This window comes from Phytoactinopolyspora halotolerans, assembly GCF_010550675.1.
GTDB lineage: Bacteria > Actinomycetota > Actinomycetes > Jiangellales > Jiangellaceae > Phytoactinopolyspora > Phytoactinopolyspora halotolerans.
In genome coordinates this window covers 1-43,593 of the sequence record NZ_JAAGOA010000037.1, presented here as the reverse complement: position 1 = coordinate 43,593, position 43,593 = coordinate 1, and the positions used below count along the sequence as shown (strand labels likewise).

34 protein-coding genes and 2 pseudogenes are annotated in these 43,593 nt (G+C 64.9%); 16 read left to right on the top strand and 20 right to left on the bottom strand.

Annotated features, from left to right (window positions below; translation table 11 throughout):
- Positions 1–113 precede the first annotated feature (113 nt).
- From G1H10_RS31075 to G1H10_RS31055, 5 genes are all read right to left on the bottom strand, one after another.
- Positions 114–620, bottom strand: a complete 507-nt coding sequence (locus G1H10_RS31075; protein ID WP_512700333.1) for a restriction endonuclease — start codon at positions 618–620, stop codon at positions 114–116.
- Between the two features lie 209 nt (positions 621–829).
- Positions 830–3,991, bottom strand: a complete 3,162-nt coding sequence (locus G1H10_RS31070; protein WP_163745165.1) for a type I restriction endonuclease subunit R — start codon at positions 3,989–3,991, stop codon at positions 830–832.
- Positions 3,991–5,175 carry a restriction endonuclease subunit S gene (locus G1H10_RS31065; protein WP_163745160.1) on the bottom strand — a complete coding sequence of 395 codons (1,185 nt, stop codon included), beginning with the start codon at positions 5,173–5,175 and terminating at the stop codon, positions 3,991–3,993. The genes G1H10_RS31070 and G1H10_RS31065 overlap by 1 nt, the downstream gene beginning before the upstream one ends.
- Positions 5,172–6,794 carry a class I SAM-dependent DNA methyltransferase gene (locus G1H10_RS31060; RefSeq protein WP_163745159.1) on the bottom strand — a complete coding sequence of 541 codons (1,623 nt, stop codon included), beginning with the start codon at positions 6,792–6,794 and terminating at the stop codon, positions 5,172–5,174. The genes G1H10_RS31065 and G1H10_RS31060 overlap by 4 nt, the downstream gene beginning before the upstream one ends.
- Position 6,795: 1 nt before the next feature.
- On the bottom strand, positions 6,796–8,712 hold the full coding sequence (locus G1H10_RS31055; RefSeq protein ID WP_216853841.1) for a hypothetical protein: 1,917 nt from the start codon (positions 8,710–8,712) through the stop codon (positions 6,796–6,798).
- A 429-nt stretch (positions 8,713–9,141) separates the two neighbouring features.
- On the opposite strand from G1H10_RS31055, the gene G1H10_RS31050 reads away from it, so the two are divergent.
- The 4 genes from G1H10_RS31050 to G1H10_RS31035 all read left to right on the top strand — a co-directional run bounded on the left by G1H10_RS31050 (position 9,142) and on the right by G1H10_RS31035 (position 13,579).
- Positions 9,142–10,281 (top strand): SAVED domain-containing protein, encoded by a 1,140-nt coding sequence (locus tag G1H10_RS31050; RefSeq protein ID WP_163745158.1) that lies wholly within the window; start codon positions 9,142–9,144, stop codon positions 10,279–10,281.
- Position 10,282: 1 nt separating this feature from the next.
- Complete coding sequence (locus G1H10_RS31045) at positions 10,283–11,305, top strand: SMODS domain-containing nucleotidyltransferase (RefSeq protein WP_163745157.1); 1,023 nt, start codon at positions 10,283–10,285, stop codon at positions 11,303–11,305.
- A 7-nt stretch (positions 11,306–11,312) separates the two neighbouring features.
- A complete protein-coding gene (locus G1H10_RS31040; RefSeq protein ID WP_163745156.1) occupies positions 11,313–13,076 on the top strand; it encodes a ThiF family adenylyltransferase in 1,764 nt (587 codons plus the stop codon).
- 221 nt (positions 13,077–13,297) lie between these two features.
- Positions 13,298–13,579, top strand: coding sequence for a hypothetical protein (locus G1H10_RS31035; protein ID WP_163745155.1), 282 nt, complete (start codon positions 13,298–13,300; stop codon positions 13,577–13,579).
- Here G1H10_RS31035 and G1H10_RS33625 read toward each other — a convergent pair.
- Positions 13,570–13,809 carry a helix-turn-helix domain-containing protein gene (locus G1H10_RS33625; RefSeq protein WP_312856668.1) on the bottom strand — a complete coding sequence of 80 codons (240 nt, stop codon included), beginning with the start codon at positions 13,807–13,809 and terminating at the stop codon, positions 13,570–13,572. The two genes, G1H10_RS31035 and G1H10_RS33625, sit on opposite strands and share 10 nt — an antisense overlap.
- A gap of 158 nt (positions 13,810–13,967) precedes the next feature.
- On the opposite strand from G1H10_RS33625, the gene G1H10_RS31025 reads away from it, so the two are divergent.
- Together G1H10_RS31025 and G1H10_RS31020 are read left to right on the top strand one after the other, a co-directional pair.
- A complete protein-coding gene (locus G1H10_RS31025) occupies positions 13,968–14,132 on the top strand; it encodes a hypothetical protein (protein WP_163745153.1) in 165 nt (54 codons plus the stop codon).
- Between the two features lie 102 nt (positions 14,133–14,234).
- Complete coding sequence (locus G1H10_RS31020) at positions 14,235–15,545, top strand: glycosyltransferase family 2 protein (RefSeq protein ID WP_163745152.1); 1,311 nt, start codon at positions 14,235–14,237, stop codon at positions 15,543–15,545.
- 445 nt (positions 15,546–15,990) lie between these two features.
- Here the strand turns inward: G1H10_RS31020 and mraY are convergent, their stop codons facing one another.
- Positions 15,991–17,052, bottom strand: a complete 1,062-nt coding sequence (mraY, locus tag G1H10_RS31015; RefSeq protein WP_163745151.1) for a phospho-N-acetylmuramoyl-pentapeptide-transferase — start codon at positions 17,050–17,052, stop codon at positions 15,991–15,993.
- A gap of 859 nt (positions 17,053–17,911) precedes the next feature.
- Between mraY and G1H10_RS35225 the strand changes: the two are divergent.
- The 4 genes and pseudogenes from G1H10_RS35225 to G1H10_RS30995 all read left to right on the top strand — a co-directional run.
- A pseudogene (locus G1H10_RS35225) lies at positions 17,912–18,325 on the top strand (S1C family serine protease); the annotation flags it as partial.
- A gap of 281 nt (positions 18,326–18,606) precedes the next feature.
- Positions 18,607–18,864 (top strand): hypothetical protein, encoded by a 258-nt coding sequence (locus G1H10_RS33610; protein WP_246220164.1) that lies wholly within the window; start codon positions 18,607–18,609, stop codon positions 18,862–18,864.
- A 221-nt stretch (positions 18,865–19,085) separates the two neighbouring features.
- Complete coding sequence (locus G1H10_RS31000) at positions 19,086–20,351, top strand: ATP-binding protein (RefSeq protein WP_163745149.1); 1,266 nt, start codon at positions 19,086–19,088, stop codon at positions 20,349–20,351.
- 164 nt (positions 20,352–20,515) lie between these two features.
- A complete protein-coding gene (locus G1H10_RS30995; protein WP_216853840.1) occupies positions 20,516–21,331 on the top strand; it encodes an aminoglycoside 3'-phosphotransferase in 816 nt (271 codons plus the stop codon).
- A 126-nt stretch (positions 21,332–21,457) separates the two neighbouring features.
- Here G1H10_RS30995 and G1H10_RS30990 read toward each other — a convergent pair whose 3' ends face one another.
- The 10 genes from G1H10_RS30990 to G1H10_RS30945 all read right to left on the bottom strand — a co-directional run bounded on the left by G1H10_RS30990 (position 21,458) and on the right by G1H10_RS30945 (position 33,732).
- A complete protein-coding gene (locus tag G1H10_RS30990; RefSeq protein WP_163745148.1) occupies positions 21,458–21,856 on the bottom strand; it encodes a cupin domain-containing protein in 399 nt (132 codons plus the stop codon).
- Between the two features lie 65 nt (positions 21,857–21,921).
- Positions 21,922–22,662 (bottom strand): Rnase Y domain-containing protein, encoded by a 741-nt coding sequence (locus tag G1H10_RS30985; protein ID WP_163745147.1) that lies wholly within the window; start codon positions 22,660–22,662, stop codon positions 21,922–21,924.
- Positions 22,663–22,751: 89 nt separating this feature from the next.
- Positions 22,752–23,513 carry a potassium channel family protein gene (locus tag G1H10_RS34870; protein ID WP_163745146.1) on the bottom strand — a complete coding sequence of 254 codons (762 nt, stop codon included), beginning with the start codon at positions 23,511–23,513 and terminating at the stop codon, positions 22,752–22,754.
- Positions 23,514–23,806: 293 nt separating this feature from the next.
- A complete protein-coding gene (locus G1H10_RS30975; RefSeq protein WP_163745145.1) occupies positions 23,807–24,601 on the bottom strand; it encodes an alpha/beta fold hydrolase in 795 nt (264 codons plus the stop codon).
- Between the two features lie 94 nt (positions 24,602–24,695).
- Complete coding sequence (locus G1H10_RS30970; protein ID WP_163745144.1) at positions 24,696–26,300, bottom strand: alkaline phosphatase D family protein; 1,605 nt, start codon at positions 26,298–26,300, stop codon at positions 24,696–24,698.
- Between the two features lie 208 nt (positions 26,301–26,508).
- A complete protein-coding gene (locus tag G1H10_RS30965; RefSeq protein ID WP_163745143.1) occupies positions 26,509–28,530 on the bottom strand; it encodes an LVIVD repeat-containing protein in 2,022 nt (673 codons plus the stop codon).
- Between the two features lie 299 nt (positions 28,531–28,829).
- Complete coding sequence (locus G1H10_RS30960) at positions 28,830–29,684, bottom strand: carbohydrate ABC transporter permease (protein ID WP_163745142.1); 855 nt, start codon at positions 29,682–29,684, stop codon at positions 28,830–28,832.
- Entirely contained in the window at positions 29,681–30,532 is an 852-nt protein-coding gene (locus tag G1H10_RS30955) for a carbohydrate ABC transporter permease (protein ID WP_163745141.1), read from the bottom strand. The genes G1H10_RS30960 and G1H10_RS30955 overlap by 4 nt, the downstream gene beginning before the upstream one ends.
- Before the next feature lie 125 nt (positions 30,533–30,657).
- Positions 30,658–32,034: an ABC transporter substrate-binding protein gene (locus G1H10_RS30950; RefSeq protein WP_163745140.1), complete on the bottom strand. Its 1,377-nt coding sequence runs from the start codon at positions 32,032–32,034 to the stop codon at positions 30,658–30,660.
- 78 nt (positions 32,035–32,112) lie between these two features.
- Positions 32,113–33,732, bottom strand: a complete 1,620-nt coding sequence (locus G1H10_RS30945; RefSeq protein ID WP_163745139.1) for an FAD-dependent oxidoreductase — start codon at positions 33,730–33,732, stop codon at positions 32,113–32,115.
- A gap of 44 nt (positions 33,733–33,776) precedes the next feature.
- On the opposite strand from G1H10_RS30945, the gene G1H10_RS30940 reads away from it, so the two are divergent.
- On the top strand, positions 33,777–34,592 hold the full coding sequence (locus G1H10_RS30940) for a helix-turn-helix transcriptional regulator (RefSeq protein WP_163745138.1): 816 nt from the start codon (positions 33,777–33,779) through the stop codon (positions 34,590–34,592).
- 39 nt (positions 34,593–34,631) lie between these two features.
- Here the strand turns inward: G1H10_RS30940 and G1H10_RS30935 are convergent, their stop codons facing one another.
- The gene (locus G1H10_RS30935) at positions 34,632–35,324 is read right to left on the bottom strand and encodes a DUF429 domain-containing protein (protein ID WP_216853838.1); all 693 of its coding nucleotides are present in this window, start codon (positions 35,322–35,324) and stop codon (positions 34,632–34,634) included.
- Positions 35,325–35,710: 386 nt separating this feature from the next.
- On the opposite strand from G1H10_RS30935, the gene G1H10_RS30930 reads away from it, so the two are divergent.
- Together G1H10_RS30930 and G1H10_RS30925 are read left to right on the top strand one after the other, a co-directional pair.
- Positions 35,711–36,112 (top strand): PadR family transcriptional regulator, encoded by a 402-nt coding sequence (locus G1H10_RS30930; protein WP_216853837.1) that lies wholly within the window; start codon positions 35,711–35,713, stop codon positions 36,110–36,112.
- Positions 36,109–36,630 (top strand): HAAS signaling domain-containing protein, encoded by a 522-nt coding sequence (locus G1H10_RS30925; RefSeq protein WP_163745136.1) that lies wholly within the window; start codon positions 36,109–36,111, stop codon positions 36,628–36,630. The genes G1H10_RS30930 and G1H10_RS30925 overlap by 4 nt, the downstream gene beginning before the upstream one ends.
- 102 nt (positions 36,631–36,732) lie before the next feature.
- Here the strand turns inward: G1H10_RS30925 and G1H10_RS30920 are convergent, their stop codons facing one another.
- A complete protein-coding gene (locus tag G1H10_RS30920; protein ID WP_163745135.1) occupies positions 36,733–38,196 on the bottom strand; it encodes an AAA family ATPase in 1,464 nt (487 codons plus the stop codon).
- Between the two features lie 180 nt (positions 38,197–38,376).
- Here G1H10_RS30920 and G1H10_RS30915 point away from each other — a divergent pair, with 180 nt between their 5' ends.
- The 3 genes from G1H10_RS30915 to G1H10_RS30905 all read left to right on the top strand — a co-directional run bounded on the left by G1H10_RS30915 (position 38,377) and on the right by G1H10_RS30905 (position 43,401).
- Positions 38,377–39,564 (top strand): exonuclease SbcCD subunit D, encoded by a 1,188-nt coding sequence (locus tag G1H10_RS30915; RefSeq protein WP_163745134.1) that lies wholly within the window; start codon positions 38,377–38,379, stop codon positions 39,562–39,564.
- A 2-nt stretch (positions 39,565–39,566) separates the two neighbouring features.
- Complete coding sequence (locus tag G1H10_RS30910) at positions 39,567–42,608, top strand: AAA family ATPase (RefSeq protein WP_163745133.1); 3,042 nt, start codon at positions 39,567–39,569, stop codon at positions 42,606–42,608.
- A gap of 238 nt (positions 42,609–42,846) precedes the next feature.
- Positions 42,847–43,401, top strand: coding sequence for a DUF4262 domain-containing protein (locus G1H10_RS30905; RefSeq protein WP_163745132.1), 555 nt, complete (start codon positions 42,847–42,849; stop codon positions 43,399–43,401).
- A 65-nt stretch (positions 43,402–43,466) separates the two neighbouring features.
- Here the strand turns inward: G1H10_RS30905 and G1H10_RS30900 are convergent.
- Positions 43,467–43,593: pseudogene (locus G1H10_RS30900) on the bottom strand (IS630 family transposase); the annotation flags it as partial.

Genomic DNA, 43,593 nt, shown 5'->3' with positions numbered 1-43,593 from the left:
TCAATACGTACAGTGCAGTCAGGAGGGTGTTCAGTTCTTTCGTCACACATTGATCTTGAACACCCTCCGTCCACTTCTCCGGTCACGACGCGCCGACCGTGATCTTCAAGGAATCACTCATCTAGTGGACTTGCGACCTGGCTCCCGGGATCCTGTCCCGTCTCAATCAGGGCCCGTAGACGCGCCTCGGCATTGTTCTTTGCAGCCTGGAAGATCGTCATCGCGCCGTTGATCGTGTTCAGCAGGTCGTCGCGTATGACGGTCCTGGGGACCTCGGTGACCTTCCAATCAACTCCGACCGTGTGTCGCCTGGTTACGTCATCCTCGTCAGACCGGTATGAATAGCCGTGCGCGCAGATGCCGACAGCAATCTTCTTGGTCGTCTTCATCGGCATCACGATGATGTCGCCGGGAACGATCGCGGACCGTAACGCCCACAACTGGCCGGTGAAGTTGGCCTGCTTGCCCGCCGTCGCGTGCGGGAACGCGGCCACTACCTCGGCTCTGACCATCTCCTTCGACTCGGCCGCCGACAGATCCGGAACCTCATGGAACCCACCGCCGGCGAGCCCGTGTTCCAGCGCCCACTGCTCCCGCTCGCCATATGGCCCCGCACGCACAATCCACGCTGTCAACTTGTCCTCTTCCCCTCACCCTTCAACGTGGATCTTCTCAGAGGGCGTCCATCAAGTAAACGACTAACAGACGCACGCGAGATGTACCAGACGGACCGGACGCGGACGGAACGGAGGTTCCGTCTGGACCAGCCGCTCCTGCCGGCACATCTGCCATGGGTACACGGACTGCCGGGAGAAAGGTCGACGATCGCTCAGGCGTAGCGGGGGGCCATACTCTCCATCTGCTCGATGACAAGCTTGATCGCCTCCGGCTGCTTGTCGGGCGGGTACTTGTGCTTGACCAAGAGCCGCTTGATTGAAGAGCGCAGCTTGGCTCGAACATCGTCCCGCACCGTCCAGTCAGTCTTCACGTCCCGCCGCATCACTGCCACCAGTTCGCGAGCGATCTGGGCCAGTACGTCCTCACCCTGGAGCTCAACTGCCGACTCGTTGGTGCTCACGGCGTCGTAGAAGGCGAGTTCATCTTCCGATAGAGGGGGTGCGAAGCGCGCGCCGCGCTTACCCTCGGCGGCCACCTCTTTGGCGAACTCAATCAGTTCAGCGATGACCTCGGCCGAGGTGAGCTGCTGGTTCGTGTACTTCTTCATCAACTCCTTGATCCGTTCAGAGAACGCTCGCTGCCGGACAAGGTTGTGGCGCGTCACCTTGCCTGCCTCTTCGGTGAGCAGATCCCGCAACGCCTCTATCGCCAGGTGCGGGTTGGACGCTTGTTGTGCCTTGACATGGAATTCCGGTCCCAGATCCGAGAGTGACGGCTTCGTTAGCCCGGCCGCCTCATAGATGTCCACGATCTCGCCGGATGCGGTCGACGTTGCTACCAACGCCGAGAGCATCCGCTGGATCTCTTCTGGGACGGGGCGGCCCTGTGATTGACGTTCCTGGGCATCGAACTTGCCCATCCAGACCCGGACTTCTTCGTAGAATCGCGCTTCGGATCGCATATCGTGCAACTCTCCGCTGCCAGCGCACAGAGCCCAGGCCCGAGAAAGCTGGTTAGCCAACTTGCGGAACCGGTCGGCTAGCGTCTCCTCCCCTTCGGCCGGCTGATTGCCCGGTGTGTCTGGCGAGCGGAGATAGTTGGTCAAGCCTGTGGCTGCCTTGATCCACGACTTTGGACCACCGTCAAGCTGTTTCCGCCACGGATACCCTGAGCACAGGTCATCCAGCGATGAGATCAGACCTCTCGTTAGCTCGACAGCCTCATCGATGTTCTTCCCGACCGGTTTCGTGGCACGGTCAGTGTCGGTGTACTCGGCAAGGGCCTGGTTTAGGTTCTCCGCCAGCGGCGCATACGCGACAAGCAAGCCGCTCGGCTTTCCCTCGAAGGTCCGGTTGACCCGCGCCAGAGTCTGCATGAGCAGCGCGCCCTTGAGCGGACGGTCCAAGTACAGCGTGTGCAGTGGCGGAGCGTCGAAGCCCGTCAGCATCATGTCTTTGACGATCACGATCTGCAACGGGTCGTCCGCGTCCCTGAGCCGGGTCTGGATCGCTTTGATCTGCGAGCTCCGCCGCACGTGCTTGGCAACGGGCATCTCGTCCTGGGCCGACCCGGAGTACACGACCTTGACGACGCCCTTGTCCACCGCATCGTTGTGCCAATCCGGCCGAAGCTTGATGATCTCCTCGTACAGCCGGGCACAGATCTCCCGCGTGGCGCCCACGATGAATGCCTTGCCGGGCGTACCGATGAACTTGCGCATCTCCTCCGAGCGGGTGTCCCAATGCTCGAGGATGTCTGCTGCCAGTGCTTGAAGCCGGGCCGGCGCGCCGTAGACCGCGTTGATCACCGCGACCGACTTCTCGATTCGCGTCCTCTCGACGTCGTCGAGCCCCGTCGTGGCTTCGTCGGCCGCCTTATCGAGATCATCCTCGCTAACGTCGGACGTCAGCCCGACCTGGATCAGCCGCGGCTCGAAGTGCACCTCGACGGTCGCACCATCGTCCACAGCCCTGGTGAGGTCGTAGATGTCGACGTAATCACCGAACACCTCGCGGGTGTTACGGTCCGACTCCGAAATCGGCGTGCCGGTAAACGCGATCAGCGCAGCGTTGGGCAGCGCATCCTTGAGGTGCCGGGCGTAACCGTCAAGATCGTCGTAGTGGCTGCGGTGGGCTTCGTCGACGACGACGATGATGTTGCGCCGATTCGACAGCAGCGGATGGTCGAGGCCGGACTGCCGCTCCTCGTCGGTGAGACCGAACTTCTGCAGAGTCGTGAAGTAGATGCCGCCGGTCGTCCTGTTCGTCAGCTCGTCGCGCAACTGGCTGCGAGTGGTGACGGCGATCGGGTCCTCGCCCAACAGTGTCGACACCTTAAACGTGTCGAGGAGCTGACCGTCCAGCTCGCGGCGGTCGGTCACGACAATGATCGTCGGGTTCTTCAGCTTGGGCTGACGGGCGACAAGGTGGGCGTAGAGTTCCATCTCCATCGACTTGCCCGAGCCCTGGGTGTGCCAGACGACGCCCGCCTTGCCGTTGCTCTCCACCGCCGCGACCGTTGAGCCGACTGCCTTCGTGACGGCGAAGTACTGGTGCGGCTTCGCGATCCGCTTTTTGAGGACGTCGCCCTCGTCGAACGCCGTGAAGTTGCGCTGCAACTGCAGGAACCGCTCCGGGTTGAACACACCCTCGATCAGGAACTCGAGCTCGGTGCCCAGATGCACATCGCCGGCCGCCTCGCCGAGCCTCACCGGCTTGCCCTCGTCATCCACCCTCCATGGCGAGTAGTGGTTGAGCGGCGTGAACGGCGTTCCGTAGCGCGCGACGATGCCGTCGCTGATCACCGTCATCACGGCGAAGCGGAACGCCATCGGGAACTCGCGCAGATAGGTGTCCAGCTGAGCATGCGCGGCCGCGATGTCCGCGTGCTGGGAGCCGGCCTTCTTGAGCTCGACGATCGCCACTGGCATGCCATTGAGGTAGAGCACGATGTCAAACCGCCGCTCGGCGTCCTTCGAGCGCACAATCACCTGGTTGACAGCCAAGAGTTCATTGTCCTCGACCTCTGGGCCGACCAACCGAATCGTCGGATTCTGCTCGATGCCGTCGGAGTCAACGTAGCTAATCCCCCGATACCCATGCACACAGATCTGGTGCAATCGGAAGTTCTCCGCGATCGCGTCCTGCGATTTCGGCTGAACGATCTCCGCAAGCGCCTGCTCCAGGTACTCCACCGGAACCTGCGGGTTGAGGTCACCCAACTTGCGCAACATGCGGCTGGGCAAAACGACATCTTCCCAGGACGTTCGACCACCGTCGACTCCCGGAGCGATTTCAGCACCGGCAGTGGGCATCCACTCCTGCTCTGCGAACGTTTCAAGGGCGATAATCTCCCACTCGGCCTCGCTGACCATCACGTCACCTCCTCCACGACCTTCTCCGCGTCCTTCACGCGTACCTTCCCCGACATCAGCAACGGCAACAGCTCGTCCCGGGTCGCCGCGAGCAGACCATTTTCAGCAATGGCTGCGGAGATGCGGCCTTCGATCGCAAACAACATCTCTTCCAGTTCGTTCGCCATGGATTCGATGACGAACGGTACGCGAATCGCTTCGAGCTGCTTCTTATTTATGGAACCGAACACTGTCCCTTCTGCCTCATAGGGAGCCCATATAGAGGCGGTTGCCCTGACCTGATGGTACAGAGTCATTGGGTGACCCAAACGAGAACGCAGAGCGGCAAGGCCGCGGCCAACACACAGGTCCTCGCCGGCAAGGTTTGTACGGCCAACGGGAGCTCGAACGCTGAGCAACGTGTCATTCGCTTTAGCTTCCCGGACAGGCGCGGTCGTCCACACTCGACGACTCGGGAACCTGACACCGAAATCTCGGACGCCTTGATAGAAAGGCACGCCCTCACCGTGTTCGTTGTAACTCTCCCCCGGCGGAGATGAACCCATTGTAACGAATGCAATATCAGACAAGCGAGAATCCGAGTCACCAAACGACCGCCGCGCCAATGCCTGTGCGAGGTCATCCGCAATGAGTATGAGCCGGTCGTTGGCGGCGATCTTGTCGTCGAGCGCGCCCAGCACCTCCGCAATCGCCTGCTGCTCCCAAATCTCTGGAATTGAAATATGCATCGACCTCTGGCCAGTGAGACTAACGTATGGAGCCATATCGGTCTGGTTAGCCAACACTTGAAGTTGCTGCTGGAAGTCATTCGACTCAAGCACATAGCGCAAGAACCGCTGGTCGAGCCTATTGTGGTCTAGACTGCGCCAGAATGTAGTCTGCGGCGAACAGACAAAATCAGGGGCATCAACAGGCGCCACCGCAACGCGTCCGACCGTCCCTTTGTGCGATAATATTACATCGCACGGAGCGCCGACGCCTTTTCTAATGCGGTTCCGTGCCATAGTACTGATCTTTCCGGCACCCTCAAAGTCAACCACGCCGCTAGTCATGTCTGCTGCGCGGATGAATGCCACACCGTCCTCAACAAACTCGCCGGGCCGGGGGCGGTCGTTTCCGTGGTTACCGTCCTCAACGCGCAGTATGCCTTGAGCGACCAGATTGCTGACTTCGAAGCGTCTCACGAGATACGCTCCAACTGATTGCGCACGTTCTCCTCCAGCCGTGCTGACTCGCCGAAGGCTTCTAGCAGTTCCTTTGTGAGCCGCTCGATCTTCTCGTCGATGGGTTCGCCGTCATCATCGACATCAGCCGCGCCAACGTAACGCCCCGGCGTGAGGGCGTAGTCTGCAGCCTTGATATCAGCCAGAGATACGGACTTGCAGAAGCCGGCTACATCCTCGTATTCGATTCCCTTTTTCGCCGCTGAAGTCGAACCGCGCCAGGCGTGATAGATGTCACCGATACGGATGATGTCTTCGTTGCTGAGAGCGCGCTCTGCGCGGTCGACCATGTAGCCCATCTCGCGGGCGTCGATGAAGAGGACCTGCCCTGTACGGTCGATTGAGCCTTGCGCTCCAGCGGACTTGTCCTTGGCAAAGAACCACAGGCAGACCGGGATACCAGTGCTGCGGAAGAGCTGCGTGGGCATCGCGACCATGCAGGAGACGAGGTCGGCCTCAACAATCTGGGCGCGGATCTGGCCCTCGCCGTTGGAGCTTGACGACATCGATCCGTTGGCCATGACAACGCCCGCTTTGCCGCCAGGCGCGAGCTTGGACAGGATGTGCTGGATCCAGGCATAGTTGGCATTGTTTGCCGGTGGTACGCCGTACTTCCAGCGAGGATCATCCTCGCGGCGGGTCCAATGCTTGATGTTGAACGGTGGGTTCGCCATCACATAATCCATTTGAACGTCCGGATGGATATCGCGCGCGAACGTGTCGCCCCAGCGGGCGCCCAAGCCCTTGTGGTCGATTCCGTGGATGGCAAGGTTCATCTTGGCCATCCGCCAAGTCTCCTCGATGGATTCCTGGCCATAGATCGAGACGTTCTTCGGGTCACCCTCGTGCTCGTAGATGAACTTTTCGGTCTGGACGAACATGCCACCCGATCCGCAGCACGGGTCGTAGACCCTACCGTTGCTAGGCTCCAGCACTTCGACGATCACCTTGACCACGCTCGGCGGAGTGAAGAACTCGCCGCCTCGTTTGCCCTCGGCGCGGGCGAAGTTTCCGAGGAAGTACTCGTATACCTCGCCCATCAGATCACGGGCTCGGTACTCGCCCTGTCGGCTGAACCGGGCGCTATTGAACAGGTCGAGCAGCTCGCCAAGCCGGCGCTGGTCGATGTTGTCCTTGTTGTACAGACGCGGGAGCGTGCCGTCGAGGGACGGATTGGCCTTCATGACGGCGGTCATGGCCTCGTCGATAAGCTGCCCGACGTTCTTCTCGCGCTCACCGTCGACGGCCGGCTTGCCCTTCGCGTTCTCGGCGAGATAGGTCCAGCGGGCCTCTGGCGGGACGACGAACACGCCGTAGCCGTGATATTCCTCTGGATCGTCAATGAGGTCTGCGATCTGCTCGTCGTCCATACCTTCTGCGACCAGCTCGGCCCGGATGGCTTCGCGCCGCTCGTCGTACGCGTCGGACACATATTTGAGGAAGACCAAGCCAAGGATGACATCCTTGTACTGGCTCGCCGAGAGAGAACCCCTGAGCCGGTCGGCGGCCTTCCATAGTGTGTCCTTAAGTTCCTTCATCGTCGATGGTCCCGACGAGACCCCGTTCTTACGTGGCGGCATATCAGCCTGCTTTCCTTTGGTTGGTGGTGATACCGGTTGTCGTTGGTGCAGCGTCCAGTGTGACCGCGCCCGCGGCTACGCCTTCGATCAATGCCCGGGTCAGATCGCGCGTCGCGTCTACGCGTCTACGCAGTTCGTCGCGGTAGAGCTGGGAGTCGCGGAGCGCATCGTCTAGACGCTGGGCCTGCGGCCGTGATAGGACCGGCACGCTCCATGTCTCCCACTCACTACCTTCAGACGTCATTTCGTTGATTATGGCCGCCAGCGCATACGGGCCGATTTCCGCCGCTTCTCTAAGGCGGAGGATCCTCGATGGCGAGGCCACCATGGCACCTCCTTCAGTGTCGACGCGAGCCCTAGGTCGTGGCTTCTCAATGAAGACGACGTCGCCAGGCTCGGTCCGAGTGGCCCTTGGGTAATGGCGCTCAGCGTCGAACGGGTCAAGTCGTACGCTGTCCCAGTTGCCATCAGCCGAGGCTACGGTTACCGTCCCCTCAGGATCGGCGTGTCCGGTGTCGACTCGGCTCCCACGCCTCATCACGATATGACCGGAGTCGCGGAGCTCGCCGAGCGAGCGATGCCGCAATAAGACCGCCCCAGGCGCCTGCTCCACGAGGATGTCATGACCGGCGAGCGGTGTGCTCGTAGTCAAGGTTGCGGCGTGGATACGTTCCACATGGGACGCTCCGTCGCTTTGTCCGATCCGTAGAGCCCGCGCTCCCCGCGGAACAACTGGCGCGCCCGCCAGGATCGAGCTCAGATCTCCACGCCGGCAGTAACGAAATGCCCTATGGTCGGTTCTTTCGAGCGCACCGACGATGTCAGAGGCAAGATCATCCAGGTCGAGTGTGCCGTCGGGAACCGCAGCCAGGTCCGCTATCCGTGGCCGTTGTGTGAAGTTGCCGCCGTGTAGCACCCACAAGCCAAGACTTTGCCGATGGGCAGCGCGCCACAAGCCTCGTGGGAGGCGGACAGCCATCGCGAGATTCTCTCCGCGCAGCGTCTGCGAACGCATCCGCTCTGACTCGTCACGGAGCCTGTCGCACAGAGCAGCCGCCGAGCCAAGAATGATCGCCACATCTTGCGGCCCCAAACCGAGGACGATCCCGTCGACTCGGTCGAGAGCATCATCCGCGGCTAGGCGCACAATCGAGGCAGCTACGATGCTCGGGCCGGTCACGGTCGATGTGATTCCGACGTCGGCTATCGCAGCTCGGCGCCGGAGCGCGCGATCTCTCACGTTGTCGCCCTGCAGTACCACGGCGCCAAAGTCACCAGCGAGCGCAAGGGTCAGGACACGATCGCCGCCGTGCATCAGCACTGTCTCGTCCGTACCTAGGTATGTGCGGCATGCCTGCGCCGACACCTGCAATATCTTGATCACGTCGTCCGTGAGGCCACGTTCGGCTGCCTGTCGCTTCAAGCGCCCATTGTCGAGACGAGCGAGCGCATCCGCAGGTCCGTACGAGGCCTCGACCAGGTCGTCGACATATCGGAGGGCGTCCGGTCCAGGGTGCAATGTTCGCACTTCGTGCAGTACAAACTCGTCCTGAGGGTCTACATCTTGCGCCCACGCTAAAAGCTGGTCCCGACTGGCACCATCAAGCTGTTCACCTGCGACGGCGTACACACACAGGAGTACGACGAGATCTTCCAGCTTCATGCCTTCCGGCATCGCCACGGCTGGAGCGTCGTAGCGAACCTCGGCATTGTTCCCCCGGCCTGTCTCCTCCAGCCATGCGACGACGTCATCGCGATCAAAGTGCTCAACGCCGTCCATAACTTCCACAGCGCGAGGAAATGGCACATCACGCCCCTTGACGCGCGGTCGCTTGCGCCACATAGAGACTGCCTGACGACTAACATGCGCAAGGTCAGCGATGTCTTGCATCGTCAGCGTCGATGCAGTCTGCTGCACACTCGGCCTCCTCCCGTGAACACGGCCGTCTCGCGTACGATGCCATCTTATGCTCGGCCGAGCCATTCGAGTCTCTGTTAAGCCCCCTTAACGGTGATTGTGTTCTCAAGCCTCGCCTCTCTAGGCCACGGTTGAGCCTGTCCGCCGCAGAACGCGGCAAGCAGAGATGGGAAACGAGATGCCCCAGGTGAACACGCCCGCTGCCTCATCAGCCAGCCAAGTGCACGTCTTCCTCGCCACAGACCGGCGCGGCGGACCACACGACGGGCTGTATACGAATCGTCGACAGGATGACCTGGGCGAGCTGCACTGCGTGCCGCTCTGTCCAGCGACGGGCCGCGGCCAGATGAAACCCACACCCTCGCGGCGCGATAGGGCCCTCGCCGAGCTCCGAACCTTGTCAGAGCCAGCGCTCATGATGGAGTCGAGATGATCTCTGAACACGCAACAAGACTCCTCCTTGTACGGAGCGGCGGTCGCTGCGCGGTCTGTTACCGCGACATCCTCACCTCGTCAGTTACCTGGAAATCGGTCCCGTTGGGTGAGCGGGCCCACATAGTAGGACGCTCGACGAGCACTCGCTCCCCGAGAGGCGACGATCCACTGCCGCTTGAGCAACGTGACGAGGCGGACAACCTCCTGTTGTTATGTGGCACGTGCCACGATGACCTTGACATAGCTACGAATCTCGACGTCTTAACAGTTCAGCGCCTTCGAGAGATCAAGCGCAAGCATGAGGGCAGGATTGAGCAGCTGTTGTCGGTCCCGCCCGCCAACTCCACAACGATCTTGCGAATGCAAGGCAGCATCGGCGACAGCAAGGTCCATGTCGACCGAAGCATGGCCGCTGCTACCGTGCTACATGCGAACCGATACGCCAAGTTCCCGTTGAGCCCCGACCGGACAGGCTTGGAGATCGATCTCCGCCACGTCGCAGATCCGAACGCCGGAAACGGCGACTACTACGCGAGCTGCAGGCGGATTATCGACCAGTTTGTCCGCCGCCAGTTCGCTCCCGCTGTCGAGGACGGCACGATTCAGCACCTCAGTGTGTTCAGCTTGGCACGATGGCCGCTGCTGGTATACCTCGGCACTCTAATCGGCGACAAGCTCGACGTCGACATCTACCAGCGACACCGCAGCACCGAAGGATGGTCGTGGCCATCCGGCAACCTGAACACACGCTTCGCTTGGGAGACCGTCAACGGCGACGACTCCGAGGACATCGTGCTGGTCCTTTCTCTCTCCGCAACCGTGCACATCACTGAGATCCCGCAACCGCTCACCGGCTACACGGCCTATCGCATCAGCCCAATGGCCGACACGACTGCGCACTACGACGTCATCGGTACACCGGACTCACTCAAGTCGGCTGAACGTGCTTTCCGGGACGTCCTGGCCGATATCGAACACCACCGCAAGCACGTCCGCCGCGTACACGTACTCGGAGCAGCACCGCTGTCCGCATGTATTTCGCTTGGACGAGCGGTGACCCTCGACATCCATCCTCAGCTCGTCCTCTACGACCGCGTCGAGGGCATATACCAACCAGCATTGGAGATCAACTGACATGCAGCACGCGGAATACTTCAAGACGTTCCTCAACGATGAGGTCAACCTGAACCAGAGCCGTATCGGCAAATTGGAGAGCCGTGTAGACGCCGTCTACAACGCTCTCGTCGCGGACACGGAAATTGGCACGATGATCACGAGCAAGTTCCCCCAGGGCTCATGGCCCCACAAGCTGATCATCAAGCCTACGACCAACGGTGATTTCGATGCGGATTTCCTCCTTGCGATGTCTCACCAGGAGAACTGGCGGCCGACCGCCTATATCGACGCGGTATACAACGCGCTCCATCGCCACTCGACCTATTCCAAGCAGGATCACGGAAGGAAGTGCCGTTGCGTCTGGCTGAAATACGCACCTGAGGAGGGCATCGGCTGCCACCTCGACATCGTTCCATTCATCACACTCCCAAGCGGAAGACGCGTGATAGTCAACCGTGATGAAGACAAATGGGAGCCCGCCCTCGGTTCGACTGACCCCCAAGGATTCACCAACTGGGTGAGGCGCCGTGACGAACTCACGAACAAGCAGTTCCGCAAGGTCGTGCGCCTGATGAAGTACCTCAAGCGTGAACGTGGGAGCTTCAACGGCGTGAAATCGGTCGTTCTCACCACTCTCCTTGGACTCCAGGTGACCGAGCTAAATGCGATCACCCCGGGCCGCTACAGCAACACTCCTACCGCGCTCGTGAATATCGTGGAAGATCTCGACCGATTTCTACAAGCGCAGGGAGATACCAGGCCTTTCCTAGCCAACCCCAGTGACGACGGCACCGACTTCCACGAAAGGTGGACTGACGAGACGTATCGCAACTTCCGCGACCGCATCCATACGATTGCCGCCGACATGCGCAGCGCCTATGACCAAACGGACCCTTCGAAGTCCGCAATCGCATGGCAAAAGTTGTTCGGTGAAAAGTTTGACCCGCCCGTAGGTAAGCAGGCCAGCACGTCTGCAAACCCATACGCAGCCGCCGTCCCGGCGTTGGGAATTGCAAGTTCCCGATCGGGCCGGGCTGGATGACCGCGTGATGAACGAGACAGGCCTGACGGAGTACCAGTTTCGTGCTCTCGGCGAACTCGATCAGCTCTCCTCGCCCGACTCAGTCTCCGTCGTCGAATGCATAGAAGATGATGCTGCACTGGTCGTCGCCGTCGACCTAGCGACGGACACCTTCGCGAAGGTCGACGGTGGCCTCCCGGTGGAATCGCTCGAGCGCTTGTACGTCCAGATCCCCAAGGAGTACCCATGGGTACCGCCACAAGCGCTCGTCGACCATCATCGCTGGGACGACTATCCACACGTACTTCAGGGCACTCGCTTATGCCTCTATCTCGACCCCGCTGCCGAGTGGGATCCACACGGAGGGATGCGTGGATACCTACAACGTCTGTGGGACTGGTTCGCTGACGCGATCGCCGACAGGTTCGACGCGGCCACCGCACTCTTCCACCCTGTCGGGGGCGTCTTCCATCGAACTCCGGGCGCGCCGACCGTAGTCGTTGCAGAGCAGCTCGCTGACCTGTCCGACGGCTTCCGAATCTCAAAGCTCACCATGCGCCAACGCAGCGACCATCGCCTCGACGTCATCGCGTGGGAACGTCCTGGCCTCCAACGGCCAAGTGATACCTTTCCCGGCATCTTGGTTGTCCTCTCAGACACCATGCCGCGTGGAGGCGGGCACTACCTCTCTGATCTCGCCGCAACCATTCGTGCGCAAGATTCCCGGAATCAACGCAAGCAGTTCTTCAATGTGGTCTCGAAGACAGCACGGTCACTCACACGCGATCAGTACCTACACGTCATCATGGCGGTACCGAACCGACATCTCACCGGTGAGGCGCGGTTCCACCTCATTGGCTGGCGCCTTCCCCAGCCCGCCGTCGCCAAGGCCGTCGAAAGCGCGCGGCAACGACACAGATCCGATACACCTCCCGCCGACCACGAGCCCAGCGTTGAATGGACGTACATCGACGACGTCCGCCCGAACGTGTCCACTCGCCGCGATCACGTTCGTCCCGTGAGTTGGTTCGCAGCAAGGAGCGTGGAGCTTTGGGGATGCGGAGCCCTTGGCTCGTGGATAGCAGAACACCTCGTGCGAGCCGGTGTCGAATCGATAACCCTGCGAGACCCGAGCTACGTGACCAGCGGACTGCTCGTGCGTCAGAACTTCACGGAACTCGACGTGGGCCGACCCAAGGTCGATGCGCTCGCCGACCGCCTACGAGCAATCTCTTCGCGGGCGAACGTGACGCCTGTACAGAGTTTCGCGCAAACATCACTCCAAGAAGGCACCAAGAGTGCAGACGTCATAGTCGACTGCACTGTAAACACGGCGGTCTCTGCCGCACTCGATCAGAGTCAAGCAGAGGGAGGCCTCCGGACACCTGTTGTGCAAGTGGCGACTGACAACGAAACAGCGTCCTTAGGAATCTTAACCGTCACGACGGGCGAGCCTGGAGTGACGACTAACGGCATCGACCGGGCTCTCCACGACGCAGCCGCCACCGATAGATCACTCCGACCCTACCTGGCCTTCTGGAACCCGGACGACCACCCGTCACTGACCCCAACGATCGGCTGCTCAGTGCCGACATTCCACGGCTCGGCAGCAGATGCTAGTGCAGTTGCCTCGACGACTGTAACCCTCGCGTCGACCGCACTCAGTCGCCGCATATCGGGCGGCTACCTGTTTGCGACAGCGCACGCGCCTCATGACGTACCGCGCTGCGTCGCTGTCCCCGCGACCGGTCCACCGTCGTCAGAGCAATCTCCCGTGCATGGAACCGGTTAAGGCGACAACATTCGAAAAACTGATCACCAACTTACGGGGGCCTGAACACCCTCCGAAGCACGACATCTCTGTTCTGTCCCAGGTCGCATCTACTGTGGGACCGCTTTGTCCGATGTCTTCGTCCAGCGGCCGCGTCGCTGGCGTGGCGTTCAGCTGCAAGTTGTCTTTGATGGACCGTGCGCGCGGGCGAAGCGATCGACCGCTGAAGGGGGAGCTGCGGTATGCAACCGATCGAGGGCGGCGAGGCATCGAGCGCCTCGCCGCAAGCCACACAGGGCGACGATGGCGAACCGATAGCCAGGCGCCTAGAGCTCATCCTGTCCGAGCTCGACGACGCCTACACACACCTGGAGGGCGCGCTTGCCGCACTACGGGACCTACGAAGCGCACTGACCCTGCTGCACCGGGACGTGTCGTCCGCCGTCGTTGGCCTCGCCGGCGACACGACCGTCGACGACGACAGGGACAGCGCACAGCGCAGCACCCAAGGTGATCAGCCGTGACGTATGCTGGCCCTCTCCAGGATGTCGTCGAGCGTGACGCCAAGCGCATTGGCGACGTCCACCAGCTCGATGACATCGAGCCGACGCTCCCCGACCTCGTAGCGGCTGACCCATTCCTGCCGCACACGCAACCGTTCGGCCAGCTCGGTCTGGTTCAACCCGGCCTCGCGCCGCAGCTCGCGCAGGACGGTGCGCAGCCGTTCATACTCGGGACGCTGTCGATCGACCACCCAAGGATACGACAGCAGAAAACCGTCTAGCCCAACTTCGTCTATGTGATATATGTCTAGACTGTTCTCATCTAGATGAAAATCGTCTAGAGTCTTCCAGGGGTCGCGCGAGGGGGTCGCGATCCCTCCCATTCCAACCATCCCCCGATGGAGGAGATATGTACGACGACGGCCTGGCCGCCACCGGCGCCGGCGGCTTGCTGCTCGGCGGGCACGCCATCGGCCTTCCGACCGTCATCACCATCGCGGTCGCATTCATGCTGACCGGTCTGTTCCTGTACCGGCTTGTCACCCGCAAGCAGCGTGCCCAGACACGCAGCTAGTCGGTGGGCACATGGTCGGCCTACCGACAGTGATCACGGCTGTGGCGTGCGCGGCCATGCTCACCGGGCTGTTCGTGTTCCTTGCGGCCACCAGGAAGCAGTGTGGCTCGACACGCGGCTGACGGCCAGCGCACGCTAGTGGCGGCGGGCGTCGTTGCGGCGCTCGCCGTCACTATGTGGATCGGGTTCTACCGGTTTCACAGCGAGCCGTCGTTCAACCTCAACACCGTATTCCCCACGATCGTGCTGCTGGTGATTACCTTCTCGGTGGCCGTGCCTGGTCGGCGCTACAGTCACCGGCCCATGGCCGACGGCAAGGTTGTCGCCGTCATCCCCGCGTTCAACGAGGACCCGGATGCGTTGCACGAAACGATCCGGTCTCTGCTGTCGGGCACGCGGCCTCCCGACGAGATCCACGTCGTCGACGATGGCTCCCACCACCCGATCCCGGAGTTCGAGCATCCACGGGTGTTCTGGTACCGCCAGCCCAACGGTGGCAAGCGCAAGGCCCAGGCTCACGCGTTGCGCACGGATACAGGTGCCGATTTCGTCCTGACGGTCGACTCTGATTGCACCGTTGATCGCTACGCCGTGCAGCGCCTCTTGCAAGCCATGTCCGATTCCGACGTGCAGGCCGCCACGGGGCTCCCGCTGACCCGGAACCGGTCGAGCTGGCTAGCACGGCTGATCGACCTGGAAATCACCTCAATCTGCCTGACCTACCGCGCCGCGCGGTCCCGGCTGGGCAGCATCACGACGTGCTCGGGCGCGTTGTCGTTGTACCGCGCCGGGGTCGTGCTGGACAATCTGGATGACTACGTCTCGGCCGCGCAGAGCCACGGCGACGACCGCCGCCTGACGCACTACGCGATGTTGCGCGGGAATGTCGTCTCAGTGGCCGACGCCGTCGTCCACACCGACATGCCGACCCGGATAAAGCAGCTGTATCGGCAACGGGTCCGCTGGTCTTCGTCGCACTGGCGCTACACGCTCTGGGAGATTGCGCACCTGCCCACAGTCCCGATGTTGTGGAGTGCGTTCTACGCCGTTCTGTCGGTCATCGTGCCCGTTTCGCTCATGATGACGCTCGTCGTGGCGCCCCTGCTCGGCCACCCGCTGGCATGGCAGTTCCTCGCGTACTGGACCGTGGCGTGCTGGATGCTCAATCTCAAGTACGCGGTGGGACGTCCGCAGATGACTGCCGTCCAGCGGTGGTCGATCTGGCTGCTCGGAACTCCGTCGCTCGTCCTGATCCACTTGCTGGTTCTGCGCCCAGCGATGATCCACGCGTTGTTCAAGCTGCGCTCGTCCGGCTGGGGGACCCGGGGCGCGAAAGCCGCTCCGACGCGACGCCGGGCCCGCATGCACGGTCGCTACCGCGGCGCACGCATCCCGATCCTGGCCGACGCCTGAGCTTCCCCGGAGAATCATGGAGGAACAAGGCTTCGGTCCGACGTCGCTCGAGCGACGTGAGACGGCCGAATACGAGCAGACGGGCGTGCTGGTCTAAACGCCGACAGTCGTTGACACGGCAGCCGACGATACCGTGACCATCACCGACACGACGGCTGCGGAATGAACACAGTTCGCACAGCTCACAGCCCATACACCAGACCCGACGCTCGAACTTGTGTCGCCTCTCGGCGCGGGCGAAGCAGCGTGCATAGCCATCGCTGTCCATCGCGGCTACACCATAGCGACCGACGATACCGACGCACTGCGAGTGCTCAGGCAGTTAAGCCCACAGCACCGGTACGAACGCATCCGCAAGCTCCTCATCCGCGCTGGCGAGGAGCAGATGCTGACGACGAAAGAGTCGTGGGCGCCACGCTTCAGGCCTAGCGCGGCCCCGCCGCAATCACGTGCCGACAACCCACTGCGCATAGAAGATGCCGAGCCCCGTGGCGACGCAGATGCCGGCCACGATCCAGAAGCGGACGACGATCGTGACCTCGCTCCAGCCCTTGAGCTCGAAATGGTGATGGAGTGGCGTCATCCGGAACAGGCGTCGTCCGCCGGTCAGCTTGAAGTAGCCGACCTGCAGTACCACCGACATCGTGACGGCCGCGAACAGCCCGCCGAGAATGACCAACAGCAGCTCGGTGCGGGTTGTGATGGCCAGCCCGGCCATGGCTCCGCCGAGCCCGAGTGCCCCGGTGTCGCCCATGATGATCTTGGCAGGTGGTGCGTTCCACCACAGGAATCCGAAGCATGCGCCCACCAGCGCAGCTGCCACGACGGCCAGGTCGTACGGGTCGCGCACGTCGTAGCATGCCGGTACCGGCACGGTGTCGCAGCTCTGGTTGAACTGCCAGATCCCGATGAGCGTGTAGGCGCCGAACACCATGACCGACACACCGGTGGCCAGGCCGTCCAGCCCGTCGGTCAGATTCACCGCGTTCGAGGTACCGGAGATGATCAGCAGCGCCCACACCACGAACAGCGCGGCTGGCAGAACGATCGGCGTGTCGCGCAAGAACGATACGGCCTGCGACGCCGGGGTCAACGACTCGTCGTTCTCGAACCGGATCGCGAGCAGCGCGAATGCGAGCGCTACGGCCACCTGTCCGGCCATCTTCGCCCGGCTGCGCAGGCCCAGACTCCGCTGTTTGAAGATCTTGATGTAGTCGTCGAGGAAGCCGACCAAACCCAGCCCGGCCATCAGGCCGAGCACGAGCAACGCCGAGACCGACGGCTCGTACCAGCGGACCAGGTGGGCCGCGGCGTAGCCGATCACCGCCGCCAGGACGATCACCAACCCACCCATCGTGGGCGTGCCACGCTTGACCTGATGACTCGCCGAGAGTTCGTCCCGGATCGGCTGGCCGAAGCCACGCCGGACGAGCACCTGGATCGCTACCCGAGTTCCGAGAATCGAGACCACCAGACCCACGGCTGCCGCGATCAGTACTGCAGTCACCCAGCGGTCTCCTTCACCCATTGGCTCGACGCGGCCGACCACCTCAGGTCATCGATCGTGCCCACTCCGGCAACCAGCACCGCATTGGCGCACCCGGATGCCGCGTTCACCGCCATGACGATAGCGGACCACGGACAGCCAACCTGCCCCGCACCTACCTGGAGCTCCGGTTCGGGATGCGACCCGGACGGGCCCCCGGCTCGCTCGTATGTGGGCTACCGCAGACGGACATCGAGAGACCCGCGTGTAGTGCGGAAACTAACCAAAGATCTCGCTAAACTACCTAATCCGTTGGCAGATTAGGTAGTTTAGCGGCGCGATTGAGGCGTTCCCCGCTCGGAATCCGGCATCCACGTCGATCCCGGACATTGCAGCAAGATCTATCCGATACGCCCCTTCTGTGCCACCTTGAGTAGAGGTCGTTAGAGGGGGACGGCTATGTACTGCACTCAGTGTGGTTCGCCGATCGGCGACAACGCGAACTTCTGTCCGACGTGCGGCACCCAGAAGCAGGCCGCCTCCGCACCATCCCAACCGGTGCGCCGCACGTCGCGCCCGGCGATGCTCGCGATCATCGTGCTCTCGGTCCTCGTCTTGGGAAGCGGCGCTGCGGTCGCCTACGTGCTGATCAACGACGACGACGGGCCGACGACGAGCGCCGATTCGCAACGTGAACCCGCCGTCCTCGATCAGACCTCACCGGCGGCACCGGACGAGACCGAGCACACCGTCCGCCGCAGACGCGACCCCGCAATCGACCGGAGGTTCGCCGACGCCCACGACGCCGCCGACCGCCACCGAAACACCCGGCCCGCAGGACTTCGCCGCGCTCTACGACCAGGTCGCCAGCGGCGTCACCATGGTCCACGCCACCACCTGCGACGGCACCGGTGTGGGCTCGGCGTTCCTGGTCGGCGACGACCGGGTGCTGACGGCGGCCCACGTCGTCGACGGTGCGGCCTCCGTCGCCGTCATGAAGGACGACGGAGCCGCACACCAGGCGTCCGTCGTCGGGGTGGACCTCGGCACGGACACCGCGCTCCTCGAAATCCGCGGCAGCATGGACGGACACGTCTTCGACATCACCGAGTCACCGACCGTCGCCGGCGAGTCGCTCGCGGTGATCGGCCACCCGCTGGGCGACCCGCTGACGCTCACCACCGGCACCACCTCCCGCGTCGACGACGCCCTGTGGCCGAACTTCCAGCTCGACGTCAGCGTCAACCCGGGCAACTCCGGCGGCCCCGTCGTCCGCGCGGACGGCGACGTCGTCGGGATGCTCGTCGCCAAGGACAGCGAGGCCGAAGGGCTCGGCTACGCGATCCGCGCCGACGTTCTCGCCGAGCACCTGGAGAACCCGGACCTGCTCGCTCCGCCGGCACCCGCCGACTGCAGCCAGCCCCTCGGCCCGGAAGAGGCCGAGACACCGGACATCGGAGCGACCGACGACCTGCACAACGCCGTCGCCGCAACGCTGGGCAGCTACTTCGACGGCATCAACAGCGCGACTACGGGCTCGCGTTCGATCAGCTCTCCCCGCGGCTGCAAGGCAACATGTCCGTCGACGAGTTCGCCGCCGGCGTGGAGACCAGCTACGACTTCGGGTTCGAGGTACACACCGTCGAGGAGACCGCCGACGGCGCCCACGTCTGGCTGGAGTTCGTCAGCCTCCAGGCCCCCGGCTACGGCCCGGAGGGAGAGACCTGCACCTACTGGTCGCTGGACTACGAGCTGGTCTGGTACGACGGCTGGCTGCTCATCGACCGGGTCACGGGCCACGACGACTCCTCCGGCCACGTACCGTGCGCGTGACGGCTTGTCTCTCGTTCACATCCGCTCGTGCATTGGTGTCCTTCCGGCGTGTGGTTGATGGGACAGCCGCTTCGCACCGCATGAGATCCCCGCAACACGCCTCGCGAAGGACACTTGCTCCAGATCCGCAGAGCCAGGCCGTCAAAATCCGCAAGAACTGGTCGTCAAAATCCGCAAGAAATACCGCTCCAGATCCGCAAGAGTGCTGGTAGAGTGCACACATGATCGAGCAGTCCACCAGCGTCATCCCTCGCCGCCTAGTTGCCGTGGTTCAGTCGCGCATGGAGGACGAACCCGTCATCCTGCTCGAAGGACCACGCTCCGTAGGCAAGTCAACATTGCTGAGAGGTCTGGCCGATGCGCACGGGGTCGGTGTCCTCGATCTCGATGATCCCGCGACACAGGAGGCGGTGAGCATCGATCCCGCTACGTTCATGGGCGAGCCTGCACCCGTGTGTGTCGACGAGTACCAGAAGGCTCCGCTGGTTTTAGACGCCATCAAAGCCGAACTAAATCGCGACGGGCGCCCTGGCAGGTTCCTCTTAACCGGATCCACTCGTCACGATGCCCTCCCTGCTGCCGCCCAAGCCCTGACCGGACGCCTACATCGGATCGCGATCTATCCACTTTCTCAGGGCGAGATCACAGGAATGTCTGAAGATCTCATCGATGACCTGTTCAAGGATCCCACGAACACGGTCGCGGCCCCCGTGTCTACAACGTCAAGAGACGACTACATCCAGCGGATCGTCCAAGGCGGCTTCCCGCCCGCCTTAGCGCGCAGGTCGCCTGCCGCCCGCAATCGTTGGTTCGATGACTACATCCGCCTCACACTCGAACGCGACGTACACGAGCTGGCGCGGATCCAGCAAGCCGCGGTACTCCCACGCCTGCTCAGCCGCCTCGCGGGACAGACGGCCCAGATCCTGAACATCACCCGAGCCGCCAATGACGTCGGCCTTGACGATCGCACGGCCGACGGCTATACGCGACTACTCGAACGGGTCTTCCTAATCCAACGGCTCCCTGCTTGGGACAAAACCCTGACATCACGCACTGCAGCATCGCCGAAGCTACACGTCATCGATTCCGGCGTCGCCGCCCGCCTCCTACGCCTGACACCCGAAAAGCTGGCACGCCGAGACCCAACCTCAATGACAGAGTTCGGGCACTTGCTCGAGACATTCGTGGTCGGCGAGCTGCAACGCCAAGCATCCTGGCTCGACGGGATCACCGGCCTCGGTCATTGGCGTACCCGAGACGAAGACGAAGTCGACCTCATCATCGAACGGGACGACGGCGCAGTCATCGCATTCGAAGTCAAGGCATCAGGACGAGTCCCCGGCGAACACCTACGTCCGCTTCGCAAGCTCAGGGACGTGATCGGAGACGCATTCTGTGCTGGTGTCGCATTCTATCTCGGCGAGCGCTCTTACACCTACGACGACCGCATCCACGTCATGCCGGTCGACCGCCTCTGGTCCTAGGGAGACACAACCAACGCTGCGAACGGCATTGTTCGGTTTCCTCACACTACGAACAACACACCCTCTCCCTCCCAAGCGTCGATCGGCGCGACACAGCTAGCGCCACTCAAAGCACGGTCGAATTCGCTCGCGAGGGCCGCAGAGCATCTGGAAGGATCGCGGAGGTGAGCCGCCCGATCAGCCCGGAAGCAGCCGAACTCGAGTCGATCACGACGCCGGACGTGGTCGTCGCGCTCGCCGGCGGCGACACGATCACACCCGTGTGGAAGAACCAGGTCGGGGGATTGACGTTTCGGCTCGACAACGGGCGCGGCACCACGCGGTACGTCAAGTGGGTGGCCGCGGAGAACCCTCACCTCGACCTCGCCGCCGAGGCGGAGCGACTCTCCTGGGCACAGCGATGGATCCAGGTCCCGCACGTCCTCGACTTCGGTTCCGACGACGACGGTGCGTGGCTGGTCACCTCGGCGGTCGCCGGCCGGTCCGCCGTCGACCCTCGATGGGCCGCCGACCCGAAGACCGCCGCGACCGCGATCGGCCACGGGCTGCGCATCCTCCACGACGCGCTGCCGGTCGACGATTGCCCGTTCGACTGGAGCGTCGACGCGCGCCTCGCCCGTGCCCGCGCGAGTCTCACCGACGACGCAGGTCTCGCCGACCGGTTCTCTCTGGACCGATACCCCGGTGTCACCGATCCGGAGGCGCGCGTCGCCAGCCCGCCACCCGTCGACCGGATGGTCGTCTGCCACGGCGACGCGTGCGCGCCGAACACGATGCTGCACGACGACGGCACGTTCGCCGCGCATGTGGACCTCGACAACCTCGGCACCGCCGATCGCTGGGCCGACCTCACCGTGGGCGCCTGGAGCACCGAGTGGAACTACGGCCCCGGTTACGAGCACGTCGTCTACGAGGCGTACGGCGTCGAGCCGGATCCAGAACGCATCGCCTACTATCGCCTGCTCTGGGACCTCACCTGACGGCCCCATCGGCTCGCACCTGAGGTAGCTGCCAGCCCAAGGGCAAGTCGGACTGTACGATCAATAGACGAGCGACATTGCTCATCTATTACACAACACCAGCTCACCCGGCGCAGCGCTGCGCGCCTAGGAACTCAGGTCGCGACCGACGGTAGTCGTGATGTAGTCCGGGATGTCCTCATGGCGGTCGCCGGTGTTCACCGTCCCGGCCGGCTCGAACAGCAGGATCGATGCACCCGCCGGCGACGACGGCCGGTGCTCGGTCCCCTTCGGAACGACGAACACGTCGCCCCGCTTCATATGCACGGCGCTCTCCTCACCGTCGGCGGACCTGAGCCCGATGGTGAGCTCGCCGTCGAGCACAAGGAAGAACTCGTCGGTGTCCTCGTGCACGTGCCAGACGAAGTCTCCCTGCACCTTGGCGACCCGCACGTCGTAGTTGTTGACCTGGGTGACGATCCTCGGCATCCACAAATCGTCGAAAGACGACAACACAGCGTCGAGGTTCCGCGGTTCATGCTCCATGCCCACTATCTTTGCGCAGCCGTGCGGCGCTGTACATCACCGCCGCTCGTCGCTCGGTTGACCCGTCAGTCGATGCGGACCCACTCCCCGCAGCGTGTCGTCTCGAAAGCCACGTCAGACTCACTGATCGTCACCACCGTGGGACCTGCGGGCAAGTCGTTCGCGATGATGTCGTCGAGTTCACCGCTGGTGCCGGCCAGGCGCGCCCAGTAGCAGCCGTCGCCGCCGTCACCCCGGTATCGACCAGGTTCGATGTCCTCGCCGACCAAGAAGACACCGGCGCCGGGGATCGTGTTCTCTTCGATCTCCAACTCGGTCGCCGCGATGTCTTCTTCCCGCTGGTCAAGCTCCCCCGCACGGGTTTCCAGCTCCTCAGCCTGAGTTTCCAGCTCCTCCGCGCGGCTATCGAGTTTCTCGGACCGTTCGTCCAGCTCGGATTCGCGTTCGTCGAGCTCACCGGCGCGCTGATCCAGGCTATCGACCTCGTCGCGGAAGTCCTCCAGCTCATCCGCCGTCTGGTCGAGTTCCAGACCACGTTCCTCCAGCGCCGCTTCACGATCATCGAACTCGGCCTGCGCCGCGGCGTACTCGTCCGTCTCCGTGTAGTCCGGCTCGGCAATCATGCGGATCCCATAACCGAGGCCGGCGCCCACCACTGCCGCCACGACCACGATCGACGGCCAGAACCATCGCCGGCCTCGCTCTTCACCGGCCGCCACCGGCGTCTTCCTCGTCTGCTGCACATGCTGCTCCGGTGGCGGCGGTGGCGGCGGAACCGGAGCCGCACCAGGTATGTCTCCACCCATCGTTACTCCCCCTCATCGGTGACCCGACGCCGCTACTCGCGAGACCTTCCAGATTGACCAGTGATGCCGCCCACAGGTAGGGGCGAAGGTCACGAGGCACGTTCGTGGTCGTCGTTCGTGGCCTTCACCTGCTCGAGCACCCAGGACGCGACCATCCCGGTGACGCTGCCCAGCACCGCGATGCCGGCCAGCATGAGCACGGTCGCCACCAGCCGTCCCGTCGTCGTCACGGGGTACATGTCGCCGTATCCGACCGTCGTCATGGAGACGAACGCCCACCACCATCCGTCGCCGACGTTCGCGATGAGCGCGTCCGGATGTCCGCGTTCCGCGTCGGTGATGGCCAGCCCGCCGACGAAGACGAGCAACGCCCCGCCGGTCGCGAGATACGTGCCCGCCTTGATACGAACGCTCATCGCTCGGCGCTGCACATACTCGAGCACGACGAGAAGGCGCACCAGACGCAACGGCCGGAACATCGGCAACACCACCGTCGCCAGCTCGAGTGCATTGCGCCGGACGAATGCCCACCGGTCCTTGGCGATGAATAACCGGGTGCCGTAATCGACGACGAACAAGGCCCATGTCAGCCACACCACCGACGCGCAGAGCGACTTGGTCTCGTCCGAGATCGCGGGATCGATGATGGGCCAGGCATACGCGCCGAGAAAGGCCAGCGCCGCGATGATCAACAGCGGCTCCGCGCGCTGCGCCCACACGGACGCCTTCGTTTCGACGTTCTGACCCAACCACATCGGCATCCGTCCCTCGGTGTCGCCCGGCCCGCCCCAGGTCACACCGGGAGCGGCCTCCCCTACCAGTACGACGGCCGCCTTCGAACAGCCGCCCACCCCTTGTTTCCGGCCCCCGCCCCCGAGAGCCAGACAGAGACGGTAGCGATCAGGTCGGACACATGGAGTCGACGACGGCGACGGCGACGGGGGCGACGAGGCGACGAGGGCGACGAGGGCGACGAGGGCGACGAGGCGTGGACTCGCGGGCCGTTCGCCCACTCGCTTCTTGAGCGTCCGTTGCGCATAGGCCCCCGATCGCAGGACTTCAGCGCAACCAACGCTCAAGAAGCCGCGGTGGCGGTGCGGCCGCCGCACGGAAGCCCCTGTTCAGACGGCGATCACGGCTGCGGTCACGTCCGTATCGACCGAAGGAACCCGCGGACTTCGGCGTTGAAGAGCTCTGGCGCCTCCATCGCGCTGTCGTGGCCGACGCCGGGCATGACGACGAGCCGGGACGACGGGATCTCGGCGTGCAGGTCCTCGCCGACGCGCACGGGCGATCGTTGGTCCGCGCCGCCGTACAGCAGCAGCGTCGGAACCCTGATCTGCGGCAACACGTCACGCAGGTCGGCCTCGGCGAATCCGCGCAACATCGCCAGCATCCCCGCCGGCCGGGTGTCGAGCATCATCGTCATCACACGGTCGAGCAGTTCCGGAGACGCGGACTCGGTGAACAGGCTGGGCAGGTAGCTGGCCGCCCACTCCTCAGGAGGCTTCTCGGCATCGCTGACCGCCCGGTTGAGCCGCCGCTCGACTTCTTGCGGCGGAAGCGACCCTGCCCATCCGGCATACGCCGACGCCAGCACCAGGCTCCTCGGCACCATCGGGTGCCGACGGTACAGCTCCAGCGCAAGTCCGCCACCGAAGGACAGCCCCAGCACATGTGGCCGGCCGAGGTCCAGCGCATCGATCAGGCCTGCCACGCAGTCGGCATACTCCGGCAATCCGAAACCTTCGGGCGGGTCCGACGACTGGCCGCACCCAGGCGCGTCCCACGCCACCACCGTGAACTCATCCGACAGCTCGTCGATCTGCGCCGACCACGCACGGCTGTCACTCAACCCGCCATGCAGCAGCACCAGCGGCGGGCCGGCGCCGGAGCGCACATACGCGACCCGTAGACCCGCAACAACAACGTGGTCCATGTCATCGCCTGCTCGTCGCCGCCGACTGTACTCATCACCATAACCTCGGCGCTCGACCCATCGGGCTGTCCGTCGGCGTCTCGTGCCGTGGACCTCAGGTCAGCAGGTGCTCCGCGACCGTTTCCAAGCGCTCCCCTTGGCGGCCGCCCGTGCGAGTGCACTCGACGCGCACACTGGCGCCGTCGGGACCGAGGTCGAGCGTGCTGATGACGTTGTGCAACCAGGGCCCCGACTCGATCGTCCACCGCAACGCTGACCGCCGCCGACCCGCGGCACGCGCCGCCAGCCGGCCGATGAATCTGCCCGGCCGCGACACCAGGGCACGCACGCCCCCGATGATGCTGCCGTGCAGATCGTGGCAGAGCGGGGAGGACACGAGCTGATGGGTGGGTGAACGCGGCGTGGTCCCGTCCGCCCACGAGCTCACCCGCGCGTCGTAGGAGAAATGCACATCTCCAGAGAGCACGATCACGCCCTTGCGGCCCGCGTCGCCGGCGGTGCGCAGCGCCTGCAGGGCACGGGTGAACGAGCCCGGGAAGGTGGCCCAGTGAGTGAACTGTGCGGCCTGCCGGATCTCCTCACCGATACGGACGCCGGCGCGCCCCCACCGTCCGGAACACGCCGCGGTGACGAGGCGCTCCAATTCGAACAGGCCAGAAGGCAGCAACAACGGCAGCGACGTTCCGACCAGCAGGTAGGGCTCCGCGGCGTTCACCTCGCGTTCCAGCAGCTCCCACCCGTCCTCATCGAGCATGTGCCGCTGCCCGTCGGCGAGCACCCGGCCGTCGCGGGAGTCGAGCATGACCAGCCGTGCCGGCCCGAGCGCGCGAACGTAACTCCACCGTGTGCCCTTGGTTCCGAGCGCGCCGTGCGTGGCCCGGGTGTCGAAGACGTCGAGCGCCACGCTCTCGTCGCCGCCGGACAGCGCCGCGAACGCGGCGTCCGTCTCCCGTTCCTCCGGCAGGAGATTCCCCATGTGCTGGTAGATCCAGTATGCGGCCAGGCCGTTCGTCAGCCGTTGCCGCCACCATGGCTGTGCCTGGTGCTCGGCGAGCCACTGTTCCGACGTGTTCCAGTTGTCGATGATCTCGTGATCGTCAAAGATCATCAGCGTCGGCACGGTCGACAGCAGCCACCGCACGGCGGGGTCGCTCCACGCTTCCCGGTAGAGCGCGGCGAACTCGGCAAAGGTGTGTGTCTGCGCTCCCACCGGACCGTCGGTGCGGCGCCGACGACGGACGAACCGACGCGTCGCAGGCGCTCCCTCGTCAGCGTATACCTGGTCACCGAGCAGAACGAGCACGTCCGGCAGATCCTCGGAATCGCCGCCGGCGCAGCGTAACGCGCATTCGCGCAGTGCATCGATCCGGTCCGAATCGCCGTTCTCGTCCGGCAGGATCGTCCGGCACGACCCGAAGACAAGCCGGAGCCGGTCATCCGGCAACGCACGCAGGACGCTGGGCGGGAAGTCGGCGCCGTCCGCCGGCCACACCTGCTCGCCGTCGAGCGCCACCGTGTACGGCGTGGCCGTGCCGAGCCCGTCCACGGCGACGAATGCGTAATGGTGACCCAGCAGCGTCACGGTCCGCGACGTTTGCGGGCCGACCGTCACCTCGCAGGGTTCGTCGGTCTCCACCCACACCGTGACGCGGTCACGATGGGCGGCGCGAACGATCGGTCCGAGCAGCAGTCGCGCCATGAGTGAAGCTTAGGAAGTCGCCGGCCACACGGTCGAGACTTGGCGGCCATGCCGGCGTACGTCAGCACCGACATGGCCGCGAGCGCGACCCGCGACGGTTGTGTCCGGCCTGAGCGGGGGTGCCTCGTCCCCGGCCTTCGGCACCCCCGCTCAGGAGTCAACCGCGCGCCGACGCATCGGACATGGCGCGAGCGTCGACGTCGAGCGTCTACTCAGGCAGCGGACCGGTGTAGCGGAAGATGAACAGTCCGTAGTCCCGGTCGCTGGCCAGAACGATTCGGTCGCCGTTCTGGTCGGTGGCCAACGCGACGCCCCAGAAGTTGTTGCCGTCGTCGTCGATGTAGTGGCCGACCTCCGCCGGATTCGCCGGATCGCTGATGTCGAAGACGCGGAAACCGCCCGAGTACCAGGAGAAGTACGCCAGTACGTCGTCGTCGACGTTCGGGCCGCCTTCGTTCGGATCGCCTCGCGGTACCTCGACCTCGTGCACGGTCAGGTCCCCGAAGCCGAAGGCGAAGTCCTCGTCGGCGGTCTCGGGGATGGTGATCTGCGCGATCTCCGTCGGCATGCTCGGGTCCGACGTGTCGACGACCCGGGTGTAGCCCCAGCCGTCGAACGTCGACACCACCGCGATGCGCGCGCCGATCTCGCCGATGGCCGGCCCGTCCGGGTACGTCCACGGTGGCAGGAACGGCGGCGTGTCGAACAGTCGGTGGAACACCTCATGGCTGGTGCACACACCTACGACGGGGTCGACGAACGCACCCGACCCGCAGAACGGCGGATCCTCGGGACCGACGTGGGACTGGACGAACAGCACGGACTCCCAGCCCGCCTCCACGGCCTCGTGCGCCTTCTCGCCCGGGAAGCAGGCATCCTCGGGCGCGCTCGGGTCCCCGAACGGGCCGCGCTGCAGCGCGATGATCCGCTCGTCGCCCTCCTCCAGCATGTCCAGGTAGCCCGGAATGTCCTCCGGACTCGGGATCGGAGCGGAGTCCGGGCAGCCGTAGCCGCCGTACACCACCGGACCGTCCAGCGTGAGATCCGGCAGGCTGGCGGGCGACAGGGCGCCGCCCACGCTCACCGCCGGGTACTCCCCGACGTGCGGACCGGTCGTGATCATCAGGTCACTGGTGCGGTACGGGGAGAAGTCCTCATCGGTTCCGACGAACACGGACCCGTCGCTCGTCCACTCGCCCTGATGGCCGTTGCCTTCGGGCTGCAGGCACTCGCCGAGCTCCTCCAGCAGCACCTGATCGCACTCGGCGTAGTCGAAGTCGCCCACGATGACCGGGTTCGCCGGATCGGTGACGTCGACGTCGATCCAGCCGGCGTCCCAGTCCGACACCATCAGGTGCCAGCTGCCGTCGGGGAACTGCAGCACATCGAAGTCATGTGCCGTCTTCAGATCGCCGAGTCCGTTGACGTTGACGCCCGGAAGCTCCGTCTCGGCCAGCAGCACCGGGTTGCTGGGATCGGTGATGTCGAACAGGTCGACGTCTTCGAGTTCCTCGTTGTCGATGACGGCGACGTAGGCGTTGCCCTCGCCGGTGTCCCAGGCGATCGCGCTGTGCGATTCGTTCGCCCGGTTGCCGTGCACGTCGAAGTCGCCGAACGCCTCGACGAGTCTCTTGGGCGCGGTCGGCTCGGTGATGTCCCAGAGCGTGATGCCGCCGGGCATGTTCTTCGGGTTGCCGCTCGCCCGGCACCATTCGTTGCTGATGACGAGGAGATCGCCGCTGAACTCCGCGGTCTCGATGTGCAGCGCCTGCAGGCCCTCGGTCACGTACCCGAAGCCTCGGCTGTTCAGGTACCCGGCACGGGTCGGGTTCTCCGGATCGGTGAAATCGACGACGCGGACACCGCCGGTCTCACAGTGCGCGCCCCAATCGCCGACGTAGGCGAACCATCGCCCGTCCGCGGTCTGCAGCGCGGACACGTCGGAGATATCCTCCGCGAACGACGTGAGCCGGAGCGAGCTGACCAGCTCGACGTTCTCCACCGAGCCGGGCAGATGGCCGGTGCTCGGCCCGTGTTGGAACTCGTGGGCGTTGTTCTTGCTCACCGCGTCGTCGGGCTCACCGGCGCCGTGTGGCCCGGGTCGCGGATGAATCCCGTCCTCATGGCCGGGATGTGCACCGGCCTGGGCCAACCCGAGCGCGAGGACCAGCCCCGATACGACGACGGTTGCGGCTCGCCTGGCGTTTCTCTGGCGTCGATGTCGCCTCATCCTTCTACCTCCCCATTGAGGTGCTACGGACAACACACCGGACATCAAAAAGACCGCGCTCGCCATGTGGTGTGGCGGACGCGCGGTCACCAATCGCCATGCATCAGCTGCCTCTTCCCCCCCGAACGGCGCAACCCGACGGCCAACCCGAGCAGCAAGGTTCCTGTCTGTACGTACACCCCTTCCACACCATTGACAACGGCTGGACCGGATCACTCTCCTCCCGAAACGAGCATGCGTTGTGGTCGCGATCACGGCCACAACGCATGCTCCTTCCGTGGCGCTCTGTCACTACGTCGTTACTTCACCGCACCTGCGGTGAGGCCGGAGATCACCTGCCGCTGCAGAATCAGGAACAGGCAGATCGGTACGAGCATGACGACGGTCGCCCCCGCCACCGCCCCGGTGACGTTGAAGCCGAACTGCGACTTGAATCCGGCCAGCGCCAACTGAACGTTCTGATTCTCCTGCGATACGAGCAACAGGTTCGCGAAGAAGAACTCGTTCCAGATGTTGACGAACGCCACGACGGCCACCGTCGCCAACGCCGGCCGTGCCAGCGGCAGCACCACACGCAACAGCGTCGTGAAGTACCCGGCACCGTCCATCATCGCGGCTTCCTCCAGCTCCGGCGGAGTTGACACCAGAAACGCCCGCAGCACGATGAACGTGAACGGGAACTGCAGAGCCGAGTAGAAGATCACCATCCCGAGCCGAGAATCGAAAAGCCCGAGCTCTCGGACGACGAAAAACACAGGCGTCGCCAAACCCACAAGCGGCAGCGCCAACGCCAGCGAGAAGAGCGCCACCAAGGCGTTGCGCCCGACGAACACGAACCTGGCCAACGGGTAGGCCGCCAGGAAGGCGGCCACGAGCGCACCAAGCGTCCCGAGCGTCGCGTAGATCAGCGTGTTCAGTAGGTACTCATGCAGGTGAATCTGGGTGAATGCGTCGACGAAGCCCTGCACGGTGAACGGCGACGGCCAGAATCCCTCCCCGCTGAAGATCTGGTTCCCGGTCTTGAAGCTCGACAGCATCACCCACACCGTCGGTGTCAATGCCAGCAGTGCCACCGCACCCAAGAACCCGTAGATCAGGACATGCGCCCACCGGGGTCGTTTCCCCGCGGCGGCCACGCTCTCCGCACTTCTCATAGCGCCCGCTCCCCGATCCGAAACGCTCGCCGCACCGTCACGATCAGCACCAGACCGACGGCGAGGATCACCGATCCGACGGCATTGGCATAACCCCACTCGCCGTTCAGGTACGCGCGGTAGGCGTACAGGGCCAGCGTCGCCGTCGCATCATCCGGCCCTCCGGCGGTCAGGATGAACACCAGATCGAACATGCCGATATCCACCAGCAGCCGCACCAGGATCGCGGTGCCGATCACATTGCGCAGTAGCGGCAAGGTAATCCGAGTCAGCTGCTGCCACGTCGTCGCTCCATCCACCGACGCCGCCTCGTAGATCTCATTCGGGATGGACGCGATCTCCGCCATCACCAGCACCACGACGAAGCCGATGATGAACACGAACGTCCCCGCGACCGCCCACCGCGCCGTCGCCGTATCGAAGAGCCAATCCCGGTCGCCGGACAGTCCCAGCGCGCCGAGAACGTTGTTCAGCAGCCCCGATCTCGGGTTGTAGAACATGGAGAAGATCACGGCGTACGCGGCGCCCGAGATCACGAACGGCACGAAGATGATCGTCCGTAGTGCCCTCCACCCACGCGGCCGCAGCGCCAGCACCATCCCCACGGCGACCCCCAGCGGGACCTGGATGAACATCGACGCCGCCGCGTAGAACAGCGTGTTGCCGAATGCCTTGAAGAACACCGGGTCGTCGAACATCCGCTGATAGTTGTCCAACCCCACCCAGGCGAAGTCCAAGCCGCCCCACCGTGCGAACGCCGTCGCCACCAGCACGAAGAAGGGCACCAGAAAGAAGATGCCGAACAGAGTGATCCCGGGCAGCAGGGACACCATCACGGGCCCCCGCATGCCCCTCGGGATCCTCGTCCCGCGACCCGGCTGGGTCCGCGTGCCACGGCCTCGCTGGACCGCTCGGCTCGCCGGCCCGTCCTCCGCCCTTGCCAGCGGGAATGTCGTCGTCGGTGGGTTCATCGTCAGCCAGTCTGGTCCGACATGGCGTCGTCGGTGAGTCGTTGCAGGAACTCGTCCGTGGCCATCTCACCCTTCACGTAGGCGGGCCACAGGTTCTTCCAGGCCGCGCCGAACCCGGCCGGACCGTGCACGCGCACGTGCGGGTAGCGGTACGTCGACTCGGCGGCCTCCTCGATCAGCCCCGTCGCCAACGGCTCAAGGTCTGCTTCCTCCGCGGCCGCGGCGTCGACCTGCACCGGCGGGTTGGCCCCGGTGGCCGTCGCCTGCCGGAGCACCTCGTCCTCGGACGAGACGAACTTGACGAAGGTCTCGACCGCCTCGAGCTTCTGCTCATCGGTCGTTCCGGACACCCAGCCCGCACCGGAGACGACGACGGCGCCCCGGTCGCCCTCCGACCATCCCGGTGCCGCGGCGTAGCCCGTCTTCTCATACAGTCCGGGCGCGGCCGAGTCCGTCTTGAGGTTGGTGTTGACGAACCACGGCCCGTTGGCGACCATCGCCGCCTCCTCGGTCAGGTACGGCGCGGCCGCGTTCTGGAACTCTCCGGAGAACGCGTCGGCGTTGACATAGCCCTCGACGTGCCAGTCGCGAAGACGCTCCGTCGCCTGAACCACGGTGGGGTCATCACCCCAGTTGTCCGACCCGACAATCCCCTCGCGCAGGAACTCCGCTCCGCCGGGCTGGGTCCCGATCAGATTCACCCACATGAGCATCGTCGCCCAATCGCCATCCATGGCGATCGCCACTTTGTCCTGCGACCGCAACTCCGCCGCGAGATCCTCGAACTCGTCCCACGTCGCCGGGAACTCAGCGAAGCCGGCGTTCTCCAGCAGTTCGGTGTTGTAGTAGATCCCGATCGCGTCGCGCTGTTGCGGTATCGCCCATATCTCGCCACCGGCACCCATCAGCGCATCGAAGGCCTGGTCATGGAAGGTCGCCGCCCACTCGTCGTCGTTCTCCAGGGTGGATGCGAAGTCGTGCAGCCTGCCTGTCTCCTGCAGTGCCTTGATCTCACCGGAGTTGAGCTGGAACAGGTCAGGCAGGTCGTCCGCGAGGGCGAGTCGCTGGTAATATTGCAGCCGGTCATCGCTGGAGCCCGCGTTCGCGTTCTCGATCGTCTCGACCCGGTACGTCCCGGCGAACTCCTCATTGAAGCGCTGCGCGGCCTCGTAGTTGTACTGCAGGAAGGGATCGGTCGGGCTCTCCTGGCACGTGGCGCACGTGATCACGATCTCGCCCGAATCACCGGACGTGTCCGCCGACGAGTCCGACGCGGACGAACCCCCGTCGGAGCCACAGCCGGCCACCCCCGCCATAACGGCAGCGGCCGATGCTATCGCCACGGTCGCCGTCGTCGTCGTCATTCTGCTCTTGCTCATGACGCCATCTCCTTTGATGAAGGAAAGCAACAAGGTGCTGGCCCGCAACGGCCAGCCGTTCACCGCGGTGGTGCGTCGTCAGTAGCCGGCGATCCGCGGCCAGTGCCGCTCGACGCCGGCCTCATCCAGTTCGTGCGTGAACTCGGCCAACAGCTCCTCGTCTGCCCGGACCTGTCGCGGCGAGACCTTCCGCCGCGTGCAGAAGGCGACCAGGTGCCCGGTGACCTCGCCGATGTTCCACTCCACCAGCGGCATGCGGTACGCACCGTTCGTGATGTGTGTGGTGCCGATGTTCTTCGCGCCCGGCAGCAGGTTCTCGACGCGCACCGGCAGCAACGCTCCCAGTGGCAGTTCGAACGGGCAACAGCCGATGTCGATGTACGGATCGCCACCGGTAGACGGATGCAGGTCGATCCGGTACATGCCGATACCCACACTGTCGGGATACGTCACGGCGCCCGCCGCTCCACGCACCTCGAGGGACAGTTCCTGCTCCACGATCGTGTGCTCGGCCCGGATACGGCGCGACTCTCGGATGTACGGCGCCTTCGCCAGCCCGTCGTCGGTATCGCCGACGACGTCGCCGCGCAACCGCAGCCCGGGCCATCCGGCACCACCGTCGGGACGAGGAGCCTCCGTCTGCAACCAGTAGAGGAAGGATCGGCTCAGCTCCCGGGCTGACCGCGCGTGCTGTGCTGCGTCCGGATGGTCGTAGACCGGCCCACCCCAGTAGTCGATCTGAGGCCAGTTCACCAGGGTGATGTCGCTCGGATAAGCCCCGGCCTGGAAGTTCGCCCGGGCCGCGATCCGCCGGAACGTCCACAGGTTCCGGTCCATCGAGCCCACCCGCTGATCCGCGTAGTCGGGCCGGATCGTCGCCGGATCGTCGTCGGGGTTCGGCCAGAACTGATGCTCAACCGGCCGGCGCGTCTTCGGGTGCGGCGCCGTGAACGAGAGCTGACCGTTCGGCCAGTCGACGGCACGGGCGGCCTGCAACTGTTCGTAGCCGTCCGGCCGGTCGATCGTGTGGTCCTCGCCCGGTCGGTGGTCGAGCGCGAAGCACACCGACACCGGCTGCATGTTCAACGGATCGGCCACGTCGGCGCCGTGCGGTTCACCGGTGTCCGACTGCGCCTCGGCGCCGGAGACGTATTCCACACCGGCCAGAGGCAGCAGCTCCCCGGTCTCGCTGGCGTCGATGACCCACTGGGCGGAGACCACCGTCGATGTGCCGGTTCGCGTGTTCCGCACGGTCACCGCCGTGACGTGATCGCCGTCCGTGTCGGCGGCGACGGGTTCGTGTTCCATCAGGATGCGCAGCCGCCCGGAGCCTCGCAGCGGCGCCACCATGGCTTCGAGCACGGCAAGCGTGACCCGTGGTTCGTGGCACAGGTCGGACACCTTAGCTCCCCCGGGGTTGAGGGCTCGGCGCTGCCGCGCGGCGTCGGTCAGCGGATAGTGCTGTCGGTAGTACTCGCGCACGGCCTCTCGATACGCCCGATACGTCGCTGTGCATCCGAACTGCTCGATCCACACGTGCTCGTCCGGCGGCACGGCCTGGGTCGTCAGCACGCCGCCAAGCCAGTCGGTCGGCTCGGTGAGTGTCACGAGGATTCCACGACGGGCCGCGGTAACGGCGGCCATGACGCCGCCTACGCCGCCGCCGACGACGAGAAGCTGTGTCTCAAGTTCGCTCATGCACACATGACACCACCAAGACAACCTCGATTAACATGGCTGTAATGCACCGTTCTGTATCCGAGCTTGATGCCGCCGCCCGTAGACTACGGATCGCCGACGCGACGGCGCGACAGATCGTGCAGCCCGCCGGCTCGAAGATCGGGCCCCGGCAGCAGCAGGAAATCCAGTTCATGCTGATCCACGCCGGATCGATGAGTCTGCGCGTTGATGATCGCCCACCCCGCCACGTCCCCCAGGGCCAGATATGTCTGCTCTTGCCGGGTCACACCGAGGAAATCCGGTTCGACAAGGACGTGGACACCCGAGAGACCCTCGTCCGGGGTCGGATGGAGAATGTGACGGAGCAGATGCGCGCGTGGCTCGAGTCGCTCCGGCCTACCAGGGTCCTGTCTTCTGCCCTGACGTATCTGGCGCGGGAAGCCGTCGTCACCGAGCAGACCCGTCTGACCGCCGACGGAGCGCTGCTCGATGCGCTCGCCACCGCATTGCTGTGGCGGTTCATCGCCGAGTTCAGAAACCTCCCCGCCGCCCTGCCGACGCCGATCGAAGATGCGCGGTTGTTCATTCACACCCACGTCGAGCAGCCGATTACCTTGACCGACATCGCGGCGGCAGCGTCCGTGACGCCACCTCATCTGGTACGCATGTTCCGCACACACATGGACACGACCCCGATCCGCTACCTGTGGGATCGTCGCATCTCTCTGGGCGTAGAGCTTCTCACCTCGACGGGCTTGACCATCGGCTCGGTGGCCGCTCGATGTGGTTTCAAGACCAGCTTTCACTTCGCGCGGAAGATCAAGGAGACCACCGGCCTATCTCCGACACAGCTGCGGATGTCCACCTCTCGCACGTGATCACCTCGCGAGCCGCACCGAATCTACGGCGGTCTCTGGTCAGAACGTGATCGCGGCCAGCCGGTCGGCGAACCGCTCGGGCGTCTCCGGAAGGGATTCGGCGCGCCCCTCAGCGACGCGGCGGGCAGTCCAGGCAGCGGCGGCCGCGTCCAGGACGTCGTCTGGCGGCACGGTTCCGGCGTCACCGAATTCGGCCGGTACGACGATCCCTGCCGAGGCCAGCAACTCGCGCCGACGCGCCTGGCCGGACCACGTCTTCTTGCCGTACGGAACCGGCGCCCCACCGTTCATCGTCGCGAAGGACAACTCGGGGTGACACTCGACGACGACCCCGATGCGCTGCGGATGCTCAAGCCATCCGTCGACATCCAAGACCTTGTGCCGCAGCCCCCACGCTTGTCGCGACATGCCCTTGCCGGTGGCTGCCTGCTGTGCTTCGAGCGCGGCTTCATAGGTCTCCGCCTCGTACGCCTCCCGGACGAGCGTCGCAAATACCGAGAAACGACGGACGCCGAGGCGCTCCCGCGCCAGCACATCCGCGCGCCGCGGACCATGCGATGGAAGCCCGATCGGAATGTCGATCGCGACGACGGACGGCACGGCATGCGCGCCTACCGCGTCTGCGAGTTCCGCGATCGTGACCGCATGCCAGCCGCGGATGTCGTCACCGCTCAGGCTGACGCCGACCCAACCCGTCCTACAGGCGTCGACCCCGAGCACAAGACCCGTCACGAGGGGCATTCTCTCAGGGCAAACTCCGCCTACTGTGATGCCGGCCGAGGAACGTCGCCGATGCCTTCAGAGTGCTTCTGCGCGTCCGACTCCGCCGCGCAGCCGCTCCTATCGCTGACGTCGGAACAGCCAGTCCGCCCGTGGCGCGAACGCGAGGGTCAGTGAGCTGATCGCCGCTGAGCGAGAGAATGACCATTCGTCGGGCGTGATACCTGATGCTCTGGCCACACTGATCGTCGCCGCCAGCGATGGGCTCCTACTCCATACCTTGTCGACCCCTAACGGGACATCACCGAAGCATTGCGTGCTGCAGGCGTTGATCGGCGGAGACGACAGTTTGGCTAGCTAGATTGTGTAGCTAACTAGATAGCGCTAGCATCTACGGCGTGACCGACCAATGGCCGCAGTCGTGGACCCGCGCGGCGATCGAGATGTGCGTTCTCGCGCTCGTACGGCAACACGGCCCTACCCACGGCTACGAGATTGCCCAGCGTCTTCGCGACGCGGGGTTGGGTGACATCAAGGGCGGGACCCTGTATCCGGTCCTCGGCCGCCTCGAGCAGCGCGGCCGCCTGCGCTCCGAGTGGATCAGTGGCGAGGGGGGACCTGGCCGGAAGCTGGTCAGCATCACGGATGAAGGTCGTCGTGCACTGGACGCAGTGGTCGCCGAGTGGAAGACGTGGGTGGGACTCGTCGCCGCGACCGTTGAAGACCCGGACAACGCGTCAGGAGGGCAGCAACCGTGCGAAGCACCACAGGCAACGGCTCGGAGGAGGCGCGAGCAGTGACAGCCAGCCGAGTAGACAAGTACGTCGACAACCTGATCTTCGCCCTGCGCATGCGGAACGTGCCCGGTAAGGAGATCGGGCAGATCGTTGCCGAAGTGGAGGCCCACGTCGCGGAGAGCGGCGAAGACCCAGCCGAGGCGTTCGGCAGACCCCGCGAGTACGCGCGTACGTGGGCACGAAACGCAGGGCATCGGCAGAGCCGGCCAGAACTTGTCCGTTCCGTCCTCGGCATCGTCGCGGCCGGGGCAGGCGGATCACTGCTTGGCGTCGGCGTCATCGGGACGGCAACCGGCGAGTCTGTCTGGCGTCTTCATCCTGTCCTGGCTGTGCTCGCCGGGATCATCATGATGGCAAGCGGCGCGTTCGCCCTTCCCAAGACCGACCACGTCATCGATCCGCGCACCGGCCAAGAGTTCGAACGAATCAGCCGGTCAGGGCGGCGGGCGATGCTTATCACCGGAGCGGCGGTGGTGGCCTGGCTCATCGCGGCGACCGTGCTCGCCGTCGTGCTCGGATGACCGAGAGAGACAGGCCCGGTTGGATCCGCAACCGGCCCTCGGCGTCGCACGAGCGGTCCTTGTCGCGGGCGCCACGTCCAGGACACGGTCGGGTGCTCCACATCAGCCGTATAGCTTGTCCAAACCAACCAGTACAACTTGTCCGGCACCTTCCGCCTCGTGAAGCTCCGGCGAGAATCCGGCAGCGCTAAAGCAGAGAATCCGGAGCTGCGACGCGTCGTACCGGTCGTTCTTGGCCAACAGCGACGCAACGTGCCGAAGCCGATCGAGGTGCTCGATCCCCATCACCTCGCCCCACTGCACTTCGCCGATCGCGAGAAGAGGCGGCTTGTTCCCGTCAGCCGTTCCTGTAACGACCACGTCGATCTCGTGCGTCGTTCGCTGTGTGGGGTCAGAGACCACGCCATGGCCGACTTGTGCGGAAAGGCCGCCGAGAACATCGTCATCGGCATGGAACAGCGCCCACTCACGGCAGATCTGCTCGAATCGGGGTCCGAGTACGTTGCTGACGAACCTGCGCTGGCTATTGCGCCATACGCGTTCGGCGTTTCCCGGCCGCTCAAGCTGATCCCATGCCGGGCGCATCACGGCGTGGTAGAACGTGATCAACGGCTCGGTGATTCTGTACGTGCTCCGCTTGGCGCGGAACGCATCCTGCTCTCTGACCAGCAGCCCAGCACCCTCTAACACGTCGAGTGAGTGCGCCAAGTCCGACGATTTGCGCTCGAGGTAATCGGCAATTCCCCCACGATTGGCATTGCCTCCGGCCACGGCAGCCAAGACCGCATGGTAAAGGGCGCTGTCCCGAAGGTCGGGCTCCTCGGCCAACAGATACCGGGCTTCGCGAAAGAGCGGGCTGTCCGTGCTGAGAACCGTCCGCACAACCCAATCATCGAAATCGTCTTGCCCGGCAGGAACATCGTTTCGAGCAAGTTCACGACGATAAGCCGGGGTGCCTCCCAGGATCGCGTTCACCTGAACGGCGAGGCGGTGATCGTCAATACCCCAGAACTCTGCCGCAAGCCGATGGTCAAGTGTCCGAACAACAAGCTCCAAGCTTGCCCGGCCCCGCAGGGGCGCGTTGCCGGACAACAACTTGCCCATGACCGACAATGCTGAACCGCAAAGAAGCAATCGTGATCGCGACTCAACCCGCTCATCGCGTAACGGGCCATACGCTTGCTGAATGATCGACGGCAATGCCGGACTGGCCTTGACTAGGTACGGGAACTCGTCAATCACCACCGGCACCGGTCGTTCCCGCCCGACGGTCAGCAACGTGTCTATGACCTCATACCAACTATCCGGCCGGAACGTCACAGGCAGGTCGAGGAAGTCAGTCAGGGCGTGGCCGATTCGTCGCAGCGATTCCGCCTCGGTCTCCTCGACAGCACCGAAGTAGAAGCCGTCCATGGTCCGGCACAGCGCGTCCAGGAGGAACGTCTTGCCCTGTCGACGTCGCCCGGATACCACACCGAGCGTGGCGCCCGGCTGCTCGTCGGATGCGAACCGAGTAAGCGCGGACCACTCGTGTTCACGATCGAACATCCCCAGAGGCTTGTCCATCGGCTGCTCCCGAGACGTAACTACAGTTATCATAACTGTAGTTACGTCTCGCTTGACCATCGCGGAGCCGAGTGTGGTCCAGTCACGGCGCGGCTGGTCGGGTTCTGTCGGTCGGGCCTGGCATCCTCGTTCTCGACGGCACGCACAATGATCGTCTAGTCGCATCGGTGGGGAGGTGTCATGCGTCTGCTTCACACGTCCGACTGGCACCTCGGCCGCACACTGCACGGCCTCGACCTGCTCGAACACCAGGCCGCTGTGCTCGACCATATCGTCGAGGTGACCGCCCGGGAGAAGGTCGACGCCGTCCTCATCGCCGGTGACGTCTTCGACCGGGCCATTCCACCCGTCGAGGCCGTCCGGCTCCTTGAGGACACGCTCAAGCGGCTCACCGAGCACGCCACCGTGATCGTCACGTCCGGCAATCATGACTCCGCGATCCGGCTCGGCTACGGCTCGACGCTGTTCCCGCAGAACCTGCACGTCGCCACCCGCGTCGCCGATGTCGGTGTGCCTGTCGCGCTCACCGACAAGCACGGCCCGGTCTTCATCTACCCGTTCCCATATCTGGATCCCGACGGCTGCCGGCATGAGCTCTCCGACGACGACGCGCCGCTCACCCGCTCACACGAGGCCGTCTGCGCCGCCGCGATGCGCCGCGTCAACGCCGACCTTCAGGAACGACGGGGTGACGACGGCGCCGTGCGCACCGTCGTCATGGCGCATGCTTTCGTCGTCGGCGGGATTCCGCTGGAGACGTCGGAGAGCGAACGGGATATCCGGGTGGGCGGCGTCGATTCGGTGCCCAGCGCCGTGTTCGACGGGATCGACTACGTCGCGCTCGGACACCTGCACGGCCCGCAGGAGCCGCGCACGGACCACGCCACCACCAGGCTGCGCTACGCGGGATCTCCGCTGCGCTTCTCCTTCTCCGAGGCCACCCAGGAGAAGTCGATCACCATTGTGGACCTCGGGCAGGACGGCGTGGCCGAGGTGACCGCCGTCCCGGTGCCGCAGCCACGCCCGATGGCACGGATCGTCGGGACACTGGACTCGGTCCTCACCGATCCCGTGCACGAGCAGCACGTCGAGTCGTGGGTGCAGGTCACGGTCACCGATCCGGGCAGGCCACAGCAGATGCGCGAGCGTGTCGCGCACCGGTTCCCGCATCTGCTGGAGGTCCGCCACGTCCCGGAGGGCGAGGAGATCGGCACCGGTGACGGCGTCGCCAATCCGAGCGCGATCGACCCGCTCGAGGTCGCGGGAGACTTCGTCCACCACGTCACCGGGACAGACATCACCGATGCCGAGCTGGAGAGCTTCCGAGCCTCCCACGACGCGGTGCTCGCGGCGGAGCGGAGTGAGTAGCCATGCAGCTGCACTCGCTCACCTTCGCCGCGCTCGGGCCGTTCCGGGACGAGCAGCACATCGACTTCGCCGAGCTGGCCGCCGGCGGACTGTTCCTGCTCGAGGGTCCGACCGGTGCCGGCAAGTCGACCATCATCGACGCCGTCGTCTTCGCCCTGTACGGGCAGGTCGCCGGCGGGAACTCCAGCCTGCACCGACTGGTCTCCGACCATCGCGATCCCCGCACCGAACCCTTCGTCGACCTGACCTTCGAGACCGGTCGCGGCGTCTACCGGGTCCGGCGCACGCCCGCGTTCGAACGGCTGAAGAAGCGCGGCGAGGGCACGACGCCGCAGCAGGCAACGGTCAAGCTGTGGAAAGGCACCAGTCCGTCCGGCGTGCACGGCGATCCGATCTCCACTCGCGCCGGCGAGGCCGATGACGAGATCCGGGACGCGATCGGGCTCAGCCGCGAACAGTTCGTCCGGACCGTGGTGTTGCCGCAAGGCGAGTTCGCTCGCTTCCTTCAATCGAAGAGCGACGAACGCCGGGACATCCTGCAGAGCATCTTCGGCACCGAGCACTACGAGCGGGTCCAGGCCGAGCTGAAGCGGCGACGTGTGGAGGCGCGCAAGGCCTGCGACGACGCCGACGCCGACCTCCGCTACGCCGTCACCTCGTTCGCCGACGCCGCGGGCCACAACGATGACGAACTGACCGCCGCCGCGGCACAACTCACCGAGCAGGTGCTGACGGCCGTCGTCGACGCGGAAGAGGACGCCGAGACAGCGCTGACCTCCTGGACCGATGAGATCGTTGCCCGGCTCGAATCGGCGCATCAGACTCTGGACGAGCGTCGCACGCGCGCCGAGGCGGCCCGGACGGAAGCGCACGCCACGCTGAAGGACCTGGAGCAACGGCGCGAACGCCGGGACCGGCTCCGCGCCGCACTCGCCGAGAAGCAGCGCCTAGAGGCCGACCGGGACGCACACGACGCCCGTGCTCAGCGGCTGGACGCCGGCCTGCGGGCCGCCACGTGCCGCGTCGCCATCGATGCCGTCGACGCCGCGACCGCGCAGCTGGAGCAGACACGCCACCGCGTCGAAGCGCTGCGAGCCACGGTGGAGCTGCCCGGCCTCGACGTCACCCAGGCCGAGCAGGACGAGGTCGCCACCGCTCACCGCGCGCTGCTCGACGACATCGTCGCCTTGAACGACGTACTGAAGGTCGAGGCCGACCTGCCACACCGGCGGGACGAGCTGACGACGCTCCGCGAGGAGCGGGAGAAGCTCAGCACGAACCTGACCGCGATCGAGACTCGATCGACCGAGCTCCCCAAGCGCATCCAGGAATTGGAGGAACACCTCGCCGCGGCTCGCGACGCCGCCGTCGGCGTGGGCACGCTCCGCGAGGAGCGGCGCCAGGTGGCCGACATGATCCGGGTCCACCACGATCTTGTCGCCGCTCGCCAGGAGCGGGAATCCGCGAACAGTCACCGCCGGGCCGCGCTACGCCTGTACACCCTCGCCAGCGAGAACGAAGCGGACCTGCGACGACGCTACCTGGAGAGCGTGGCCGCCGAGCTGGCCGAGGCGCTGCCCAAGGGCAAGCCATGCCAGGTGTGCGGCTCCCGGAAACACCCACGGTTGGCGCAACGCGCACTGGATCACGTCGACCGTGAGGAGGTCGACGAGGCCGAGCAGCAGCGGCTGAAACGGCAGCAGGACCTCGACGACAGCAAGAACGTCGTCGAGCGCGCCACTACGCGCGTCGCCGAATTGGAGGGCAAGCTCGACGGACGTACCGCCGAGGAGTTGGAGGCGCGGCTCGCCGAGATCGATCACGGCATCGCGAAGGCACAGGAAGCCGAAGAACGGCTCACCGAACTCACCGCCGAGATCGCCCAGCGTAAGCAGGAGCTCGAGGACTGCCATGAGCAACACCGGCGGGCGACGGCGGACATCGCCGCGGCGGATGCACGGATCGCCGCGGTGACCGAGGCGGTCGAGCGGGATGAGGCACGCGTGGCCGAGCAGCGGCACGGCTTCTCCAGCGTCGCCGCCCGGGCGGGCGACCTCAAGCGTCGGGCAACAGCCGCCGACCAGCTGGTCAGGGCCCTTTCCGAGCTGGACCGGCACGCCGAGAACCGTGGTGCGCGGCTGGCTGAGCTCAACCGGACCATTGCCGAGGCCGATTTCGACGACGTGGACGCGGCCCGCGCCGCTCTGGTACCGGCCGAAGAGCTGGAGACGCTGCGCCGGCAGGTCGAGGAATGGCGGCGTCGGCTGCACGCCGTGGAGGGCCGCCTCGCGGAGCCGGATCTGGACGGGATCGACCCGGACGCGCAGATCGACGTCGACCACGCTCGTGCGGAGCTCGACGCCCGCGAGGCAGAGCTGGCATTCCTGCAGCGCGAGGTCGCCACCAGCGCGGATCGGTTGCAGCGCAGCCGCCGTGCGCGGCGCCGGGTGGCAGAGGCGATCTCGCTCCGCAGGCAACGACACGCCGGCGCCGCGGCGGTCATCCGCATGGCGGGCCTGGCCAATGCCGACATCAACGACAACGCGCTGCGCATGCCGCTGGCGACCTACGTGCTGCAACGGGTCTTCGACAACGTGGTGGACGCCGCGAACGAGCGCCTCGTCGAGATGTCCGCCGGCCGGTACACGCTGGATTCGTACGACGGTAAGCAGGCAGGGACGCGGCGAACCGGTCTCGGGCTGCACGTCATCGACGCGCACACCGGACACGCTCGTGACACCGGCACGCTCTCCGGCGGTGAGACCTTCTACGTGTCGCTCAGCCTCGCGCTCGGTCTAGCCGATGTGGTCACCTCGCAGGCCGGCGGCATGACCATGAACACGCTCTTCATCGATGAGGGGTTCGGCAGCCTGGACCCGGACACGTTGGACGATGTCATGGGCGTACTCGCCGACCTGCGCAGCGGCGGCCGCGTGGTCGGGATCGTCAGCCACGTGGACGAGCTGAAGACCCGCATCCCGGAGCGGATCGAGGTGCGGCGGGCGTCGGTCGGCGGACCCAGCACGCTCACGGTCACTGCGTGAGGCTGGTCTGCGGGCGGGCTTCGTGCGTGTCGACAAGGTCTGACCTCGGCACCGTTCAGCACGACCGGCCATGACGACGGGTGAGCGAATACCGTGGACCAGCCTGGACGACTTTCCGATGCCCCATCGAGCCGGCCGGCCGAGACGACGGGTGTTCGCTTAAAGCTTGATCATCGGCCTCAAACATAAGCAAACGATAGATTATTCATGTCAACGCGATCTCAAAGAGGAGACCGGCATGAACCATGGCGATGATCTATCGTTCGCATCCGAGATACAGCAGCTGCAGTGGCTCGATCAGGAGGATGCCCGGATGGCCGACGCCATCCGGCGTCACGGATGGGCCGTCCAGGTGGTGTTCGGCGAGGGGTGTTGGGGGCCGCCCAACTGTCCGTGCGACCGACCGCGCGGCGTCTCACCGCCGTACGCGTACACCATCGGCCTGCACGGTTTCGACCATCCCGAGCTGTTGATCTACGGCATGGATCCGCACACCTCCGCCAAGGTCCTCAACGATCTCGGCGAACGCGTGCGGCGTGGCCAGTCCATGACGCACGGCGAGGTGGTCACGTTCACCAACTGGCCACACCGCCTCAAGCTGTTCACCTTCCGCGACGACGCCGAGACGCCGGCACTGATCGGCGCGCAGCGTTACTACCAGCGCACTCGTGACAACCCCGTGCCTGCGTTGCAATGCGTGTGGGATGACCGAGGGCGGCGATTCCCGTGGGACGAGGGGTATGAGCCACCGGCCGGCCTGCAGCCGCTGCCACAGTCCCATACGCGAGCGTAACCAGAGCGGACCGTCCGGGCCGCCGGCACTCGCACCACACGACGGTGAACGTCACAGTTCGTTCGCTAGTGATCCGTGTTTGAAGTTGGCTGACGGTTGGCTTTTTTGAGGATCTCGTCTGCGGTCTTGGTCCAGACGAAGGGGTGGCAGCGGTCGTTCCAGCCGTCGATGAAGGCGCGGATTTTGGCGTTG

Coding starts and splice junctions, on each gene's coding strand:
- G1H10_RS31070 (WP_163745165.1), bottom strand. CDS start 3,991: ATGGTCAGCGAGGCCGAGTGGGAGATTATCGCCCTTGAAACGTTCGCA.
- G1H10_RS31060 (WP_163745159.1), bottom strand. CDS start 6,794: ATGCCGCCACGTAAGAACGGGGTCTCGTCGGGACCATCGACGATGAAG.
- G1H10_RS31050 (WP_163745158.1), top strand. CDS start 9,142: ATGATCTCTGAACACGCAACAAGACTCCTCCTTGTACGGAGCGGCGGT.
- G1H10_RS31045 (WP_163745157.1), top strand. CDS start 10,283: ATGCAGCACGCGGAATACTTCAAGACGTTCCTCAACGATGAGGTCAAC.
- G1H10_RS31040 (WP_163745156.1), top strand. CDS start 11,313: ATGAACGAGACAGGCCTGACGGAGTACCAGTTTCGTGCTCTCGGCGAA.
- G1H10_RS31035 (WP_163745155.1), top strand. CDS start 13,298: ATGCAACCGATCGAGGGCGGCGAGGCATCGAGCGCCTCGCCGCAAGCC.
- G1H10_RS31025 (WP_163745153.1), top strand. CDS start 13,968: ATGTACGACGACGGCCTGGCCGCCACCGGCGCCGGCGGCTTGCTGCTC.
- G1H10_RS33610 (WP_246220164.1), top strand. CDS start 18,607: ATGTCCGTCGACGAGTTCGCCGCCGGCGTGGAGACCAGCTACGACTTC.
- G1H10_RS31000 (WP_163745149.1), top strand. CDS start 19,086: ATGATCGAGCAGTCCACCAGCGTCATCCCTCGCCGCCTAGTTGCCGTG.
- G1H10_RS30990 (WP_163745148.1), bottom strand. CDS start 21,856: ATGGAGCATGAACCGCGGAACCTCGACGCTGTGTTGTCGTCTTTCGAC.
- G1H10_RS30985 (WP_163745147.1), bottom strand. CDS start 22,662: ATGGGTGGAGACATACCTGGTGCGGCTCCGGTTCCGCCGCCACCGCCG.
- G1H10_RS30975 (WP_163745145.1), bottom strand. CDS start 24,601: ATGGACCACGTTGTTGTTGCGGGTCTACGGGTCGCGTATGTGCGCTCC.
- G1H10_RS30970 (WP_163745144.1), bottom strand. CDS start 26,300: ATGGCGCGACTGCTGCTCGGACCGATCGTTCGCGCCGCCCATCGTGAC.
- G1H10_RS30965 (WP_163745143.1), bottom strand. CDS start 28,530: ATGAGGCGACATCGACGCCAGAGAAACGCCAGGCGAGCCGCAACCGTC.
- G1H10_RS30960 (WP_163745142.1), bottom strand. CDS start 29,684: ATGAGAAGTGCGGAGAGCGTGGCCGCCGCGGGGAAACGACCCCGGTGG.
- G1H10_RS30955 (WP_163745141.1), bottom strand. CDS start 30,532: ATGCGGGGGCCCGTGATGGTGTCCCTGCTGCCCGGGATCACTCTGTTC.
- G1H10_RS30950 (WP_163745140.1), bottom strand. CDS start 32,034: ATGAGCAAGAGCAGAATGACGACGACGACGGCGACCGTGGCGATAGCA.
- G1H10_RS30945 (WP_163745139.1), bottom strand. CDS start 33,732: ATGAGCGAACTTGAGACACAGCTTCTCGTCGTCGGCGGCGGCGTAGGC.
- G1H10_RS30940 (WP_163745138.1), top strand. CDS start 33,777: ATGCACCGTTCTGTATCCGAGCTTGATGCCGCCGCCCGTAGACTACGG.
- G1H10_RS30920 (WP_163745135.1), bottom strand. CDS start 38,196: ATGGACAAGCCTCTGGGGATGTTCGATCGTGAACACGAGTGGTCCGCG.
- G1H10_RS30915 (WP_163745134.1), top strand. CDS start 38,377: ATGCGTCTGCTTCACACGTCCGACTGGCACCTCGGCCGCACACTGCAC.
- G1H10_RS30910 (WP_163745133.1), top strand. CDS start 39,567: ATGCAGCTGCACTCGCTCACCTTCGCCGCGCTCGGGCCGTTCCGGGAC.
- G1H10_RS30905 (WP_163745132.1), top strand. CDS start 42,847: ATGAACCATGGCGATGATCTATCGTTCGCATCCGAGATACAGCAGCTG.